Source organism: Blastopirellula sediminis (assembly GCF_020966755.1).
GTDB lineage: Bacteria > Planctomycetota > Planctomycetia > Pirellulales > Pirellulaceae > Blastopirellula > Blastopirellula sediminis.
Map to the genome: position 1 here is coordinate 3166705 of NZ_JAJKFT010000010.1, position 57671 is coordinate 3224375.

45 protein-coding genes and 1 tRNA gene (1 of these 46 running past the window's edge) are annotated in these 57671 nt (G+C 58.4%); 29 read left to right on the forward strand and 17 right to left on the reverse strand.

Features of this window, described 5'->3' with window-relative positions; all coding sequences use genetic code 11:
• A protein-coding gene (locus tag LOC68_RS24575; protein ID WP_230223814.1) for a low affinity iron permease family protein crosses the window boundary here: on the forward strand, positions 1 to 12 show its 3' end. Its footprint begins 393 nt before the window's first position; 12 of the gene's 405 nt are visible here — the last part of the coding sequence; the start codon falls outside the window, past its left edge; the stop codon is at positions 10 to 12.
• A gap of 165 nt (positions 13 to 177) precedes the next feature.
• Here the strand turns inward: LOC68_RS24575 and LOC68_RS24580 are convergent, their stop codons facing one another.
• Positions 178 to 537, reverse strand: a complete 360-nt coding sequence (locus LOC68_RS24580; RefSeq protein WP_230223816.1) for a DUF2750 domain-containing protein — start codon at positions 535 to 537, stop codon at positions 178 to 180.
• A 429-nt stretch (positions 538 to 966) separates the two neighbouring features.
• Between LOC68_RS24580 and LOC68_RS24585 the strand changes: the two genes are divergently transcribed.
• The 3 genes from LOC68_RS24585 (at position 967) to LOC68_RS24595 (ending at position 3643) form a co-directional block, all read left to right on the forward strand.
• A complete protein-coding gene (locus LOC68_RS24585) occupies positions 967 to 1743 on the forward strand; it encodes an NRDE family protein (protein ID WP_230223818.1) in 777 nt (258 codons plus the stop codon).
• A gap of 416 nt (positions 1744 to 2159) precedes the next feature.
• Positions 2160 to 3125 carry a DUF1559 domain-containing protein gene (locus LOC68_RS24590; protein WP_230223820.1) on the forward strand — a complete coding sequence of 322 codons (966 nt, stop codon included), beginning with the start codon at positions 2160 to 2162 and terminating at the stop codon, positions 3123 to 3125.
• Positions 3126 to 3208: 83 nt separating this feature from the next.
• Positions 3209 to 3643 (forward strand): carboxypeptidase regulatory-like domain-containing protein, encoded by a 435-nt coding sequence (locus LOC68_RS24595; protein ID WP_230223822.1) that lies wholly within the window; start codon positions 3209 to 3211, stop codon positions 3641 to 3643.
• Between the two features lie 20 nt (positions 3644 to 3663).
• Here the strand turns inward: LOC68_RS24595 and LOC68_RS24600 are convergent, their stop codons facing one another.
• Both LOC68_RS24600 and LOC68_RS24605 read right to left on the reverse strand, forming a co-directional pair.
• Positions 3664 to 4149, reverse strand: a complete 486-nt coding sequence (locus LOC68_RS24600; protein WP_230223824.1) for a carboxypeptidase-like regulatory domain-containing protein — start codon at positions 4147 to 4149, stop codon at positions 3664 to 3666.
• 95 nt (positions 4150 to 4244) lie between these two features.
• Positions 4245 to 5300, reverse strand: coding sequence for a DUF1559 domain-containing protein (locus LOC68_RS24605; protein ID WP_230223832.1), 1056 nt, complete (start codon positions 5298 to 5300; stop codon positions 4245 to 4247).
• A 429-nt stretch (positions 5301 to 5729) separates the two neighbouring features.
• Here LOC68_RS24605 and LOC68_RS24610 point away from each other — a divergent pair, with 429 nt between their 5' ends.
• Positions 5730 to 7007: a polysaccharide pyruvyl transferase family protein gene (locus LOC68_RS24610; RefSeq protein ID WP_230223833.1), complete on the forward strand. Its 1278-nt coding sequence runs from the start codon at positions 5730 to 5732 to the stop codon at positions 7005 to 7007.
• Between the two features lie 207 nt (positions 7008 to 7214).
• On the opposite strand, the gene LOC68_RS24615 is transcribed toward LOC68_RS24610, so the two are convergent.
• The gene (locus tag LOC68_RS24615; protein ID WP_230223835.1) at positions 7215 to 7448 is read right to left on the reverse strand and encodes a hypothetical protein; all 234 of its coding nucleotides are present in this window, start codon (positions 7446 to 7448) and stop codon (positions 7215 to 7217) included.
• Between the two features lie 17 nt (positions 7449 to 7465).
• Positions 7466 to 8479 carry a sugar phosphate isomerase/epimerase family protein gene (locus tag LOC68_RS24620; RefSeq protein WP_230223837.1) on the reverse strand — a complete coding sequence of 338 codons (1014 nt, stop codon included), beginning with the start codon at positions 8477 to 8479 and terminating at the stop codon, positions 7466 to 7468.
• 232 nt (positions 8480 to 8711) lie between these two features.
• Between LOC68_RS24620 and LOC68_RS24625 the strand changes: the two genes are divergently transcribed.
• The 5 genes from LOC68_RS24625 (at position 8712) to LOC68_RS24645 (ending at position 15917) form a co-directional block, all read left to right on the forward strand.
• Entirely contained in the window at positions 8712 to 9773 is a 1062-nt protein-coding gene (locus tag LOC68_RS24625; RefSeq protein WP_230223838.1) for a lactonase family protein, read from the forward strand.
• A gap of 204 nt (positions 9774 to 9977) precedes the next feature.
• Entirely contained in the window at positions 9978 to 12578 is a 2601-nt protein-coding gene (locus LOC68_RS24630; RefSeq protein ID WP_230223847.1) for a PSD1 and planctomycete cytochrome C domain-containing protein, read from the forward strand.
• 32 nt (positions 12579 to 12610) lie between these two features.
• Complete coding sequence (locus LOC68_RS24635) at positions 12611 to 14041, forward strand: DUF1501 domain-containing protein (protein ID WP_230223849.1); 1431 nt, start codon at positions 12611 to 12613, stop codon at positions 14039 to 14041.
• A gap of 339 nt (positions 14042 to 14380) precedes the next feature.
• A tRNA-Glu gene (locus tag LOC68_RS24640) sits at positions 14381 to 14453 on the forward strand.
• A 162-nt stretch (positions 14454 to 14615) separates the two neighbouring features.
• Positions 14616 to 15917, forward strand: coding sequence for a carbon-nitrogen hydrolase family protein (locus LOC68_RS24645; protein ID WP_230223851.1), 1302 nt, complete (start codon positions 14616 to 14618; stop codon positions 15915 to 15917).
• A gap of 4 nt (positions 15918 to 15921) precedes the next feature.
• Here the strand turns inward: LOC68_RS24645 and LOC68_RS24650 are convergent, their stop codons facing one another.
• The 3 genes from LOC68_RS24650 to LOC68_RS24660 all read right to left on the reverse strand — a co-directional run bounded on the left by LOC68_RS24650 (position 15922) and on the right by LOC68_RS24660 (position 18678).
• Positions 15922 to 16326, reverse strand: a complete 405-nt coding sequence (locus LOC68_RS24650) for a hypothetical protein (protein WP_230223858.1) — start codon at positions 16324 to 16326, stop codon at positions 15922 to 15924.
• A gap of 81 nt (positions 16327 to 16407) precedes the next feature.
• Complete coding sequence (locus LOC68_RS24655; RefSeq protein ID WP_230223860.1) at positions 16408 to 16977, reverse strand: hypothetical protein; 570 nt, start codon at positions 16975 to 16977, stop codon at positions 16408 to 16410.
• Between the two features lie 102 nt (positions 16978 to 17079).
• Positions 17080 to 18678, reverse strand: a complete 1599-nt coding sequence (locus LOC68_RS24660; protein WP_230223868.1) for a right-handed parallel beta-helix repeat-containing protein — start codon at positions 18676 to 18678, stop codon at positions 17080 to 17082.
• Between the two features lie 233 nt (positions 18679 to 18911).
• Here LOC68_RS24660 and LOC68_RS24665 point away from each other — a divergent pair, with 233 nt between their 5' ends.
• Both LOC68_RS24665 and LOC68_RS24670 read left to right on the forward strand, forming a co-directional pair.
• Complete coding sequence (locus LOC68_RS24665) at positions 18912 to 19637, forward strand: HEPN domain-containing protein (protein ID WP_230223870.1); 726 nt, start codon at positions 18912 to 18914, stop codon at positions 19635 to 19637.
• A gap of 291 nt (positions 19638 to 19928) precedes the next feature.
• Positions 19929 to 20882 carry a hypothetical protein gene (locus LOC68_RS24670; protein ID WP_230223873.1) on the forward strand — a complete coding sequence of 318 codons (954 nt, stop codon included), beginning with the start codon at positions 19929 to 19931 and terminating at the stop codon, positions 20880 to 20882.
• Between the two features lie 264 nt (positions 20883 to 21146).
• On the opposite strand, the gene LOC68_RS24675 is transcribed toward LOC68_RS24670, so the two are convergent.
• The 3 genes from LOC68_RS24675 to LOC68_RS24685 form a co-directional block, all read right to left on the reverse strand.
• Positions 21147 to 21557, reverse strand: a complete 411-nt coding sequence (locus tag LOC68_RS24675) for a hypothetical protein (protein WP_230223875.1) — start codon at positions 21555 to 21557, stop codon at positions 21147 to 21149.
• Positions 21558 to 21608: 51 nt separating this feature from the next.
• Positions 21609 to 21866: a hypothetical protein gene (locus LOC68_RS24680; protein WP_230223877.1), complete on the reverse strand. Its 258-nt coding sequence runs from the start codon at positions 21864 to 21866 to the stop codon at positions 21609 to 21611.
• Between the two features lie 209 nt (positions 21867 to 22075).
• Complete coding sequence (locus LOC68_RS24685; protein ID WP_230223879.1) at positions 22076 to 26953, reverse strand: phosphorylase family protein; 4878 nt, start codon at positions 26951 to 26953, stop codon at positions 22076 to 22078.
• 422 nt (positions 26954 to 27375) lie between these two features.
• On the opposite strand from LOC68_RS24685, the gene LOC68_RS24690 reads away from it, so the two are divergent.
• The 9 genes from LOC68_RS24690 to LOC68_RS24730 all read left to right on the forward strand — a co-directional run bounded on the left by LOC68_RS24690 (position 27376) and on the right by LOC68_RS24730 (position 39856).
• Positions 27376 to 28641 (forward strand): hypothetical protein, encoded by a 1266-nt coding sequence (locus LOC68_RS24690; protein ID WP_230223881.1) that lies wholly within the window; start codon positions 27376 to 27378, stop codon positions 28639 to 28641.
• A gap of 745 nt (positions 28642 to 29386) precedes the next feature.
• The gene (locus tag LOC68_RS24695; protein ID WP_230223883.1) at positions 29387 to 31060 is read left to right on the forward strand and encodes a right-handed parallel beta-helix repeat-containing protein; all 1674 of its coding nucleotides are present in this window, start codon (positions 29387 to 29389) and stop codon (positions 31058 to 31060) included.
• 115 nt (positions 31061 to 31175) lie between these two features.
• Positions 31176 to 34220 (forward strand): PVC-type heme-binding CxxCH protein, encoded by a 3045-nt coding sequence (locus LOC68_RS24700; protein WP_230223885.1) that lies wholly within the window; start codon positions 31176 to 31178, stop codon positions 34218 to 34220.
• 260 nt (positions 34221 to 34480) lie between these two features.
• On the forward strand, positions 34481 to 34906 hold the full coding sequence (locus LOC68_RS24705; protein WP_230223887.1) for a hypothetical protein: 426 nt from the start codon (positions 34481 to 34483) through the stop codon (positions 34904 to 34906).
• Positions 34907 to 34974: 68 nt separating this feature from the next.
• Entirely contained in the window at positions 34975 to 35883 is a 909-nt protein-coding gene (locus tag LOC68_RS24710; RefSeq protein WP_230223889.1) for a DUF1559 domain-containing protein, read from the forward strand.
• A gap of 66 nt (positions 35884 to 35949) precedes the next feature.
• Entirely contained in the window at positions 35950 to 36876 is a 927-nt protein-coding gene (locus LOC68_RS24715) for a DUF1559 domain-containing protein (protein WP_230223892.1), read from the forward strand.
• Between the two features lie 288 nt (positions 36877 to 37164).
• Positions 37165 to 38328 (forward strand): hypothetical protein, encoded by a 1164-nt coding sequence (locus tag LOC68_RS24720; RefSeq protein ID WP_230223900.1) that lies wholly within the window; start codon positions 37165 to 37167, stop codon positions 38326 to 38328.
• A gap of 17 nt (positions 38329 to 38345) precedes the next feature.
• Entirely contained in the window at positions 38346 to 38903 is a 558-nt protein-coding gene (locus LOC68_RS24725) for a paraquat-inducible protein A (RefSeq protein ID WP_230223902.1), read from the forward strand.
• A 128-nt stretch (positions 38904 to 39031) separates the two neighbouring features.
• Complete coding sequence (locus LOC68_RS24730) at positions 39032 to 39856, forward strand: c-type cytochrome (RefSeq protein ID WP_230223904.1); 825 nt, start codon at positions 39032 to 39034, stop codon at positions 39854 to 39856.
• Here the strand turns inward: LOC68_RS24730 and LOC68_RS24735 are convergent.
• Positions 39853 to 40659, reverse strand: coding sequence for a class I SAM-dependent methyltransferase (locus tag LOC68_RS24735; protein ID WP_230223906.1), 807 nt, complete (start codon positions 40657 to 40659; stop codon positions 39853 to 39855). The genes LOC68_RS24730 and LOC68_RS24735 overlap by 4 nt on opposite strands.
• Positions 40660 to 40835: 176 nt before the next feature.
• On the opposite strand from LOC68_RS24735, the gene LOC68_RS24740 reads away from it, so the two are divergent.
• From LOC68_RS24740 to LOC68_RS24760, 5 genes are all read left to right on the forward strand, one after another.
• A complete protein-coding gene (locus tag LOC68_RS24740; protein WP_230223908.1) occupies positions 40836 to 41789 on the forward strand; it encodes a hypothetical protein in 954 nt (317 codons plus the stop codon).
• Positions 41790 to 42072: 283 nt separating this feature from the next.
• Complete coding sequence (locus tag LOC68_RS24745) at positions 42073 to 44031, forward strand: FAD-dependent oxidoreductase (protein ID WP_230223910.1); 1959 nt, start codon at positions 42073 to 42075, stop codon at positions 44029 to 44031.
• Between the two features lie 20 nt (positions 44032 to 44051).
• Complete coding sequence (locus LOC68_RS24750; protein WP_230223912.1) at positions 44052 to 45386, forward strand: ammonia-forming cytochrome c nitrite reductase subunit c552; 1335 nt, start codon at positions 44052 to 44054, stop codon at positions 45384 to 45386.
• Positions 45387 to 45453: 67 nt separating this feature from the next.
• Positions 45454 to 46071 (forward strand): Tll0287-like domain-containing protein, encoded by a 618-nt coding sequence (locus tag LOC68_RS24755; protein ID WP_230223914.1) that lies wholly within the window; start codon positions 45454 to 45456, stop codon positions 46069 to 46071.
• A 64-nt stretch (positions 46072 to 46135) separates the two neighbouring features.
• Positions 46136 to 46543 carry a globin family protein gene (locus LOC68_RS24760; RefSeq protein WP_230223916.1) on the forward strand — a complete coding sequence of 136 codons (408 nt, stop codon included), beginning with the start codon at positions 46136 to 46138 and terminating at the stop codon, positions 46541 to 46543.
• Positions 46544 to 46566: 23 nt separating this feature from the next.
• Here LOC68_RS24760 and LOC68_RS28370 read toward each other — a convergent pair whose 3' ends face one another.
• Complete coding sequence (locus LOC68_RS28370) at positions 46567 to 46902, reverse strand: DUF1653 domain-containing protein (protein ID WP_315859003.1); 336 nt, start codon at positions 46900 to 46902, stop codon at positions 46567 to 46569.
• Positions 46903 to 47087: 185 nt separating this feature from the next.
• On the opposite strand from LOC68_RS28370, the gene LOC68_RS24770 reads away from it, so the two are divergent.
• Both LOC68_RS24770 and LOC68_RS24775 read left to right on the forward strand, forming a co-directional pair.
• Positions 47088 to 48557: a circularly permuted type 2 ATP-grasp protein gene (locus tag LOC68_RS24770; RefSeq protein ID WP_230223925.1), complete on the forward strand. Its 1470-nt coding sequence runs from the start codon at positions 47088 to 47090 to the stop codon at positions 48555 to 48557.
• On the forward strand, positions 48557 to 49513 hold the full coding sequence (locus LOC68_RS24775; protein ID WP_255670732.1) for an alpha-E domain-containing protein: 957 nt from the start codon (positions 48557 to 48559) through the stop codon (positions 49511 to 49513). Before LOC68_RS24770 ends, LOC68_RS24775 begins: the two co-directional genes overlap by 1 nt.
• Positions 49514 to 49570: 57 nt before the next feature.
• On the opposite strand, the gene LOC68_RS24780 is transcribed toward LOC68_RS24775, so the two are convergent.
• The 3 genes from LOC68_RS24780 to LOC68_RS24790 all read right to left on the reverse strand — a co-directional run bounded on the left by LOC68_RS24780 (position 49571) and on the right by LOC68_RS24790 (position 56517).
• The gene (locus LOC68_RS24780; protein WP_230223929.1) at positions 49571 to 50452 is read right to left on the reverse strand and encodes a transglutaminase family protein; all 882 of its coding nucleotides are present in this window, start codon (positions 50450 to 50452) and stop codon (positions 49571 to 49573) included.
• A gap of 21 nt (positions 50453 to 50473) precedes the next feature.
• Positions 50474 to 52912, reverse strand: coding sequence for a circularly permuted type 2 ATP-grasp protein (locus LOC68_RS24785; RefSeq protein ID WP_230223931.1), 2439 nt, complete (start codon positions 52910 to 52912; stop codon positions 50474 to 50476).
• Positions 52913 to 53079: 167 nt separating this feature from the next.
• Entirely contained in the window at positions 53080 to 56517 is a 3438-nt protein-coding gene (locus LOC68_RS24790; RefSeq protein WP_230223933.1) for a transglutaminase family protein, read from the reverse strand.
• Positions 56518 to 56840: 323 nt separating this feature from the next.
• Here LOC68_RS24790 and LOC68_RS24795 point away from each other — a divergent pair, with 323 nt between their 5' ends.
• The gene (locus tag LOC68_RS24795) at positions 56841 to 57167 is read left to right on the forward strand and encodes a hypothetical protein (RefSeq protein ID WP_230223935.1); all 327 of its coding nucleotides are present in this window, start codon (positions 56841 to 56843) and stop codon (positions 57165 to 57167) included.
• Positions 57168 to 57185: 18 nt separating this feature from the next.
• Here the strand turns inward: LOC68_RS24795 and LOC68_RS24800 are convergent, their stop codons facing one another.
• A complete protein-coding gene (locus LOC68_RS24800; protein ID WP_230223937.1) occupies positions 57186 to 57641 on the reverse strand; it encodes a ferritin-like domain-containing protein in 456 nt (151 codons plus the stop codon).
• Between the last annotated feature and the right edge of the window lie 30 nt (positions 57642 to 57671).

Here is a 57671-nt window from a genome sequence, read left to right on the forward strand (position 1 = left end):
AATGCGAAATAATCGGTAACGCCAACACCGAATTGTTGGGTAATTCAGCGCCGGTTGCGAAAGCGACCGGTTGGGGCAGCGCGTGCTCGAGCTTTCGAGCACGCGCTGATTTCGCTTCTTGGCTTGCTCCTCGCCGGAATGCGGTCAAATTGCCGATTCCAAGGCGTTTCAAGCGTTCTAGAGCAGTTCCGAGCGGATGGTCAGAGGATCGACTTGGACCGCTCCATCAAACGGGGTCGGAAAGACGGCGATCGTGTACTTCTGCTTCGCCAGCTTTTCGACGAACCGCTCCAGGAAACTAGATAGCTTAATGCTTTTCGGCGTGTAACGCTTCCATTTGTCGGTCGCGCAGAGTTGGGCGTGTTCCTGATCCGGGAAGACGACAAATCCTTTCTTCCGGTCGTCATCGACCGTTTCGGCCCAACCGTCGGCGTACAGTCCCCACAGCTCTTTGTTCTCTCGAACGACGCGAAGAAAGAATTGCAGGCGGTCCTGGCCGCCCAGGTCGACGGCGCTAAATCGTTTCGAGGAAAACATGAGATTTGACTTCTGGTGAGAAATATGAGGAGATGGTCCTATCGCCTGTTCGTAGATAGGCCAGCATTCTTATTCCGTCCCTCTAGCATCTAACGAATGACGCCTGGAGCCAAGTAGGAGGGCCTCGGCAGTCCGCATCGCAACAAATAGGAAAATTGACGAGGAGTTGCGGGATCACGTCGGCAGAGGGCGCCCGCGACGTTGTTGCCCATTAAATGAAGGCCAGTGGACAAGTAGTAGCCACTAACGTCGGTTCGTAGGCAAATGTCCAATATTTTACCTAGTTTCCTCGATAAAATTCGAGACCATGGCCCCCATTAAAGGGTGTCCGAACTTGGGAAATCGAATAAACTCTTAGGGATTGTAACTGCCTTGGAGCGTGTCCAGGGAGTGCAAGTCCAGTCACCCTTGCCCCCGATCTTTTACAATATGTGCCTACTGGCAATCCAATACCGATCGGTTGCTGAAGCGCCCATTCTGGTCGCCGCTAACCGAGAAGAATTTTACGATCGCCCCAGCTCTGCACCGTCGATTCAGTCTGGCAAGCCGCGCGCTTTGTGCGGAATTGATCAGCAAGCCGGCGGAACTTGGTTGGGCGTCAATCAACACGGGCTGTTCGTCGGTGCGTGCAATCGCCGCAAGATGAATCGCCCCATCGCCCCTCGCTCGCGAGGACTGCTCTGCCGCGAATTGCTTCGCGCCAGCTCGGCCCAAGCGGCTGTCGACATGGCGATGGAAGCGCTGAACAACGATGAGTACGACGGGGTTAACTTCGTGGTTGCTGACGGCCGTAGCGGCTGGGCGATCCACGGGGGCGACGACATCAACGCTCAACCGTTGGAAGAAGGCTTGAACCTGATCGCCGGCGGCGATCTGAACGATTCGCGTGACGAACGCGTGAAGTTGGCTCATCGCCTCTTGACGCTGCAGACGCTCGATTCGGCCGTCAAATTCCTCGCGGTGGCGAGCAAAGTGTTCGCTCGACCCGCGGCCGCTCCGGGACGTCCCGGAATGGTGATGGAAGGTCGCGAATGGGGAACGGTCAGCTCGACGCTGATCGCTCTCGGCAAAAAGCCGCGCGACGCCATCTATCAATTTGCCGGCGGCGCGCCGACCAAGACGCCGTATGAAGATTTCTCGCCGTTGCTGCGAGACATCCTCAGCCGCGGTCTTCGTGAATCGCGTACCAAGACGCAAGCCAGCTAACGCACTTGCGTTTACCAATTCGAGAACGACAAAGAGCCTCGCACGTGCGAGGCTCTTTTTTTTGCGCGTTTAAAAATCTGCCTACCGGGCGATTTGGCTGCGAACCTTTTACGGGGAATGCCGATCTAGATACCAAACCAAGTTGATCATGATTGTTTAAATGACTTTGGTATGTCCACCAAGCTCGCCAATCCGACCAATCTTCGCCGGCATCGGTCCTCCGGCGCTCGATCGATGATTCACCCCGGCGCACTCTGGGCGCTGCGTTGCTGTATGACGTTGAGCTGTCGTCGCTGTCGCTAGACGCATTTTCTCGCTCCGTCCGTTTCTCTGTCGCCGCCGCGCTGCACTTACGTTTTGTGCCGCGCGCTCATGCGGCGATTCTCTCGCAACGACAACAAAAGCTCAGGTGAAAAATGAACAAATTCGTTTACGGCTACCGGTACGCGCGCACCGGATTCACGTTGGTCGAACTGTTGGTGGTGATCGCGATCATCGGCGTTTTGATCGCTTTGCTGCTGCCGGCGGTGCAACAAGCCCGGGAAGCGGCGCGGCGCACGCAGTGCAAAAGCAATTTGAAGCAACTAGGCTTGGCGCTGCACAACTATCACGACATTCATCAATCGTTCCCGCCAGGAACGTTGATTTCGACCGGCGACTTTACGGCCGCCAATATCGCCGCGTGGGGCTGGAACGCCTTTCTGCTGCCGCAGTTGGAGCAGGTAAATCTCTACGAGCAATTGACCGTCTCCACTCGCGATCTGCACGCCGTGATGAAAGACGCTGGGACGCGGCCGCTATCGCAAACGCGTCTGAGCGTCTTTCGCTGCCCAACCGATACGGCGACGGATACGAATGACCAGCGGAGATTCACCAACGCCGTCTACGGCGATATCGCCGCCGGGACGTCGAACTACGTCGGTGTGACCGGCGCTCGTTGGTCGATGGCCGAGCAATGGAAAACGAACGGGCGAGATCCCTTTGGAATGCTCTGGCCGCTCAGTCGAACCCGCTTCGCCGACGTTACGGATGGTACGAGCAACACGTTCGTCATCGGCGAACGCGAATGGCGCGACTACGCTGCAACTTGGATTGGGGTCCGCAATTACAACGGAACCGGCAACTGGGGACTGCAGCAATCGCTCGGGCTGGTCGACGTCAAGCTGAATATCGGCGACGTCGAAGGGCAACGCGGCTTTAGCAGTCAGCATGCCGGCGGCGCCTTCTTCTTGTTTGGCGACGGACGGGTCAGCTTCATTCAAGAGGACATCGACTTCAACAGCGGCGGCGTTAATCAAGCGAGTCCGCCGGCCAGTCAGATCGGTTTGTTTCAACGTCTCGGTCGCCGTAGCGACGGACATGTCGTTTCCGAAGCCTTCTGACCGCTGCTGATCTCGCGGGGGAGCCAACGATGGGCTCCCCCCTTCTCTTTCGCTTCACCCAATCATTCGCTCAGGAGGCAAAAATGCGCGCAATCTATCGACTGCAAACGGAATGGGCCTTGATCGGATTCTCGCTTTTGGCCGGCTGCGGCGATGCGGGAGATCCCCAGCTGGGGAAAGTAACCGGCCGCGTGACGCTGGATGGAAAGACGCTAACGGAAGCGCGAATCGAGTTCACGCCGCGTAGCGGCTCTCCTTCTTACGGAACGACCGATCAAGAAGGGAACTATTCGCTGCGGTTCACCCGCGATCGCCAAGGGGCGATCGTCGGAACGCATACGGTAAGGATTCGGACGTTTCGTGACGAGGATGACGCTGGCCGTCGCCGAGCCGAACGTTTGCCCGACAAGTACAACACGCACAGCGAGCTTACCGGCGAAGTCATCGCCGGCGAAAATCGCATCGACTTCAGCCTGACGTCGCAGGGCCGCGTCACGCAACCGGATCGCGGCGGCTAGACCGCTTGATATTCGCAGCCCTACTTCGAGGAAATCACCAAAGGAATGTCGTTGTTGCCCGGCACGACGTCGACGACCAGGCCCGACTTTTCCGGATCGGCGAACCGTTTCGGAAAGATTCGTTTGAGGGCGGCTTCGCTGTAGGCGACCGATTCCCCGGCGTCGATCTTGGCCTGAACTTCCGGCGCAAGCTCTACCTTCTCGACCGCCACCTGGTAGGCGCCGGGGAGAACGCCGGCGCCATGCTTCGGCTTCAGGCCGTCGATATTGCTTAGCGTGGTCAGACGATAGACGCCGGACGAATCGGAGACGCCGACGCCGGCGCATCCTTGACCCGGTTCCAGCGGTTGAAAGGTAACGGTGGCGTCGGCGATCGGCACGCCGTCGAGCGTCACCAATCCTTCGACGTATTCGGTCGGTACGAACTTCGTCGCACTGCAACCAAGGGACAAAGCCAGCGCCGCCAAAAGCGAAAGCGACTTCCAGTGAGGGAAGAAGTTGGACATGAGAAAACCTATCGCGGTGGGTTGTTGATGTTCCGAAATCGCGGTGCTCCGCCAGCGCAACTGGGCTGGCGAATTAGGAACGACTTGAAGACGCGTTAGGGAAGCGTCACCACTTCACCATCGCTGATCGCGCCCAGAGCGCCCCAGACGCCATAGTTCGACGGGCCGGTGTAATCTTCGGGGATCGCAACCGTCAACGAATTGCCAACGTCGATCGTGTCCGGAATGAAATGAACCGAGCCGTCAACAAAGAGCGAATTCACCCCGCCGGGATGAAAGCTGCTGGCCGTGACCATCGGAGCGCCTTCGGCGGTCCAGCCGCAGGTCGGTCCGTTGGGAGGCAAGATGGTTTGGAACAGCGTGTAGGGAGAATTGCCGCTATACCAACGCCAGCCAAGTTGGTGGCTATTCGTCGAGACGTTGCCGGTTAACATCTGATCGGCGCCAACGCGAGCCAGGCAACTGCTTGGTTTGCGATCAGGCGCCGAAATGGCGATGCCGGAGCCGACATGTCGATCCGATTTCGCCGGGGTTACTTTCACTTCGGCTACCATGACCGAGTTGCTGGTCCCGTCCGTGATGGAGGACATTTTTCGCTTTTGCACATCGCCGCGGGCAAGTACGCCGCGGGCAGTTGTCGTTTGATAGTGGGCCCAGACGTCTCCTTGGCAACCGTGGTAGTTGGTTCGCCCGCGACTATCGACATCGTCGATGACCGAAGCGGCGGCGTCCGATGGACACGTGAATGCCGAGAGGATCGTGCTTACGCCGGCATCGTTATGGATGTTGGCGCCGCCGACCACCACTTTCGTTTGCAGGTCATCGTACAGGGCGTTTTGCTCGACGTACGGCAACAGCAGATAGAGGTAGCCCTGTTGCAAATACTTCGCCGCCGTCGAACCCCCTTGGGGCTGGCAAAGCGGATCGGCGTACGTCGACGGGAAGCGTCCATAGGTGTCATGAAACGTGTGGGTGGCGATTCCGAGCTGTTTCATGTTGTTAGTGCAGCTCATGCGACGGGCCGCCTCGCGAGCTTGTTGCACAGCCGGCAGCAGCAGTGCGATGAGCACGCCGATAATGGCGATCACCACGAGTAGTTCAACCAGGGTAAAGCCGAGACGTCCAGCGGAAGATCGTGACGTGGACTGCATGGGCAGAATCTCCAAGCGACTTAAGGGAGGAACGAATTCAAGCGAAGGATGAAGCTAGTTCGCTGCCCAAACCGCAAACGACGTTCCAGAATTTGCACTAATTCACTCGTCATTCCGGGAAATGGGGCCAAAACGCCATAACGCTAGGGATTCCCCGAGTTTTTCCTCCACTACGACAAGTGGTGGCGATCGGATAGGGCCATGTGGGGCATGTTACGCCGTGACTTTGTGCACAATTATTTGGCGAATCGTCTGCTGCGTGGGTGATCAATGCGGTGAAAATCAACCGTCCAGGCCGAAAAAACAGGCGGTTTGATTGAGTCCAGGCGTCGTTCGCGTTGTGGCCAAGCGCTGAGTCGCTGTTTATACTGCGCTCCGTTTTCAGGCCCCCCAAGCTCCGTCCGTCGAACTTTTTCGCCCGAGTAATTGATGACCCCAGCATCCATCAGCCGCCGCCAAGCTCTTGGCATTCTTGGTCTGTCCGCCCTCGGCGCTTCCCGCCTGTTCGCCGCCGAATCAAAACCGAAGCGGATCTTGCTCCGCTCTTCGTGGCAGACGATCAACATCGGCGACATCGCCCACACGCCTGGCGTGCTCCGTTTGATCTCGGAGTACTTGCCGGAGACCGAAGTGACCCTTTGGCCGAGCAAAGTCGACAACGGCGTCGATGAATTGCTGATGGCCAACTTCCCCCAGCTACGGATCATCAAGGACAAGAAGCAACTGTCGGCCGCCTTTGACGATTGCGATTTCCTGCTGCATGGATCGGGAGCTTCGTTGGTCGCCGAGAATGACGTCCGCCGCTGGGCGAAAGAGACCGGCAAGCCGTACGGCATTTATGGAATCACCTTCCCGCCGAAGAAGTCGCATCAAACGACCGCTTCGAGCGAAAAGGAGTTGGCCAGCGCCGTCGAAATGCTCAATGGCGCCCGCTTCGTCTATTTCCGCGACTCCCGCTCGCTCGCCTTCGCGAAAGAAAAAGGCGCCCACGCGCCGATCATGCAGTTCGGTCCCGATGGAGCGTTCGCCTGCGATTTGCGCGACGACGCTAAGGCCGATGCGTTCCTGAAAAAGCATGACCTGGAAACCGGCAAGTTCCTCTGCTGCATTCCGCGACTCCGTTACACCCCTTCGTGGATCTATAAGAAAACCGACGTTGAACCGGACAAACATGCTCGCAACGAGGAAATGAAAGAGCACGATCACGCGCCGCTTCGTCAGGCGATCATCGACGTCGTGACCAAGACCGACATGAAGGTGCTGGTCTGCCCGGAAGACCAAACGCAGATGCAGATCGGCAAAGAGATGCTGGTCGACAAACTGCCGGCCGCCGTGCGGAAGCGCGTCGTCTGGCGGCCAAACTATTGGTTGACCGGCGAAGCGGTCAGCGTCTACATCCGCAGCGCCGGCCTCTTCGGCAACGAGATGCACTCGCCGATCATGTGCATCGGCCACGGCGTTCCCGCCGTCGTCTGTCGCTGGGCTGAACAGACGACCAAGGGGTACATGTGGGACGACATCGGCTTGTCCGATTGGCTGTTTGACATGGACGACCCGGCGAGCGTCGCCAAGATCGCCCCGACGGTGCTCAACATCGCCCAGCATCCGGCAGCCGCCAAAGAAAAAGCGGTCGCGGCCCAGCACCGCGTCGAAGCGATCCAAGCCGAAACGATGGCGGTGCTCGGGCGAGAATTGGCGAAGACGTAAAGATCGCCGTTTGACCAAACACTAGCCCGCAGCGCAAGCGAGGGAATGCGGTTGCAAGTGAATGACTAAGGCCTAATGACTAATGTCTAATAGGGAAGAGAGACGCTTCTCGGCATTAGACATTAGTCATTAGACATTAGACATTTCCAACCGCATTCCCTCGGCTCGCGCCTCGGGTTAGTGTCACGTCGCCTAGTGTAGGGCGTTTCAAACGCTGGCTTGTCTGCCGCAAAACGGGCACTTGTCCCCGTTCGGAAAGTCCTCCGCGTCCTCTTCCTCGTCGCTGCGCAGCGCCGAGGTTTCGCGGTGGCCGCAGTCGGGGCACTTGTGCTCCCAACTGTGGATTTCCAACTCGTCGTTTTGAAAGTGGTTGTAAGTGCAAGTCATCATGGCGGACTTGCACTTGGGACAACCGCCGATCGTTTGACGATCGCGTGACATAAGGAACGACCGCTTTCTTAGAAGCCGCGGGCGGCGCAGATGTCGTCAAAGTCGCGCAGGTGATAGCCGACGCCGGCGAAGTCGAGCGTCTTGCACAAACCGCGAAGGGCCACGCCCATGCCGTCCGGACCGCTGAAGCCGCCGAACTGACCGCCACCTTTGACGTGCGGTTCGAGATCGAGGAAGACGCCGGGGATGCCGCGCTTCTTCAGCTTCTTTTCCAGCTTCGGAATCATCGTCGCAAAGTCGCGCAAGATCCGTTCGTGTCCGCTGTCGCCCAAGTTGGCCGGGACGAAGTTCTTCAGCGCGTCTTCGTCGATGTGACCCTTCTCGGTGATCGGCTTGGTCACCTTGTAATCTTTGATGTGCATCCAGCCGAGGCCCGGCTTCATCGCGACGTACTGCTGATAAACTTCGTCCGGCGTATAACCTTGGCAAACCAGGTTGCCGGCGTCGAAGATCAGCATCATCGCCGGGTGATTCACTTGCTTGTGGATCTGGGCCAGGATGTCGCCGTTTTGACCGATCAGGTTCGCTTCCACTTCCAGACCGAACGTCAGGTCGCTGCGATGGCACGCTTCGGCGATTTGACCGAGCTGATCGACCGCTTGCGAAATGTGATCCTGCGGATCCGAGCCGATCGGGTGATAGAACGAGAAGCCGCGGATCAGCTTCGTTTCAAACGCATGGGCCAGTTCGCAAGCCTTTTGGACTTCGGTGCTGAGGTACTTGTCGAACTTGACGAAGCGGTTCTTCGAACCGTCGTTGCTGTCGATCAGCTTCACTTTGCCGATCGGCGAACCGATCGAAGCGACGTTCAGGCCGTATTCCCCTTCCATGTGGCGAATCTTGGCGATTTCCGACTTGTTCAGCGCCATCACGTTCTTGATGCCGTTGCCGACGTCGATGAAGCGGAGACTGTAATACTCGAGACCGAGAGCCGCGAAAGCGCTGAATTGTTGGACAGCCAATTTGTCGTTCGCCGCTTCGTCCGCAAAGCCGGAGAGGAGGACTTGGGGAAGCTCGTTCATGAATCGCCCTAGCGAAAATGGTTTCAGGAACACTGAGAAAGACGTGTATTGTGCGGGGGAAGCCGACATGTCGCAACCACCCTGGGGCCGTATATTTCCGGCAAAAAAAGGGTGTCGCTTCGCGCCAAAAGTCGGGTTATTCTAGAGCGAACCGTCTTCGTTGGAGACGAACTCTCACCTCTCCCCTCCTTATTCCCTCCCCCCTTCCCTGTTCCGACTGCGAGAAAACGTCATGCGTATCGCGACGCTGCTGCTGCTGTTGTTGGTTTCCGCTTCCGCTTCGGCCAAGTCGTTCGTCTACGTCTCCAACGGCGGCGACAAGACGATCTCCATCTTTTCGATGGACGAAGAAAAGGGAGACCTGACGCTGGTCAAAACGCTGCAGCTGGAAGGGGCGCCCGGACCGATGGCGCTCTCGCCGGATCAGAAGTTCGCCTACGTGTCAGCCTCGCGCCCCGATCAACTGATTAGCTTCGCCACCGACCCCGAAACCGGCGACCTGAAGCAGCTGGAATCGACGCCGCTCGATGCGACCTCCTGCTTCATCTACTGCGATCCGACCGGCAAGTGGCTGCTGAACGCCTATTACAGCGCCGGCAAAGTGACCGTTCATCCGGTGAGCGGCGGCGATATCGGCGATTTGTCGCAGACGTTTCCGACGGCACAGAACGCCCACTGCATTCGGACCGACGCGACCAACAAGTTCGCTCTCGTTCCGCACACCGGCCCGAACAAGGTCTTCCAGTTCAAGTGGGACGCGACCAGCGGCAAGCTGACCGCCAACGATCCGCCGTCGGTCGATGCGCCTGGGATGAACGAGCCGCGACACATTCAGTTCCACCCGACGCTGCCCCTCTGCTTCTCGTCGGACGAGTACAACGACAGCATCACCTCGTACGACTACGATCCGGCCAAGGGAACCTTGCAGCCGCGTCAGACCGTGTCGACCTTGCCGGCCGACTACGAAGCTCGCAAAGCGAATACGTGCGCCGATATCGAGCTGACCGCCGACGGCAAGTTCGCCCTGGTCAGCAATCGCGGGCACAACTCGATCGCCCGGTTTGCGATCGGCGACGATGGGCAGGTGACCGCACTTGGCCAAACGCCGACCGAAAACACGCCCCGATCGTTTAACTTGAGCCCCAGCCAGAAATTTCTCTACTCGGCCGGCCAAAAAAGCGACCAAGTGGCCGCCTATCGTTTCGATAAAACGACTGGCGACCTGACGCAATTTGCCGCCTACAAGACCGGCAAAACCCCCAGTTGGGTGCAGGTCGTTACCTTCGCCGACTAGTTTTAAGGGCGTAGCGCCGGTATTCCGGCAACAAGGCATCTCAAGGGCGGCTTGCGCAACTTTGCGCAAGTGTGCGCCGAAGGGAATCTTGTTGCCGAAACGGCGTGGATTGCGTACCTTAGATAGTAGGAAAACGTGCACACCGGCCCCACTTGGCCGCTCCCCGCCTACCTACCACACTCCCGCCTCTAGGATATGCCGCCCATGCGCCGAACTTGGCTATGGATGCCGCTGGTAATTTCGCTGTTTGCGTCGGCTGTTGCGCGCTCGGAAGAAGCGAAGCCAGCCGAGGTGAACTTCACGCCGGAGCAGATCCAATTCTTCGAAACGAAGGTCGCTCCGCTGTTGGCCAAGCATTGCAACGAGTGCCACTCCGCCAACTCGCGCAAACTTGAAGGGGGCCTGATCCTTGACAATCGCGCCAGCATCCTTGCCGGCGGCGATAGCGGGCCTGCCGCCGAACCTGGCAATGCCGACGAGAGCATGCTGGTTCAAGCGGTGCGCTATGACGACTCCGGCTATCAGATGCCCCCGAAAGGAAAGCTGAGCGCCGAAGAAATCGCCGTCTTCGAGAAGTGGGTCGCCGACGGCATGGCCGATCCGCGCGGCGGCGAAGCGATCACCTACGTCGAAAAAGATCCCCGCGACTTCTGGTCGTTCCACCATCCGCAGCGCCACGAGCCGCCGCAAGTGAAACAAGCCGACTGGCCCCAGAGCCGCGTCGACAACTTCATCTTGGCCAAGCAGGAAGAGAAAGGGCTCTCCCCTTCTCCGCTGGCCGACAAGCAAGTGCTGGTTCGTCGTCTCTACTTCGACCTGACCGGCTTGCCGCCGACCAAAGAGCAGATTGACGCCTACGTTAATGATCAAGAACCCAACGCGACCGAAAAGCTGGTCGACCAACTCCTTGCGTCGCCTCACTTCGGCGAACGTTGGGCTCGTCACTGGTTGGATGTCGCTCGCTACGCCGATACCAAGGGTTACGTCTTCCAAGAAGACCGCGGTTATCCCGGCGCCTACAAGTACCGCGACTGGGTCGTCGCTTCGCTCAACGAAGACCTGCCGTTCGACAAGTTCGTCGCGCAGCAGTTGGCCGCCGATCGTTTGCCCGAAGGGGAACGTCACCTCGAGGCGCTCGGCTACCTGACGCTCGGTCGTCGCTTTTTGAACAACCGCCATGACATCCTCGACGATCGGATCGACGTCGTCGCCCGCGGCTTCTTGGGACTGACCGTCGCTTGTGCGCGTTGCCACGATCACAAGTTCGACCCGATCAGCCAGGCCGACTACTACAGCATGTACGGCGTCCTTGGCAGCACGAAGGAAGAGACCCCGGAAGGCATGCCGCCGGTTCTGCAAGACGAGAAGCCGCACGACGTCCACATCTTCAAGCGTGGTCAGCCCGGCAACCGCGGCGACATCGCCAAGCGGCAGTTCCTGACGGTGTTGACCGAAAAAGACAAACCGATGCCGCTGACCGACGGAAGCGGACGCCTGCAGCTCGCGCAAGCGATCGCTTCACGCGACAACCCGCTCACCGCGCGGGTCTTCGTCAACCGCGTCTGGGGCCATATCTTTGGCGAGAGCCTGGTCACGACGCCGAGCGACTTTGGCGTGCAAGGCGAACTGCCGAGCCATCCCGAATTGCTCGACGACATGGCGGTAGAGTTCATGGAAGATGGTTGGTCGGTCAAACGCTTGATCCGCCGCCTGGTCCTGACCGCCACTTATCAGCAGTCGAGCGCCGATCGTCCCGATTGCCGCGCCAGCGACGCGACCAACGTTTATCTCTGGCGGATGAATCGTCGCCGCTTGGACTTTGAATCGTCACGCGACAGCCTGCTGGTCGCAACCGGTTCGCTCGACGAAACGATCGGCGGTCCGGCGGTCGACATCACCGCTAGCCCTTCGCCGCCCCGTCGGACGATTTACGGCCAGGTCGATCGCCAGAACTTGCCCGGCATGTTCCGCACGTTTGACTTCGCCGGCCCCGATTCGCATTGCCCGATTCGTCCCGAAACGACGGTCCCGCAGCAAGCCTTGTTCATGCTGAACAGCTCGTTCGTCTTGAACCAGGCCGAAAAGCTGGCCCGCGATTCGGCCTCGATCGCCGATCCTCGCCAGCGCGTCACGCAGCTCTATCAACGAGCTCTCGGCCGCGATCCAAGCGATCAAGAATTGAACCTGGCGACGCAGTTCGTCACCACCGCGCCCAGTGATCCGGCCCCGGCCACTCCGTGGCTCTACGGGTACGGTAGCCGCGACGCCGAGACCGGCAAAATCGCCGAGTTCACGCCGTACTCGCACGTTTCGACCGACGGCAAGACCTGGCAAGCCGATACCGAGCTGCCGAACAAGGTCGCCGGTTGGTCGAGCCTGCACGCCGCCGGCGGTCATCCCGGCAGCCTGAAGTTCGCCGCGATTCGTCGCTGGGTCGCTCCGGTCGGCGGTGAGATTTCGATCGAAGGGAAACTCCACCACAAGTCGGAAAACGGCGACGGCGTCTTCGTTTCGATCGTCGGTCCGGCCGGGCCTATCGGTAACTGGAAAGCCAAACATGGCGGCGCCCAGACCAACGTCGCCAAGGTTGAAGTGAAGGCTGGCGACGTCATCGACTTCGTCTGCGAGTCGGGCGAAACGATCTCGAACGACAGCTTTGAATGGGCCGTCAACCTGGTGATGCGGGGAGACTCGATTCAGGCCTGGAACAGCGCCTCCGACTTCAACACGCAGCGACCGGTCGACGCTTGGTCCCAACTGAGCCAAGTGTTGCTGGTCTCCAACGAATTTCACTTTGTTGATTAACCGCACGAGCGCCTTTGGCGCCCGAGGATACTATGGATAACTGGATCACCTCGCCCAATCAGGACGTCCTCAATCGTCGTCAGATGCTTTCGCTGACCGGCATGGGGCTCGGTTCGCTCGCGCTCGGTTCGATCTTCGGCAACACGGCCCAAGCCGCGCCGGCCAATCCGCTATTGCCGAAGGCGCCCCACTTTCCGGCCAAGGCGAAGCACGTCATTCACATCTTCCTGAACGGCGGTCCGTCGCATGTCGACACCTTCGATCCGAAGCCGAAACTGCAGGAGTGGGCCGGCAAAGAGATCCCGGTCAAACTGAAGACCGAACGTCCGACCGGCGTCGCCCTTCCCTCGCCTTACAAGTTCCAGCAGTACGGCCAGAGCGGCATCGAAGTGAGCGAGATCTTCTCGAATCTCGGCGAGTGCGTTGACGACATGTGCTTCATCCGTTCGATGCACGCCAACGTCCCGAACCACGAGCCGTCGCTGCTGCTGATGAACTGCGGCGAAGCCCGCTTGCCGCGGCCGAGTCTCGGTTCGTGGTTGGTGTACGGGCTCGGTACTGAAAACCAGAATCTGCCGTCCTTCATCTCGATGTGCCCCGGCGGCTATCCGATTCAAGAGTCGCAAAACTGGCAGTCCGGCTTCCTGCCGGGCGTCTTCCAGGGAACCTACGTCGACACCAAGAACACCGACCTCGAAAAGCTGATCGCCAACGTCCGCAACCAGCGGATGGATCACAACGCCCAGGTCCGCCAGCTTGAACTGCTGCGTCAGCTGAACGCTCAGCATCAAGCCGAACGAGGCTCTGACCCGCAGCTCGAATCGCGGATCCAGTCGTTCGAGCTCGCCTTCCGCATGCAAACCGAAGCGGCCGAAGCGTTCGACGTTTCCCGCGAACCGAAGCACATTCTCGACATGTACGGCGAAGGAACCCAGGCTCGCCAGATCCTGGTCGCTCGCCGTTTGGTCGAACGGGGCGTCCGCTTCGTCCAGGTTTGGCACGGCCAAGGTCAGCCTTGGGACAACCATGACGACATCGAAGTGAACCACCGCCGCCTGGCCAAGCAGTGCGATCAGGCGATCGCCGCCTTGCTGAAAGACCTGAAGCAATGCGGTCTGCTGGAAGAGACGCTGGTGCTCTGCTCCGGCGAGTTCGGCCGCACCCCGACAGTCGAAATGCCGAAGGAAGGCTCCAACGCCGGCAAGATCAACGGCCGCGACCATAACCACTACGGCTTCACCGCCTGGATGGCTGGCGGCGGCGTCAAAGGAGGCCACGTCCATGGCGCCACCGACGAGTTCGGTTTCGCCGCGGTCGAAGACAAGGTCCACGTCCACGACCTGCACGCCACGATCATGAAGCTGATGGGCTTCGACCACGAGAAACTGACCTACCGCTACGCCGGCCGCGACTTCCGCCTGACCGACATTCATGGTCACGTGGTCGAGGATATCATCGCCTAGCGGCGAAATGCCTAATGACTAAGCTCTAATGTCTAACCGGGAGCGGAATTGCGTCTCGGTCTTCCCTTAGACATTGGTCATTAGACATTAGTCATTCCCTGCCCCCGCCATTCGGTTTCCCACACCCAATCAGGTCTCCATCGGCCGGTTGACTAGGGCCCGATCGGCATTAAAATCATGAAACCTTCGTTAACCTGCCCTTTCTCGGCTGCAGTAGAGCCGACAGCCGCCGGTTGACGATAAGTAGAGGGAACGGCAATCGCCCGTTCCGCAGCGAGCTAACCTCTTCGCTCGCTCCAAGTTGGGCTCCGCCCAACCGCCTCAAAACCTGAGAAATACGCCCCCTTCGTCTAGTGGCCCAGGACGTTGGATTCTCAGTCCAAAAACACGGGTTCGACTCCCGTAGGGGGTACTTTTTCCAAGCCGCACTTGTGCGGCTTTTTTTATGCGCTCGCAGGCATGCAACTCCACCTCCCAATCTTCGCTTGAATCTCCCCGTCCGCTCCGGTAGGTTGAGTTCTGATATCTCGCTATATCGCTTTCCTCCCTTCCCTCCTGTCGCTGCGAGACGATCATGCGAACCGTTTCCCCCTTCGCTCTCTTGTTGCTCTTCCTGAACGTCTCGGTCGGTTTGGCGATCGATCCTTGGCGGACGTACTCGCCGCGGAAAGAGCTGGAGCCGGAGTTCCGCGTGACGTCGGAAGGTCCGGAGGGACAACCGGGCTACGTGATTGAGCATGACGAGCGCGACGCGTTGGATGGCGCCTGGATGCGGACGTTTCCGATCAAGGGAGGCCAGCACTTTCGATTGTCCGCGTCCGCCAAGCTGGCCGGCGCTTCTTATCCGCGTCGTCAGGCCTACGCCGAAGTTTGGTTCACCAATGACGACGAGAAGGTCCTGATCGACGACGCGAAGAATCAGTCGCGTCCTTACTTCGCCGCCGAGACCAATACCGACGACGCCGGCTGGACGCATTTTGAAGGCGTCTTCCCTGCTCCGCCGTCCGCCACCAAGGCGATCGTCAAGCTCCACCTGCGCTGGGCGCCCAACAGCCGCATCGTTTGGACCCCGGCGAGCCTTGAGCCCGCCGATCCGCCGCAGCCGCGCAAGGTTCGTCTGGCCGCGATCAATTTTCATCCCCGCGGCGGGAAGACGACCCTCGACAACTGTCGTCAGTGCGAGCCGTACATCGCCCAGGCCGCCGAGCAGAAAGCGAACCTCGCCGTATTTGGCGAGATCCTGCCAGAGCTCGGCACGCCGCTCACCTTCGAAGAAGCGGCCGAGCCGATTCCTGGTCCCTGCACCCAACTGCTCGGCACGTACGCCAAGAAGTACGGCCTTTACCTCGTTACCAGCATGCACGAGAAAGCGGACCACAAGATCTACAACACCGCCGTCCTGATTGGCCCCGATGGCGAGTTGGTCGGCAAGTATCGCAAGGTCTGTCTGGCCCGCGACGAATATCGCAAAGGCGTAGCGCCCGGCGACAGTTTTCCGGTCTTCGACACGCCGATCGGTAAGATCGGGATGATGATCTGCTTTGACGTCCACATGCCGGAAGTCGCTCGCGGCCTCTGCGGAAATGGCGCCGAGATCATCGCGATGCCGATCATGGGGGGCGATCCGAATCTGGCGAAGGCCCGCTGCATCGAGAATCAGGTCTACCTGGTGACGTCGACCTACTCGCTCACCCCAGACTGGATGCAGTCCGGCGTCTGGAACCTGGCGGGCGAAATGATCGCCACCGCAACCGAAAAGGATAGCGTCACGGTCGCCGAAGTCGATCTCGCGCAGCCCTATCTCTGGCGTGCCAATATGGGGCAGTTCCGGACGCGACTGCGTCACGAACGCCCCGGCAATATTCTGCCGGAGTAACGCCTCACTCGTTCTCGTCGCCTCGCTGCTCTTCTAACGTTGGGCCGTGACTTACCTTGACCACGCCGACCAACCCCAAGAACGCGCAGCAGGCCGCAACGCCAATCAGCAGCGGCTTCGGCTCGGTCGGAAAGAGGAGGAAGAAGCCCTTTCCTTTGATCAGCGCCGAATAGCTCGAAACGCAGAACGGAAAAAGGTAGAGCCGGAAGATCACCCAGCGGTCGAGCGCCTGGTCTCTTTGCGCCGCTGCCAGGTTGAGGGCGAAGCCAATCAGAATGGCGATCCCCACTGACGAAAGCCATAGTTCCGGCGATGGCTCGAAATGCTGCAGAACGATCGCGAAATACCAAACCAGGTAACACCAGAGAATGAGCTTGGTCGGTTGAAGTTCCGCAAAGTATTTCTTCATACGGCCGTCATCGCAACTCGCAAAGAAGGATGCTCACGTCCGGGGATAGCGGAACTTCGCGGGGCGACGCGCTTCGCGAAATTAATCGTCCAATCCATCCAAGTCGTCATCGTCGTCGTCATCATCGTCCGACTTGCCACCCAGGACGTCTTCGACCACCACTTCGATCATCGCCGGTTGAATGATAAAGAACTTGGCGATCTCCACGTTCATCTTCTGCGATAACCCACTGATCAGCGGATCGTTCACCAGGTTGACCCCCGGCGGGCGCAGCGCAAACTCGACGTACGGGCTCTCTTCAATCTGGGCGAGTCCGGCGATGTGCCGGATCAGACGCTCGTGCCACTCGGAATCGGCTTGCAGTTTTTCGGACTTCGCCAGCTTGTTGCGCAGCTGCATGATCGCGTTGGCCAACAGTAGAAAGGAGGCCTGCTTCACGGTGTCGGGGTCGAGCGCTTCAAGTTGCTGGTCCGAGAGGGACTCGTCGATGATGCTGGGGACGAAGCTCATCAGAAAGAGTTCGATATAGTGGTCGATCGCGTCGATCCGGACCCCCTCAAACTCACCGCTCCGCAAGGCGTTGACCGCGTCACGGAGCGCCATGATCGGTTCGCCAACCTTTTCTCCGCCAAGTTCCCAGCGATTCGTCATGATCGTTCCGTTGCCGAAAAAAAGGAGCCTGGGGCGATTCTACCGGAACCCCGGACGAGATCGCCAGTCGACTTTCGGCGAGCCGGCCCAAAGCCCTCCCCCTCACTTTTGCGGGACAAAGCGATTCCCGTCAATCGTCACGTTGGTGCATCCGTCAGCGTCGATCTCTTGCGCCGCGCCGCTGAACGTATTTCCCTGGATCACAATCTGGCCTCCGCCTGGGTGGCACTTGATCGCAAACTCGGCATGGTCTCCGCTGACGAAGATGTTGTCGCGGACGATCACGTTGCCGTATTTCCCCCCCGCCTCATGCGTCGTGAAATAGAGCTCCGGATAGGTTTCGTAGTCGCCGGTGACGAACGACCTACGTCCTCGCTGCGGCGACGGTTCGCACTTGGTCGTGTTGTTGACGAAGACGTTGTTGGCCAATACGAAGTTGGTCGGCTGATTGATCCAGCTGCCGCGGCCGCCGTTGCGAAACGTATTTCCCGTGATCACGACGTCGCGGCATGACTTCTCGACGCTGATCACACGCGAACCATTGGTCCCGTCGACCGTGTTGCCGCTGATCACCGCGTTCTGGCAATACTCGGCCAAAAAGAAGGCGCCCATCCGCGAGCCGAGAATCTGGTTCGCGGTAAAGACGACGTTGCGGCAATATTGAATGTGCATCGTGTCGCCGAGCGCGCTGAGCTGACAGCCCCGCACGATCACGTCGTTGCAGTGAACGAAATCAAACGCTCCCTTGCCCGGTCCGCTGCCGCTCGGCGCATACAACGCCAAATGGGCCCGGAAGAGATCCGTAATCATCTTCAGCTTGGCGCCCCCGTCGCTGGCGAACTTGATCGGCTCGCCGTGCGGCTCTAAGGCGATGCGAATAAACTCCGGCTGACTGTCGACGATGAAATATTGTCGCCCGCGGACCAAATTCGTCGGCAGCGTGTCGCCATAGAAACAGACGCACCCTTTCCCTCGTTCGCTGGTCGGCGTGACGGCGAGCGGCTTCGCATTGTCGAGCCAGACGCGGTCCTCCCCCTGTTTCATGGTCAGGGAAGTCCGAATCAGATCCCGCGGAAAATACTTCGCCGCCATCTGCTGCTGTTCGGCCGAAAAATCTTCCGGCCAGACGGTGATCTGCCAGAGGAGACCGTAGTCCCACATGAACTTGCCGCTGCGGATCAGCCGGCAACCTTCCAGCGTAACGCCGCTCGCTCCTTGCACGGTTACGACCGCGCCGGCGACGTCGCTTGATTGGATATTGGCGAACCGCAGGTTCTCGCTTTGTCCCTCTTTGCTGCTGCTGATCACGATCGGCCGCGAGTTGGCCTGCGGCTCCCAGACGTTGTCGCTCCGATCGAGGTCAAAGACGTGCCCGACGAACTTGCCCCCTTCCCACGAAAAGTTGCGGAGGTCAGTCCCGGTAAACATCACGCCGCGATGGCCCGGCAGCGACTCCGGAAAGCGAAACTCCGCGCCTCGCGCGACCACCGCCAAGTCCGACTTCAGCACGATCGGCGACGCGCCATCCAGCCGATAAACGCCCGGCGGGATCGTCACGACCTCCCCTGCCCCGGCGTCACGAAACAGCGCCTCTAGCGTCTCCCGATCATCCGCTGAGAGCCGAGCAGGAATGAGCAACGTCCAAACGCCGAACAGGAGAGCCGCGGCAAACAGCGCGGAAGGAGAAAGCAGGCGAGTCATAGGGCGGCGAACTCACAAAGGCGGGGCGGCGAACATCGAGCGGGGCAACTTTACGCAAACCCTCTACTCTAATCCCCAGCCGCATCTCTCGCCACGCAACGGCGGCGGCTCTGTCCTCTGCCCCGGCGCGTCGTAAAACTATTTCCTCTCCCCGGCAACTCTTGGTAGAGTAATCAACATCAGCAGGGTCGGATGTTTTAGCCATGGTCGGCTTGGTTCTGAGGAGCTTGGCCATGACAGCGCCTACCGTGCGAGATTTGCGACGCCAGTGGAAGCCTTGCAAAGAGCGGCTCAGTCAGCGGAGTGGGGAGCATCCCACCAACATCCGCTTTCATCGCGCTTGCAGTTGGTTGCAGCGGGCTGAGCAAATCGCCGCGGACGACGATCTTGATCTGGCGATTCTCAGCCAGTGGGTCGCTTTCAATGCGCTCTACGGTCAGTGGGATGGCGCCGAGCGCGAGCCGGTCGCCGACATCCTCTGCTGGCGTCACTTTCTAGAGCGAATGTTAGAACTGGACGAGAGCCGCTTCGTCGTCGACGTGTTGATGGAGCACAAGCCGCTCGTGATGTCGATCTTTGACGACGAGTTTCTCAGCCGCTACTTTTGGCAAGAGCCGTCATGCGAGCGGGCCGGCAAGTCGAAGCGGACGAAGTTCGAATCGCGGACCTGGTACTTGGATGGTTCCTGGAGGCTGATCCTCGAGAAGCTGATGGATCGAATCTATTTCCTCCGCTGCCAATTGGTACACGGGGCGGCAACCTACAACAGTTCCCTCAATCGAACCGCCGCTCGCCACTGTGCCTGGATGATGGATCACCTGTTGCGAGCGTTCCTCCAGGTCTGGATCGAACATGGCTCCGGCGAAGACTGGGGCATCCTCTGCTACCCGCCGCTCCGGTCGCAACTCGAAGACGATTCGCAGCGCGGAACGCCGACGCTTCGCAACGGACGAACATAAAACCATTCGCCCCCCTCTCCACTCTCCCCTCCGCCACTAGCCCGCAGCGCAAGCAAGGGAAAGCGTCCCCCATTCCCAACAGCGCCCAGCGGTGTGGCGCCGCTTGACCAAGTAGTCGACATCAATCCCGCCCCGCCGATTAAATTTGACGCCCCCCTTACTCAGCCAATATCTTTGGACAGAGACAACCAGGACGATAGCTGGTTCTCGTCCACAGAAGGCGATCCGCCGCCGCAACTTATCCGCAGCTCAGTCGAGCCCGAATGATTCAGCGGACCGGAGATTCTTGCCATGAAAAGTTTGCTTCATGCGCTGCTTGCGATCGCCGCGCTCGGCTTGAGCGGTTCGCTTTCCCAAGCCGGCGAAGCGAATGATCTCACCGATCATTCCCAGGAGGTCCTGACGGTTCCGCCGGTTTCCAGCGGCGCCCCCGCGCCAGGCAAACGGGTGGCGATCACGTCGCCAGAATACGCCGGGACCGAAGTGCGTCATTACGTCTACCTTCCTCCGGATTGGGAGAAGAACCGTTCGACGCCGATCATTTTTGAGTACACCGGCAACTACTATCCCGCGAGCGGTTCGACCGGGCGACCCGAAGACGCCGCTTTGGGCTACGGCCTCTCCGGCGGTCGTTACATTTGGGTGTCGCTCCCTTACGTCAACCAGCAGGGAACCGCCAACGAGCCGACCTGGTGGGGAGACGAAGCGGCGACCATTCAATACGCCAAGGTCAATGTCCCCCGGATCATCCAGCAGTTCGGCGCCGACCCCAACGCCGTCTTTCTCTGCGGATTTTCTCGCGGCGCCATCGGGGTCAACTATCTCGGTCTGCATGATGACGAGATCGCCAAACTCTGGACCGCCTTCGTCACGCACGATCATTTTGATGGCGCTAGAGCATGGGTAAAACCGTGGGGCTCGCCACTAGACGCCTATCGTGAAAGCGCGCGACAGCGCCTAGCGAGAGTCGCTGGCCGTCCCTATTGGGTCAGCCAGAACGGCAGCATTCGAGAGACGCAAGCGTTCGTCCAATCGGCTGTCGCCAACTCCGACAATTTCCACTTCGCCGAAATCAACGCAACAGAAATCCTCGGCAGCTTCCCCAACGCAACCGCCAAGTCCGCGCACACCGACCGCTGGCTGCTCAAACCAAGCCGATATCGAAGCGAAGTGTGGACTTGGATGAACAAGGTGGAGAAAAGCGGAAAGCGGAAAGCGGAAAGCGGACAAGAACCAAAACACTAGCCCGAGGCGCAAGCCGAGGGAATGCGCACGCAAGCAAATGACGAATGCCGAAGCTCGAATGACGAATCAAGCACGAAGTCGCGAATGACGAATGTGCCCCCCCAAAAAAACACTAACCCGAGGCGCAAGCCGAGGGAATGCGGTCGAGAAGAAAAGCGGAAAGCGGAGAGCTGAAAGCGGACAAGAAGCAAAACACTAGCCCGCAGCGCCTGCAAGGGAATGCGTCCAACCATCAAAAAACGCCCGCACCCCTCCCCTCCCCCATCAAAACAAATACCACGCACTCCCCACCGCAATCCGCTCCACCGCCGACTCCACTACATACCGCCCCCGCTCATACCGATCGGTATGCCGATAGATCGCTTCCCGCTCCAGCCCGCTGTAGGTGAAAAAGGAGAGGGTGATCCTGCCGGCCTCTTCTGCGTAGGTCGGCGCCCACACGTCCGGCTCCGGGGCGTGCCAGGTCCAATGTTCGCGGTCGCTCATCGCGAGTCGTTCCGTCTGGCGAAAATCTTGGGGGTTCGCGCCGCATTGCCAAGGATCGGCGCCCAGGATCACCTGGGTCGACCAGCGGCAGCCATGCCACATCGCCCCCAACTCTTTCACTTCCCGCGCGAAGATCGACGCCGACAAGTAAGACCACGGCGTCCCATCCCCCTCGATCCCCACCATCACGTCATCGAGCGCCCCGGCCGGCTGCGGCGGCGGATCGACCGACTCCTTGTTCTACTCCGGTTCCGGCTCCGGAAACGCCGCCGTGATCGGCAGCGCCCAGACGACTCCGCGACCATTCCCGAGGTACTGCAACTGATAAGCCCGCAACACCAACCCGGGCCGAAGCCAAATCGAGGAAAAAACGGAGAGCATCTCCATCGGATCCAGCCGACTCACGCTCCAACCGAGCGGAGCGTCCACCGGCTCGCCGCAAGCGCCGGCCGCGGCGGTGCGTAGCGCGTTGACTTGGGTGATGGGGAAGGTTTGCATCTGGGCGATGGTGGCAGTTTCGAACGTGGCGGGCGAATATCGCGATGCGAAACCGTGCTGTTTGTCGAACGACCATCAAGCCGCCGGGTGCGCCCTTTCTGAAAAGAGAGAGAGCAAAGCAACTGAGCCCCCGGCATTTTTTGGGGCGGTGGATTCCCAAAGGATACCGCTCCGCTGACCCGTAAAGTTCCGGTCTTGCGTAAGCGATCTCAGCGACGTTTTCGTCGTCTTCTGGGCCTTGGCTTTCGAGTGGAAACAGCGATTGGCCGTATGTCAATTTCATTAAGAATCTTGAATGCGTCATCGAGGCCAATGCGCATTAGTTCCTCTAGAAGCGAAAGGGCGTTTGCTCTTGTATCTTGAAACCTCTGAAGCGTCATCGCAATGTTCACAAGAATTGGCCCTGGTTCGTAGAGGCTATAAACTACGGAGCTTGGGTCTTGTTTTGAGCCGTTTTCGACTATCCAACGGCAGATCTCTAGGATCTCGTGTCGATAGTCAGGGAGCAACTTCGAAAAAAGTTCCATCGCATCCAACATGAATTGAGGCGCTATCGCGCCGGGATTCCTGCAAAATGCTTGTATCAACAATTCGGTATTTGTTTCGACGGAAAAGTCCTCGGTTGCCCAAAAGACATTTCCAACCGCGTTCGCAATATCATTGGTGGCGAGCGGGATTATTCTGCAAAGAGCGTTGCATGCACTTTGCCTAGCCGCGGTCTCATCCCAAACGCTCGCGGACGTTAGCGCAATGCCCGAGAAGACGAGTTCTTCGTGCCTGTCTCGAGCTTTTGGCAACTCTAAATACTGATTCAGTTTAGTAATGGCCCAGTCATGAGGAGTGCCGCGAAATGCCAGTAACGCTAGAAGTTCGCCATAGGCTTGACAGTGCTTTTCGTCGTCTGACAGGAGTAGTTCGGATAGATAGCTTTGAACAAAGTCTTGTGACAATGAATCACTGATCGAAGCGACAAGACGCATCGCGTGAATAGAAAATCTAATTTCACGCCTAATGCGGAACAATTTGGCAACTGTTTTTTCGCCTAACTCGGAATTGCAATTCTTTGTGCCGATCCATCGAAAGTGTCGACAGAAGAACGTCCAGGTGTCGTGATGTAAATTGCCGTCAACGAGAACATTAAGGTATTTTAGCCACGTATCGAAATCAGGTGATTTTCTGAGAAGCAAGCCATTTGTAAGAGCGACTAAGGGCCAAAAAGAGTTTCTAATTTGCAGCAACTCGACTGCATGCGAATGCCAAAGAAAAGAGGTCAGTTGGTCTGAGGTATTATCGTTCTCACGGACCTTTTGCACATGTACGTTTTGAGTTTCAGAATCCCACGGCATTTGAAGCCACGAAAAAAGCAGAGTGCAAATGTCGTCAGCAAAGCCGGCCTCTTTTTCGCACTTCTTGTAAAGTAGATAAGCGGCTTGGGAGCGGTATTGCTCCGATGCAGGAGAGAATCTCGCATGTTGGCGGATTAGTTCGCATGAATCTGCCATTGAAAAGTCACTGTCCGCAAGGGAGCGGAGCACATCAGCAACCGGTCGCTCTACTCCTTTCTCTAACAATTGAGAAAGGAGGTGGAGGACACGAGGTCGGTCCTCTTTGGATAGCTCGATGAGTTCTTGCGTAGCGGCTCTCGCGCCTCCTTGACATGTCCAGCCGTCCTCTGTTCTGGTCATTTCGTTTGTCGTGCGATCATGTTGCCATGGAACGCTCAGGCACGCTAATAGCAATTGATCGGATGACTCCTTCATCTGGTCCTTGGTGAGTTGAGGGATTTCGTCGATGCGTCCCCAGTGCAAGTCGTTCAACGGGTTCGTCTCGTTCCAGTTTGGAAAATCAGCCTCTTCTTTTTTAATGAAATCGCGAGTCGAGTCGGTAAGGAGTTGAGTCGGAATAGCCTTAAGCAGTATTAATCTCTTTTCTCGGCTCCAATCAGTTTGCTCGTCGCTAACGTCCGATGGATCTATGTATTGCGACCATGACAAGATTGCTGCTTCGAGAGACAGAAACCCTGCGCTATCGAGTTTTTGAGACAACGAGTGAATGAGTGATTTGGAGTCAGCCGAGTCGTCGCTAAGTGCGTTTCCTAGCCAGAGACGGCGGCGGTCTCCCAGCAGATACTCAAGTCCCGAGTGTGGAATTGCTGACGCCGCCTTTGTAAGACCCATCGCAATCAAGCGATGAACGGGAGCGCTTTCGGACTCCCAAGAAGATCTTGTAATCTCAAGGAACTTCTGGGGCCAAGTCTCGGCGACTTTCAAAACTGAAGCCTTAATTGAGTGCGTGACTGGGCAAAAAGTTTCGCTTTGATCGTCATCTAAAGCGGGGAGATATCCTGTGTACTCCCAGACTATTGACGATTGATATCCGCGATGGTGTTCGTCACAGGTTTTGGAAAACCATTCCCAAGTGTGCGTCAAGAATGCTGTTGGTGCTGCTTCTGCGACTGCTGGGAGTTCGTGCCATGAGTTTGGGCGATCAAGGATGTTCGAATGAAATGTGTCGCGCGTAACGGCTTCGAGGAAGACAAGCGGGGCAAGGTCTGGAATGGCCGATGAGATCGCATACACAAGATCTTCAATCCACCAGGTGCGATTTCCGGTGTCTTTGGCCCGGCGGATTATTTTGCGTGCTAACTCGACTTTGCGTGGCGTCCAGTTATCGGTCTCCTGGAGGAATTGACGGGTTAAATCATCTTTCGAGGCGTCATTGCTCCAATGGGCTTCAACTAGTTTGAAGCATTCTTCCCTCGCAAATTCACCGGATTCTAGAAGGATGCCGAGCATGGGCCACAATTCATCGGCATTCCAGTTCATGATGGCAGGAAAATGCGTTCCGTAGAAACGGTCGAACCAAGCTTTATTGCCTCGGATAGCAATTAGTACGCGTCTCTTGAAATGCTCGGATTTCAATTGATTGGCCAAATGAAGTGATTCTCGTTCGTCGGGATTGGTCAACACACCGAGAAAGTCGATCAATAAGTATCGAACGTGTGATCGCAAGTCAGCATGAAATAGTTTTGTGAGTTCCGCATGGTACTTTTCCGTGTGCGCGGATCTAAGGTAGTGAAGTACTGTCCAGATCGTAGGTCGAACGAGAATCGCGTCTTGGCGTTCTAGCACGTGTTCGCAGATGGACTTTTCGGTTTTCGTAAAATGACGTGCTTTTGCGTGTTCTAGTAGCGTTTGATGCTCGAACCCAATTTGGAATCCTTGTCGGCGAAGTACTTTTTCCGCGCAAAGCTTTTCAACAAGTGGAGTCTCTCCTTCAAGTAAGGCTTGGGGCATCCAGAGCGTTTCGTTTTCGATGGCGTATTCCGCAATGCGATATGCCAAGTCACGCAGTTCCGGAGTGTTAAGTCTGCGTGTCCACAACTCGTCGAGCATGGCTTGGTACGAGTCAAACGAGCTAGTTTTTCCGGTTTCAATAAAGCGTTTTAGAAATACGTGCAAATGTTGCGGGTTTCGCAGTATTTTGCGAAACGAGTCCGCCCAATTCGAATTCTCGGAAATCCCGCGATCGTTAAGGAATTCGGAAACACTTTCCCAGTTTGGGAGTTCAAGTTCGATGGTTGTGGGACTAAGAGCGCTGAGTCGAGTATCGTGTTCATATTCAAAAGTGCGGCAGGAGCAGACGACCGACACCTGTGGAATTGTAGAGCATTGATGAATGAATGCGACAACGCGATTCAGCCTGTCCGATGTTAAGTCAACTGTGCTGGCTAATGCATCCAACTGGTCGACCACGACGACGACTCGTGTACGTGACGCTATGGCTTTGATTGCGTCGATAGCAGAAATCTCTTTGCCTATAGTGTTCTTTCCCCAGTTCGCAAATGGAGCACTGTCATCTAGGAGATCCGCTTTGAATGAGATTGCGGTTGCCCCTTGATCGATTGCAAGCTTTGTTAGCCGCGCGAGAAGAGCGGTCTTTCCACAGCCGGGAGGGCCGAGAACGAATAGGACTCGTGATGATCCTTGGTTCGATATGAAATCTACGAGAGTACTTTGCTCGGGTCGATGAATAAATGCATCGTCTGAAACGGAAAATGTAAGCAGTGGTTGAGACGTAAGTCCGAAGGCTGCCACAATTTCATCGATCGTCGGGGTCGGCAATGGATCGAGTTCGCGTATCGGTTCCTGTTCGGCACTTGTTCCGAAAAACATTTCGATAGGAATGTTCGTGAGTATTGCGTGCAAAAACGACGCGGCTGAATCACACGCGAATTGCGTCCAGTGATGATCGCGTTTGTACCCAACGATATCGCTAATTCCCCGTACGCTGAGCAACGGGGTTTCCACATCTGTTCCGTGACGAGCCGCCGAGTAAGCGCCTCCAAGCTCCATTTCGATATGGGTGATTTGTCTGGCGTTGCTTTTCCATTCGCGAAGAACACGTGTGTTCTTTAGCAGAACATTTGATGTTGCCGCTGTACCTATCTTGAAAATTGGCGGACGTGGTCTCTGGGCGTCGGGAAAATGACCTCGCATAATGCGTTGTACTTCAACACGGGTGTCATCCTCGCCGTAATAGCAGTCCGCGTTGATGTTCTCAGCGACAGTGATTTTGGGTTTTTCTTGTCCCAACGAATCTTGATGATTCCACGGCCCAAGTCGATCTCGCCAAGCAGGCAATGTGCTAAGTAACCTCTCAACTGCTGGATGAGCCATTCCGCCACTGGGACGAAATCCCACAGGCTTGTTTTCGATCTCTGCCGTAACCGATAGATCGTGGATGCTGTTTGCAATTAAAACATCGCCGAGCGTGAATTCGGTGTCAGGGACGCCACCGGCTATTCCTGCTAAGACGATCCATTTTGGATGTAAGTCATCGATAATATTTCGTGTCGCCGAGTGGGCAGCATTATGACCTTGATCGTATGTACGGGTAATGACGACTCGCAAACTTCCCCCGCCAGCTGATTTCAGCTCTCGGTATTCATAGTTTTGCTTTCCACAAATTACGGGAATGCATGGCGAGAACCGCTTAAACACTGCTTCGAATTCATCTTCCCGGATCGTAAGAATGGCGAAGTCGACCTTGAAGCGAAGGTCTTCGAAGTGAATGGTTTGTGTCATTGTTACTGCGGCAAAATCTGATTACATTGCGTAATGTGTTGTATGCGGTTTCCTGAAGGTTACCAAAAACTTATTCGGTAGCGAATCACGGAATGCTAAGTGCGATTGGCCCACTTCTTCGACGCACTGAAATGGCAGCCAACTTCGATGTCGATCATCCTGGTGAGATCTCGTACGTATTGGAGTGACGGATAAGAGCGCTCGCGGTGACGCCAGCGGCACACACTCGGTTCATGTTCGTCGTCAATTTGCAACACCGGCCGCATTCATGGCCACGCAAGGCCGTGGCCATGGCACCCGGCCCGGAGCTTGGTGGTTGGTCGTGGTTTTGGCGTTTAGGTTGGGTTATTCTGGGGGCTGCGAATTGCTCGCTGATTTCCGCTTCCTTCCTCCCGCCTTGCTCCCCTTCGACAGGATCTTTCATGCATCGCCCAACGCTTTCTCGTCGTACTCTTTTGAAAACTGGTTTGGCTGCGGGGGCGGCGGTCGCTTTGGCGCCGCTGGGGCGGGCTTTTGGCGCCACTTCGTTTCAGAGCGACTTGCCGGTGAAGGTCGTTACCCACGGGCCGAAGCAGCATTGGTTTGGGTATTACGACAAGCTCCAGTTTGATCCGACCGGGCGGTATCTGCTGAGCATGGAGGTCGACTTTGAGCATCGTAAGCCGACCGCCGAGGATGAGATTCGGCTCGGGATGGTCGACTTGCAGGAGGGGAACAAGTGGACCGAGCTGGGGCGGACGACCGCTTGGGGGTGGCAGCAAGGTTGCATGCTGCAGTGGCTGCCGGGCTCGGACTCGAAAGTGATTTGGAACGTGCGCCGCGACGACGCTTACGGCTCGCGGGTGCTCGATGTGAAGAGCGGCGAGACGCTGGAGGTCGATCAGCCGGTCTATGCCCTTTCGCCCGATGGGAAGAGTGCGGTGACGGCCGATTTTCGCCGGATCAATGACGTGCGGCCGGGCTATGGTTACGTCGGGCTGCCCGATCCGCATGCGGCCGATAACGCTCCGGACGACTCGGGCATTTTCTTCGTCGATCTGACGACCGGCAAGTCAAAGCTGATTCTGTCGCTCGCCCAAATCGTGAAGGTGGGGACGGTGCCGTGGGATGGGCCCGGCGTGAAGCATTATGTGAATCACCTGCTGGTCAACCCGGACGGGACGCGGTTCGAGTTTTTGCATCGCAGCCGGATCGCCGAAGGGAAATGGAAGACCCGGATGCTGACGGCGAAGCTGGATGGGAGCGACGTGCGGGTGCTGGACGCCAACGGGATGACGTCGCATTTCATCTGGCGCGATCCGCAGCATCTGTTGGCCTGGAGCGATCAGCCGTCGCACGGCCCGGCGTTCTACGTTTTCAGCGACGAGGCGCAGCCGACGATCGAAGCGGTTGGGACCGACGTGATGAAGCGGGACGGGCACTGCACTTACTTGCCGAATCGGGACTGGATTGTGAACGACACCTATCCCGACGCCGAGCGGTTCCAGACGGTCTACCTGTACCATGTGCCGACCGGCAAACGAGTCGACGTCGCCAAGTTCCACGCGCCGAAGGCGTACACCGGCGAATGGCGATGCGATACGCACCCGCGTCATAGCCCCGACGGCAAGCAGCTGGTGGTCGACGCCCCGTTTGAAGACCAAGGTCGGCAGCTGCACGTGGTCGACATCTCGTCGATCGTCGGGTAGACGCCACCGCGACGGCGAACAATTCTGCTTGACAAAGCGCACGGAAATGTGGTCGATTTCGTGCGGCTGAGAAAGCGCCGCGTCTATCTATCGGCGGCGCTGCGGGGACGTTGTGCGCGGCGCCCTTTCGGCCAACGGGAGCAACTCCCGCCTCTTTGAAAATTCGTCGCCGTCCGGTCCAGCGTCGGGAGCCAGGTGGATGGGTTGCGCCTCTGAAAAAAAATGCGCGCGGTCCAGTCCACTGTCCGTTTGGGCGCGAATGAATTTTGTCGGTCGAGGAGAGTCCGGCAAAAAAAAGTGCGCGCCGAGTCCAGTCCACTGCCGCTTTGGGTAGGGTGCGTCTGGTCGCACCGAGAACCTGCGCTGACGTGGGATTCTTGCCTCGCGTGGAAACGCAAATGCAGCAAGAGGTTGCGTCGCCAAATGGACTTTTACCGCGCTGCTGGGCCGGGTTGCGGTGCGTCTCGACGCACCCTACGAGAATCGCCGCGGGAAAAAAAATGGGCGTGAGCGGTCCATACTATTGAGGTCCGTTGATGGGTGAGTGGGAGATGCTCGTCCTGTGAAGACACGGCTCACAGAGCCGTGGCACCCAGAAAAAAAGTGGCGGTCTGGTCCAGTCCGGAGGGGGAGATCGCAGCCGGTTTGTGGTGATGGGGGCGGGGGATTTTGCTTTTCGGCAAGGCTTGGGTCGTCGTATGATGAGGGTCCCCTCACATCACCCTCCTATCGAAGAGACCCACCCATGGCTTTCCCCTCTTTACGCGCGACGTTTGTCGCTGGTTTTGTTTGGTTGACTCTGACGACGTTGGCGTCGGATGCGTTCGCCAAGACGATTGCCGTGCCGGGCGACTTCCCGGCGATTCAAGCCGCGATCGATGCGGCCGAAACGGGCGATACCGTGCTGGTCAAAGCCGGCGTCTATCGCGAACGGATCAAGCTGAAGGCCGGCGTCACGCTGAAGAGCGACGGGAACGACACGCGGGGCGAACGCGGGTTGGCTCGCGCCGAAGGGACGATCCTGGATGGGAAAGAGCTGGAAGGCGAAGGCTCGGCGGTGACGATGGCCGCCGACGCGGTGCTCGACGGCTTCACGATCCGCAACTTCGGCCATTACGACGAAGCGGAATGGCAGCGGAATTACGATACCCAGGGGAACCTGCAGTCGCATGAGCACATCGGCGCGAGCCCGGCGCCGGGGATCTCGATCCCGGACGTCACGTGCGTGGTGAAGCACAACCTGGTGCATCATATCGGCGACACGGGGATCGGCGCCTTCGGCAGCGCCGACAGCATGGCGAAACCGCACATCTACCGCAACGTCTGCTACCGCAACATGGGCGGCGGCATCGGCGCGATGCGGCAGACGAAGGCGACGATCGAAGAGAACGACTGCTTCGAGAACTTCTACGCCGGCATCGGACATAACCACGCCAGCCCCATGGTGATCAACAACACGTGCTACGCCAACATCCGGGCCGGCATCGGGATCAGTGAAGGTTCGTCCCCAACGGTCAAGGGGAACCGCTGCTACAAGAACCGGCGAGCCGGCATCGGCGTGCGAACCGAAGCGACGACCAAGCCGATGATTGAAGGGAACGAGTGCTACGACAACGACATGGCCGGGATCGGCGCCGAGGAAGACGCGGCGCCGACGATCGTGAAGAACAAGTGCTACCGCAACAAGCTGGCCGGCATCGGCGTGCGGCATGCAACCGCGGAGATCAGGGAGAACGAATGCTATGAGAATGGAGCGGCCGGGATCGGCTTGGACAACGCCTCCGGCAAGCTGATCGCGAATTACGTCCATGAAAACAAGACGGCTGGACTTGGCTTCGCCAACAGCGATAAGGGCGAGGCGCTGGTAGTGAAAAACCGGGTGATCGACAACAAGCAAGTGGCGATCGGAGTTCATTCCGGCTGGAACGTGACGATGGTTGAAAACGAGATCTCGCGAGCCGGCGGCATGCCCCCGCTGGTGATGATCTTCGCGGATTCGAAGGTGATGATGGGAGGCGATAAGCTGACCGGGGGCGGCGTCGCCGGCGTGCGGGTCGAAGGAGAGGTTCGGATCGATCGCTGCGAGCTCAACGGCACGCAGTTCCGCAAAGTTGGCCCGCCTAACTTCGCAGTCTGGGCCCTGCCTGGCTCGAAGGTCGAGCTGATCGGCAACACGTTCGACAACTGGCGCCATGCGCTGGTTGCGCAAGAGTGCGAGATCTCGGCGGTCGAGAACCAGGTAAAACGCTTCCATCAGACGGCGTTTGTCCTGCAGAACATGACGGCGAAGTCAGAAGTGCTGCGGAACCAGGTCTTCACCGGGGACGCAAAGGCGCAGGTCGTGAAGGTGAACGGGGCCGAGAAGTTTCCGGTGGTGGAGGAAGAGAACGAGATTCGAGCGGAAGATGGGAAGAAGTAGTGAGGAGAAGAAGTTCGCGATGGCCGCTGGGTGATGTAGAATAACGCCACTGCCCACCGGGCGGTCCATTACGATGGTCGCCTCTCCCCTCCCCTCTCATCATGCTTGGTTCGATATGAAATCGCGTTGTCTGCGGAGTCTGCTTGTCCTGACTGGTTTGGCCCTGGGAGCGATGGCTGCGGCCGACGAGTATCCCGTGCCGCCAAACTCGGAACGCTCGACCGAATCGCCCATGGCGCCAAGCGAAGTAGCCGCGACGGCGAAGTTGCCGCCGGGGTTTCGGCTTTCGGTCGTCGCTGCGGAACCGGAAGTGCGGAATCCGATCGCGATGACGATGGACGAACGCGGGCGACTCTGGGTGGCTGAGAACCACAGTTGGGCTGGCGGCGGATTCGGCGGATTCAACGACGACGTTCGCGATCGGATTTTGATCTTTGAAGATGCGGACGGTGATGGAACGTACGAGAAGCGGACCGTCTTTTGGGATCAGGCGCGAAAGCTGACGAGCATTGAGGTTGGCAACGGCGGCGTCTGGGCGATTTGTCTGCCGCAGTTGTTGTTCATTCCCGATCAGGATCGGGACGACGTGCCCGATAGCGAGCCGGTTGTTGTGCTCGACGGGTTCGTCGAAGCGAGCAGCGTTTCGCATACCCCGGCCAATGGGCTGAAATGGGGCCCTGACGGTTGGCTGTATGGCCGCCACGGGATCTTGGGGACGAGTCTGATCGGCAAGCCGGGCGCCAGCGACTCGCAGCGGTTTGCGATCAACACCGGCGTCTGGCGATACCATCCGACACGCGGCGTCGCCGAGCCGGTGATGCACGGGATGACGAACTCGTGGGGTTTCGACTTTGATAAGCATGGTGAGATGTTCGTCATCAACACGGTGATCGGGCATTTGTGGCAAGTGATCCCGGGCGCCCACACCGAGCGGATGTTCGGCCTGGACATCAATCCCCACTCGTATCAGCTGATCAAGCAGGTCGCCGACCATGTTCACTGGGACGAAGGAGAGCGCTGGTCGGACGTTCGCAAGGAATTGACCGACAGCACCAGCGAAGCCGGGGGCGGTCACGCACACATCGGGCTGATGATCTACCAGGGAGACAACTGGCCCGCCGAGTATCGCGATCGCGTTTACACGCTGAACCTGCATGGGCGACGGCTCAATGCCGACATCCTGAAACGCAATGGCGCCGGATACGTCGCGACGCATGGGCCGGACTTCTGCTTCATGCAAGATCCGTGGTACCGCGGGATGGAACTGCTGACCGGGCCGGACGGGAGCGTGCTGATCGCCGACTGGAGCGACACCGGCGAATGTCATGATCATGACGGCGTTCATCACACGAGCGGACGGATCTACAAGTTGACGTATGGCGAGCCCAAGCCACTCGCCCCGTTCGACTTGCAAAAGGAATCGAACGAGGAGTTGATCAAGTTGCTCGGCCATCGCAACACGTGGTGGGCTCGGCAAGCGCGTCGCGTATTGACCGAGCGAACCGCAGCGCAGTCCGCGGAAGAAACGGCGGCGATGCAGGCGAAGCTGAAGCAGCAGTTGCAGGCGGAGAAAGACGCGATCACGCGGATTCGCCTCTTGGAGACGATTGCCACGACCGGCGGCGCCGATGAAGCGTGGTGGATCGAACAACTGAAGAACGACGACGAGTACCAGCGCTGCGCGGCGCTCAAGTTTCTGGTTGACCTTACGACGCAGACAGGCGAAGTTCCGTCGGCGACGGCGTTGCAAGCGCTACAAAAGGTCGCAGCCGAGGATCCATCGGGATTGGTGCAATTACATCTCGCTTCCGCAATGCAGCGACTGCCGGTTGAACTGCGGTGGGAGATCGCAATGCGATTGGCGGCTCGGGACGAGTACGCGCACGATGGCCTCTTGCCGCTGATGATCTGGTACGGCATTGAGCCTGCGGTTCCCCTCGATTTGAACAAAGCGATCGGCCTGATCGAAAAGTCGGCGATGCCGCTGCTGACCGAACTGGTCGCGCGGCGAATGACGCTGGAGATCGAACGCGATCCGGCGGCGGTCGATCAGATGTTGCAGTTGGCGACGGAAGGGAAATGCCGTTATCCCGAAAGCGTGATCCGCGGGATGTCGGCAGGCCTGAACGGTTGGCAGAAAGCGGCGGCGCCGGCCCATTGGTCGGCGGCGGCGAAGAAGTTTGGCCAATCTTCGGACGAAGAAATCCGGACGCAGGTGCAAGGTTTGAGCGTCGTCTTCGGCGACGGCCGCGCGATGGACGAGATCCGCGCGATCGTGACCGACAAGGAGCTGCCGGCCGAAGCGCGACGATCGGCGCTCCGATCGCTGCTGGTGAGTCGCCCGCTGGACTATGTGCCGACGCTGGTGACCCTGCTCGATGACTCTGGGATGACGGTTGACGCGCTGCGTGGTCTGTCGCAGTACGACGATCCGGCGATCCCGACGAAGATTCTGGAACGCTCGGGCAAGTTCGACGCCGCCGCACGCAGCGAGATGATTCAAACGTTGGCGTCGCGACCGAGCTCCGCGCGAGTGCTGCTCGACGCGGTCGAAGCGAAGCGGATTGACGCCAGCGAGATCTCGGCGTTTCAGGCTCGCCAGATCGCTTCGCTCGAGGATGAGGCTTTAACGCGCGATCTGACGCGGCTCTGGGGAGACATTCGCGTCAGCGCCGCCGAGAAGCGTGCGCAGATCGACGCCTATCGCGAAAAGCTTTCGCCAGCGGCGCTGCAACAGGCCGATCTGTCGGCGGGACGCGTGCTGTTCAACAAGACGTGCGCCAGCTGCCATGTGTTGTACGGACAAGGACGTTTGTTGGGGCCGGACCTGACTGGCTCCAATCGGAAAAACCTTGACTACCTGCTGGAGAACGTGATCGATCCGAGCGCCAGCGTCGGCGCCGACTTCCGGACGGTGGTGATCGCGATGGAGGACGGCCGTGTGCTGAACGGGGTGGTCAGCCAGATGAATGAGCGGACGCTGACGCTGCAATCGGCCCAAGAGTCGCTCACGATTGACCGGCAGGAGATCGACGAAATGAAGACCAGCAAGGTCTCGCTGATGCCGGAAGGACAGCTGCAAAAGCTATCGGACGAGGAGACGCGGAACTTGATCGCTTATCTCATGTCGAGCGTTCAGGCTCCACTACCGCAGGAATAATGCGTCCATTTCGCGCCATACGCAACTCTACCGCTTGTATCAATTCGCTCTTTGCGGCAAGGCGCTTTGCCAATAAATGATTGGAAACGGGAATTAATTGCCTAGCGGTTATTAATATCACGTGAAATAATCGGGCGTGTCGATGATATATCGAGCAATCTTTTCCCGATTTTTGACTTGGCATTCGGAGGCCGGCGCTGTCGAACGGCGGTAGCTTCCCTCCTTTCCCCGTTCTTCTCTTTTCATTGAGCGAGCGTGCAATGCGTTACGGATACGGAATGGTTCTTGCGGCGGTCGCGTGCGCCGCATTGATCGGCTGCGGCGGACCGAAAGATACCCTCAATCGTCAAGCGGTCGTTGGCGAGGTGACGCTGAAGGGAGAGCCGCTCGATACCGGGGCGATTCTGTTCGAGCCGCAGGATTCGGCCAACGGTACCAATGGCGGCGCCGTCATCACGGCTGGTCGGTTTGAAATCTCCAAACAGCGCGGTTTGCCGCCGGGCGTCTATGTGGTGCGAGTTTCGAGTCCTGATTCGGCGCCGGTCGTTCTGGCCGAAGGGGAAGCGCCTGGCGATTCGTCGAAGGTAGCGAAGGAACGCGTGCCGAAAACCTGGAACGTCGAAAGCGAGCAAACGATCACGGTCGAAGCGGGAGGCGAAAACAAGTTTGAGTTGGCGATTCCTTAGGGCTGGATGGAATCGATCGCCCCGTCATGCAACCTACGTGTGATCGAATCTTCCTACAGGACATGACCATGACTCCGCACATCAAAAGAAGCGGGTTTACCCTTGTCGAATTGTTAGTGGTGATCGCCATTATCGGCGTGTTGATCGCGCTGTTGCTGCCGGCGGTGCAGCAAGCTCGCGAAGCGGCTCGTCGGATGCAATGCTCGAACAACCTGAAGCAACTTGGCCTGGCGATGCATACGTATCACGATACGTATCAAAAGTTCCCAGCCGGCAACTACTCATGCTGCTGGGGAACGTGGCAGCTGGCGATTTTGCCGCAGCTGGAACAGGGGAATCTGTACGAGCAGTACGATCAGTCGAACAAATATGACGACGCCTATCGCTACAGCGCCTCGATCAACATCGGGGTTGCGAAGCAACGAATTGCGACGCTCACCTGCCCGAGCGACGAACCGAACGCCCCGATCAGTTCGATGACGTCGCACAACTACGCGGCCAACTACGGAAACACCGGCTATTCGCAGCAAGCGACGCTGAACGGCGTCACGTTTGGGGGAGCTCCGTTCGCCCCGAATTCGGCGACGACTTCGCTTTACTACGGTTTTCGGGACGTGGTCGATGGAACGTCGAACACGATGCTGATGGCGGAAGTGCTGCAAGGAAAGCGGACTGACTTGCGCGGTTTCTCGTGGTGGTCGCTCGGCTCGAACATTACCGCTTACTTGTCGCCCAACTCCTCGCAGCCTGACTCGTTTAGCGGCGGCGACTGCATTAGCATGCCGGAGCAAAATCTCCCCTGCATTACATCGACCACCAGTAATCCAGCGGCGCTCGCATCGCGCAGTCGCCATCCCGGCGGCGTGCAGATCTTACGCTGCGACGGTTCGGCCCGGTTCATCTCCGAGAACATCAATCTCGACACTTGGCGCGCGCTGGCGACCACGCGCGGCGGCGAAGTGCTAGGCGATTTTTAGTCGCTAATACAAACGCTTTTCCTATTCGCTTTATCTTTTCATCTGGGGATCGACAAACGTATGACAATGACTCGAAAAAGAGCTCGCGGTTTCACGCTCGTGGAACTGCTGGTGGTGATCGCGATTATCGGCGTCTTGATTGCGCTGTTGTTGCCGGCGGTGCAGCAAGCTCGCGAAGCGGCTCGCCGGATGCAGTGCTCAAACAACCTGAAGCAGCTAGGGCTGGCGATGCACAACTATCACGATACCTACGGGACGTTCCCGTACGGCTCGATCGGTTGCTGCTACGGCACCTGGCAAGTCGCCATCTTGCCGCAACTAGAGCAAACGGCGCTCTACGACAACTACGACTTCACGCTGAAGTACACCGGCAATACCTACGGCAGCTCGGCGAACATCGACGTAACCAGCAAACGACTGGAGATGTTAACCTGCCCCAGCGACTCGCCGCGCAACAACGTCTCTTCCAGCGGAACGGTCGGGGTCGCGTCCCACAATTACGCCGTGAACTTCGGGAATACCGGGTACGCTCAACAAGACGACCTGAACGGCGTTAAGTTCGGCGGCGCCCCGTTCTCCTACAACGGCAGCAATGCCAAAAAGATCTACGGTTTCCGCGACGTCGTTGACGGCACCTCCAACACGATGCTGGCGGCGGAAGTGCTGCAGGGGGCGGAAAGCCCGCTCGATTTGCGCGGCTATACCTACTGGGGAGACGCCTCGGGCTTTGAAACGTACCTGGCCCCCAACTCGTCGCAGCCAGACGCTCTCTACACCGCGACCTATTGCACCAATCAGCCCGAGCGGAATCTCCCCTGCGTCGTTGCGACCGGCAGCTACCCGACGATGTTCGGTTCGCGCAGTCGACATCCAGGGGGCGTGCAGACCGTTCTATGCGACGGCTCGGCTCGCTTCGTTTCGGAGAACATCAAGCTTGATACCTGGCGAGCCCTGTCGACCACGCGAGGCTCCGAGGTGCTGTCGGAATTTTAATCGCTTGTTGCAAAAAGAATTCGCAAACGCTAAGTCCGCGTCGGCCCGTGCTGACGCGGACTTTTTCGTGCGCCGGTGTGGTTTGCCGCACCTGATTTTCACTTTTTCAAAATAAACCGCCGAGGTGTGCGAATAATGAGTGTGCGCCCCTACTGCGCCCCGCGTCACGCATTCTGGCGAATGGGACGCATCTAGAAGCGTTGCTTTCACGACCGACTTCGCAGCCGGCCCCGGGAGGGGTGTTTAAACAGCCGCGATATTCCCCCCAAGTTCGCAAAAAGGACATCGATGATGTTCCGTCCTATCGCCATCGCCGCGTGTACGTTGCTCCTATTCACTTCCTGCAAACCGGTCGCGCTGAACGGCGATCTGACGCAGCAGGTCACTGACGCGATCGAAGCGATCAATGAATTCAACCGCGTCGCCGACGGCGCCCCCGAAGAAGTTCAAGCGGCCGCCGATCATATGATCGACAAGCTGAAGATCGAGGGCGCCGAATTCTTGTCGCATGACGCCCGATACTTCGCCGACCACACGCTCATTTCGCACGGAGCGGTCGCGAAAGGGTTCGTCGCCTACGCCGACGCGCGGTTAAAAGCGTATCTCGATGCGCTCAAGACGGCGCTCGAAGAGGCCCTCCCCAAGATCCAGGCCGAGAAGTCGCGCGACAAGGCGATTCAGCTGCTGCGTAACCTGAAGATCGACGTGCGGCCGCTGGACCCGTTCGTCGACCTGGTCAATCCGAACCGGATCAAGCTGAACGAACTGCACACCTATAGCGGCGAGCTGGCGGCGGTGAAGTACGAATCTCCCCGGATCGTCGAGATCTCCGGCTTTGGTCTGCTGCGACCGGATGACGAAACGATCGAGTATCGGGTCGAAGTGGTCGGCGCCGAAGAGTCTCGTTTTCTGCCGCCGGTAATCGTCAGCGAGTCGAGCCCCTTCACGCTGCTGATTAACCTGAGCCATTTCCAGCCGGCTGAAGGGGATCAGAAGATGCTCGTCTGGTGGGGAAGTCGGAAGCTGGCCGACATTCCGTTTGAGACGCTGATTGAAACGGAGGCGGCTCCCGTGCCGCAGCCGCGGAAGCCGGCGCCGCCGGAAAACGTGGCCGGCGTCCTGTTCGACAGCAGCGACGGTAAGGTGACCTACGTGATCGAACATACCGGGAAGACGGACGAAACGAACATCGTAATTCGCCGCGCCGATGAGGCGATCGGCTGGAAGAAGCTGATCGTCAAAAATGGGGACGGCGAAATCAGCGCGGTCGAAACGAGCAAGGACGACGACGGTCGAGAGATCAAGCTAACGACGGGCAACCTGGTGGGCGATCTGAAACTCGCTTTCGGCACTTCGGGGACGTTCACGTTTTGGAAAGGGATTCACGAAGTTCCGACCACCAAGGAGAGCCTGCTCGGCAAGCGGATTACCTACACGTGGGAACGCGAGTAACGGGGCGGAGTAAGAAAATGCAAGCGATCCTGCGCAACTGGCGCGTCTGGTGCATGTTGTTTACGACGGCGGCGGCGGTCTGCTTCGTCGCTGGGCTTGCGTTGCCGTTCGTGCAGGTTTCGCCGGGCGAAAAGCTAGGGCCGATCGAAGGATTGGTGGTCTGGTTCATTTCGGATGACAACACCTACTCGCTGATGGGAAGCATCACGGCGATTTGGCACGAGCATACGTTCCTGGGAGCGATCGCGTTCGCATTTTCGATCATGCTGCCGACGCTGAAGCTGTTGGTGCTGACTCTGTCCGCGCTGCGACTCTCCGACATGCGACGGATTGCGTTCTATCGGGCATGGGCCGAGCGAATGGGGCCTTGGTCGATGCTGGAAGTTTTTCTGGTCGCATTCTCGCTGCTGCTGACGAAGTCGCTTCCCTTTGGCACCGCGATCCATCCGCTGGAAGGTTTCTACTTCTTTTGGGCTTCGATCATTCTGAGCCTGATCGCAGCGCTGACGTTGCCGCGGGGCGATCGTGTAGCGGTCGCTGATAGCAGTCCTCAGCTTGCTCCCTCGACCGAATAAGCCGCTTTTCGGACTTCCGAGGGGTGATTTGTGAGTCGACGCACTCCCCGCGGGCATCTTTTCGGCTAGGCTGAAACTGGGACGAAACGATGCTGCCCCTTCCGGAAAATCAGCGAAGGGATCAACGAATGAGACGCGGTAAGTTTGGGGCGGCGATCACAGCCTTCTCCGTAATCGCTGTAAGTGCGCTGTCGGCGAATATGGCATGTGCCGAGGAATCTCCCCTCCCCTACCCTGCCGGCAAGCTTGGAGAAGTGGTGCGGCTGGGGGAAGAGATCGTGATGCGGACCGACGAGCATCCTCTTTCCAAGCCGTTCGTCGGCAACACGCTCCGCTGCACGTCGTGTCATCTGGAAGGTGGAAAACATCCCCAGGCCGGGAGCTTCTTGCAAACGGCCGTCGCCTATCCGGCCTGGTCGCCGCGTGAGAAGCGCGTGATCACGCTGGAAGACCGCGTGCTGAATTGTTTCATGCGCAGTCAGAACGGCGTCCGCCCTCCGAATGGTAGTGAAGTTGCAGTCGCCGTCACCACCTACATCACATGGCTCTCGACCGGCGCCGCCATCAAGATGAATGCCGAAAAGCCGCTCGGCCCTAATCATGTGCCGGCGATTGACCTCGCCAAGCATCAACCCGCGGACGTGGAACGGGGAAAGATCGTCTATCAACAGCGATGCGCCGATTGTCACGGCGAAGAAGGCGCCGGCGATCTCGACAACCCGCCGGTCTGGGGCGATCAGTCGTATAACGATGGCGCCGGGCTCAGCCGCGTCGACAAGTTGGCGTCATGGGTCAAGGTTGGCATGCCGGTCGACGACGCCGATCTGACGGAACAAGAAGCGATCGACGTCGCGGCGTTCATCAATAGCCACGCACGTCCCCACTTCGAGCTGAAAGATCATCTGCCGCCGCCTGAGCGACGCGGAGAGTACAACGGCGAGTCGCCAAACTAGTCGACAGACGCGTGAGTCGGCTTCATTGCTAACGTGGCGACCGTCGTTGGCGAAAACTGATTGAGCCGCGTCGCGTCGGAGGTCCACCAATCTTCGTAGAGATCGATCAGCACCAGACCGGCGGCAAGTTGCCCGCCGATCTGCGTTTGTAGACTATGGCTGAATTCGAGCGCTTCGCCGTCAGCCAATTGGCGGCGGCGCGTCTCGCTGAGATCGTCGTTTTCAAGTTCGTCATACGGCAAGCGATGGCGAACCAAAAGGGAATCGGTCGTCCCATCTTCTTCATGGTCGAACAGGAAATAACTGGGATTCATAAATCCAGTCATCAAGCGGCCGCCAGGACGCAGCACGCGGGCACACTCGCGCCAAACCGGCAGCACGTCTGGGATGAAAACGGTCGAACACGGATTAAAGATCAGGTCGAAAGAGGCGTCCGCAAACCGCGAGAGATCGGCCATGTCTCCCTGTTCAATTCGTATCGCCAGCCCTTCCCGCTCCGCGACTTGACGATCGAGCGCCAATTGCTCGTCTGAGAGGTCGAAACTTACGACATCGGCGCCGGCGGCGGCTAACGTCGGCGCTTGTTGCCCTCCTCCCGAGGCGAGACATAGCACCTGCTTGCCGGCGAGATCGCCGAACCAACTGCGGGGAGTCGCTTGGTTTGGCGTCAGAATCACTTGCCAGTCGCCTTCCCGTGCGCGAGCGACCGTCTCTGCGTCGATCGGCTGGGACCAGCGGTTTCCGCTTTTCGCCGCATGATTCCAAGCGGCGCGACTTCGCCGCAAAATATCGTGATTTGTCATCAATTCCGCCGCCTCGAAAGGTCGCTAAGAGTGGAACAGCCCAGTATAGATTGCCGAGTTGCGATCGAGGTTCGGCGAATTCCGATCTAGAGGAAATTGGTGACGGGGCGGCGACCACACGTTAAAATCGGCCGCAGTTGGTTCACTCCCTCCAACACGCCGTCGGACTCATCCCCATGTGCATCTTTTCTCAATCGGTAATGTCGGTGGGAGGTACGCGAATCTTCGCGTGCGTTTCGGAGCGCGGGACGCAAACGCTCGTCTATCAGATGAAATACGAGTCGCGCTACGAGAACGCCATGATCTTGCCGCTGCCGGTGAGACAACCGGCCAGCGAGGAAAGCTTGCGATTTATCAACATGCAGGCTTACGGCGATTTCTTTGGCGACCTGAACGACGGATTTCCCCCGGTACCGCTACGCGGAATTGGGTGTGCATCCCCCTATACGTCCGACATGGGGAGGAAGCTGCAAGTGTTTGAAGTTGGAAATTACGTCGCGTCGTTCGTTCCCCGGTTGGCCGACTTTTCCCGACTGGATGCTCGCTTTACCTTGCCGGCGACGACCTGGGACCAGATTCCGGAGTATCGCGATTTCGGTTTTGCCGTGTTTCAACTGGCGGCCGGCGCCATCGAGCCGCATCCGATGGCGTTTGAATTTGAATCCGCGGCGACCGATTCCCTTTATTTCCCAACCAAACATATCCATGACGGTGAAGTGCACGATGCGGAAGAGTTCGATCATGTTCTCTATCTGCAGCATGCAGGCTTCGACAGTCGCGTCTATGGATACAAGGATCATGATTTGCCGGATCAAGCGACGGGGCTGATTCGATCCAAATACGTCGCCAAGGACTTTTGCGACATGGCGAAGGCCGGCGAGATTGTGCATCCTGACTTGCTTGTCCACCGGCAATTGATCTCCGGCCTGGCGCCTAATAATGACACACGAATTGCTACGCTCGGGCATCCGACGCGCCGCTCGCTGAATCTCCGATATTGGCTCCCTTTCGCGCCCTGGATCTTGGGCGCCGGTGTTATCGCATGGTTCTTAGGTCGCCGCGCTCGCCTAAGAAAGCGAGCCGCTGCGGGTGCGGAAGTTGCCGAACAATACGACTCGCCGAGCGAGTAAGAAGTTCAGGATTAAGGCTCCTGACTAAAAATGGAGCACCTTGTCCAGTTTTTCTGCCGGAGATCTAAGCAAACGGTGGATCGAATTTGATCAGCGGTCAAATTATCGCCACGCTCTCCCCTGCTCTGCTCGTCGCAACTATCGACGAGACTTCGAGTTGCTCTCATTTTTCCCCTGTCGCAAGTTCATGCTGATCTTCGATTGGCATTCTACTTGCGATTAGCTCGGCGGCGGACTGTAACTCGGTGGTGAAGCATTCTTTCGTGGGGAATGTACGGTCTCGATGTGCGCAGTAGAGCAGACGCTAGTTGTCGTTGGCAATGGTATGGTGAGCCATGCTCTCTGCCAGCGACTCGTCGCCGAGAATGGAAAGTCCCCCTATTCGATCACGGTGATCGGCGAGGAACCGCACGCTGCCTATGATCGCGTTCGTTTAACGAAGTATTTCGAAACGCCGGACCCTGAAACGCTGCAATTGGCGTCGCGCCAGTGGTACCAGGATCATGGCATTCAACTTCATACCGGCGACGCGGTGGTCGAAGTCGATCGCGAGCGGCGTGAAGTCGCTTGCGCTTCGGGAAAGAAGTTTTCATACGATCGCCTTGTCTTGGCGACCGGCTCTCGCGCGTGGCGCCCCGAAGTGCCCGGCGTTGAACTCGAAGGGGTCTATCTCTATCGAACGCTTAACGACGTCGATGCGATCCGCAATCATGCGCTGCGAGCGAAATCGGCGGCGGTGATTGGCGGCGGCTTGCTTGGTCTCGAAGCGGCCAAAGCGCTCCACGACTATGGACTCGAAGTCCACATCGTTGAAGTCGCCCCAGGGCTGATGCCGCGTCAGTTGGACCACGACTGCGGCGCCTTCTTAAAAGAAAAGATCGAACAGCTGGGATGCCACGTCCACCTGATCAAGCGGTCGACTGAGATTGTCGCGGACGGTGAGCAGCGAGTGTTGCACTTCGCCAGCGGCGATTCGTTGACGGTCGACATGGTGGTGATTTCGGCCGGCATTCGTCCTCGATCGGAATTGGCTGCCGAAGCCGAAATAACGCTCGGCAAGCGGGGAGGAATCGAAGTCGACGATTGCCTGCGAACGAGCGATCCGAACATCTTCGCTGTCGGCGAATGCGCCGAACACCGCGGTACGATTTACGGTCTGGTGGGTCCGGGAATCGCGATGGCGACGACGCTGGGTGATAACCTGCTGGGTGGGAAATCGAAGTTCGTCGGCGCCGATCAGTCGGCCCGACTCAAACTGCTCGATATCGACGTCACTTCGCTTGGCGCCCCGCTCGGCGACTCTCCCAACATCACCCTGATAGCAGCGTCTGGCGAAGACTATTCACGCAAGATCCTGCTGATGGGCGGGAAAGCGATCGGCGCCTTTGGCGTTGGTCCCTGGAGCGAATGCGAACGCCTGCGGACGGTGATCGACGCTGGCGGCCGAATCTGGCCCTGGCAGCAGGCCCGCTTCCAGCGATCGGGGAACGTCTGGGGAAGCGATTCGAGCGTTCAGCAATGGCCGGACGCCGCGATCATTTGCAGCTGTAAGAACGTCTGCAAAGGCGCCATCGATCAGGCGGTCGCCGCGGGATGTGCGTCGGTCGCCGAGGTTGCCGCTGCCACGGGCGCTTCAACTTCATGCGGATCGTGCCAACCGTTGGTGAAACAGATTCTCGGCACATCGGAAGCGGTGACGCGCGTGCCGGGGAGGAACGCGTTGCTCTGGGCGTCGATCTTGACGTTGTTCGTCATGACGATGCTGCTGTTGCTGGGACCGGTCGCGGCGGCCGAATCGGTGGAGTCGTTTCGATACCAGTTCTCCCTGATTTGGCGCGATGACGTGATCAAACAAATCAGCGGCTATAGCTTGCTCGCCATCATGCTGATCAGCACGATCTTCACCCTGCGAAAGCGATGGCCCCGGTTTAAGTGGGGGGAATACGGCTATTGGCGAGCGTTCCATGCGATCGTCGGCCTGACGACCCTGGCCGGATTGTGGCTCCATACCGGCGGCGGACTGGGCGCCAACTTGAATCTGATGCTGTCGATGGCGTTTGTGCTGTTGGCGATTACCGGCGGACTGACAGGTGCGGCCTCCGCATTGGAGAGCCAATTCACCGGCGAAGCGGCAATCTGGCTCCGCAAGTACCGCCCCTGGATCAATCAGATTCATATCTGGATTCTGGTTCCGCTCGGGGTGTTCCTCGTGTTCCACGTTACCTGCGTTTATTACTTCTAGGCCGAGACGGATAGCGTTTGATGTTGCGATATGGAGTAGCAATCTGGGCGGTGACGCTAGCGATCGCGATGAGCGTGCCGTTCGCCTATTCGCTGCTAGTCGCGGAGCCGAGCGTCGGTAAGACGCTATTTCTGCCGGGAGAGACGACGCACGGGCACTACCAGATTGAACTCAAGTGCAGCGCTTGCCATGTCGCCGGCGGCGGCGTCAATAACGACTCGTGTCGGGACTGTCACCAGGCGCTGAAGGAATACGACACCCATCCGGCGAAGAAATTTCGCGATCCAACCAACGCCCATCGGCTGGAGAAGATCGACGCGCGGGAGTGCGTGACTTGCCATCGCGAGCATGAGCCGCACAACACCTCCGAGATGGGGGTCACGCTGCCGACCAACTACTGCGTCTATTGCCACGATGAAATCGCCAAGTCGCGGCCGAGCCACGCGAAGTTTGAATTCAACACTTGCACCGCTTCGGGCTGTCATAACTACCACGACAACACGGCGCTGTACGAAGACTTTTTGTTCAAGCATGTCGGCGAGCCTGACGTGCTGGACGATCCGCACGTGCCGCCGCTGACGCATGACGTCGATCCGGCGAAACGGGTGAGCGAGCCAGACGCGCCACAGCAAGTGAAGTTCAACGAGACCCTGGCCAGCGACTGGCGAGAAACGGCCCATGCCGCGTCGGGCGTCAACTGCAACGGTTGCCATCAGCAGAAGTTGGACGATGTCCAAGGACCGCAGTGGCATGATCAAGTGGCGATCGAGACGTGCGAAAAATGCCATCAGAACGAACATGACGGATTTGTGCAGGGAATGCACGGCATGCGACTGGCGGTCGGTTTGCCGCCGATGACGGTCGGAGCGGCCCGACTGCCGATGAAAGCGGACGCGGCGCATCGGCAACTTAGCTGCGTCTCGTGCCATGACGATCATCGCTTTGATACGCGTTACGCGGCGGTCGACGCTTGTTTGAAATGTCACGACGACCAACATTCGCTCGCCTACAAGTCTTCTTCACACTACGAACTGTGGCTGGCCGAGGAAGCAGGCGCCGCGGCTGCAGGAACCGGCGTCAGCTGCGCGACCTGTCACATGCCGCGCGTGGAAAAAGATCGGAAGGTGGTCGTTGAGCATAACCAAAACGCCACTCTACAGCCGAGCGAAGGGATGGTCCGAACCGCTTGCATGAACTGCCACGGGCTGCAGTTCTCGCTCGACTCGCTCGCCGATCCCCAGCAGATTCCCAATTGCTTCGCAACGAAGCCCAGCGTGCACGTCGAGAGCCTGGAGATGGCGAAAGAGTGGTTTGAGGCGAAGGAGCGGGAAAAAGAGGCGAGGAAAAAGAAATGACGAAGCGACTGTAAACGCTTAGCAACAGGTTATTGATTTTCATCTTAATCCGAAGGAGTTACGAAGTATGTCACTACGCAATTACGGTGCACTGGCGATCTGTGCGATCGCGACGCTTGTTATCGGCTTGGCTGGCTGCGGTGGGACGGCCAACGGCAGTTCGGCAGGTCCGGCGACCGCAAGCGGCGGGATCTCGCCGAAGAAGTTCGCCGATGCGGTTCATGCGGTGATGATGGCCGACCGAACCGTCTACACCAAGCATGTGGTCAATCGACTGAAGAGCCAGGAAAGCCCGGTCACGCCGAGCGAATATTGGAAGGACGAGGATAACACGATTCCGCTGCCGGCCCAGATGTTTCGAATGGGATCGGAAATCGTGTCGGAAGACGAAGAGGCCGGCTTCCAATACGCACTCAAGTCGAAATGGCCTCTCAACGAGCAAAACAAAGCGGCGACCCCGATGGAAATCGAAGCGCTCGATTACATCGCCGAGCATGACGACAACTTCTACGGCGAAGAAGAGCTGGGGGGAAAGAAGTACCTGGTCGCGGTCTACGCCGACAAAGCGGTCGCCAACGCTTGCTTTGATTGCCACAACAACCACACCAATCGCGCGGCCGATTATCCCGAATTCAAGATGGGCGACACGATGGGCGGGGTGATTGTCCGAGTGCCGCTTGACTAGCGGCGCATTGTTTTACCGTCACCTGCAAAATGATCATTCTGAGTAAGAAAGGAAAACGGGAATTATGACTCCCCAGCAAATTGAACTTGTGAAATCGTCCTGGAAATCGGTGGAGCCAATTTCCGTCGCCGCCGCGGCTCTGTTTTACGGGCGGTTGTTTGAAATCGCTCCGGAGGTAAAGCCTCTCTTCGCCAAGGCCGACATGAAAGAGCAAGGGGCGAAGCTAATGAAGATGATCGGGATGGCTGTTGCGTCGCTTGATCGACTCGATGAAATCATGCCGGCGGTCACGGCGATGGCGCAGCGGCATGTCGAATATGGCGTGAAGCCGGAGGACTATCAGCCGGTCGGCGCGGCGCTGCTCTGGACGCTCGAGAAAGGATTGGGGGACGCGTTCACGCCCGATACGAAAGAGGCGTGGACCACGGTCTACACCACGTTGGCCGGCGCGATGATCGCCGCTACCGAATAACCGGGAGCGTCGCAGAAAGATTGTCAGTCGGCAATTTTTTCAAACCGCGGCACGATCCGATCGTCAATCTTCACAGTTTCGGCGAACATCGCGGCGGGGCGAACCCAAAGTCCGTAGGGGGGATACTCCTGACGGTAAACGACAAGCAATTCCTCGGTCTCGCTATGACGGGCGATTCCGAGCACGGAATATTCCGGACCTTTATAGTGGCGATAACGGCCGGGAGAGATATTCGTTTCCAACAGAAGCTCCGGAAGTGGAATTAATTGGCTGAGTCGTCTAGGAATCTGTTTCGGCGTAACCAGACAAATTGATATCATGAATTCACGGTGGCCGTCAGCCCGCGCATTCTTTTCCATCGAGTGCGCAAAAAGCGGGCATCGCCCCCTTGAGATTTTTCGTTTCGCAACGAAATAATCAGCGCAAGCTGCTGAAAACAGTGAATTTGTGATTCATTTTGCACCTTGTGACGACGTGGCACAGAACGTGCTACTTTCACCCTACGCCGAGTGAACCCCCATTCAAGGCGCAGGAGCCGCACGTCATGCAACAACAAACGTCCATGGAACGCGTCAACGGAGTTTCGGAGTACGACGTAGGCGAATTCTACGACGAGATGTTCGCCCATGACGCTTCTCCGCGAGAGAACTGCAACCTTCTCTATAAGCGGGTGATTGGTCTGACCACCCTGGATTTGCAGCGCCGCAAGCTGGCGGCCGAGCGATCGATGGTCCGATTGGGAATCACCTTCAACGTCTACGGCGATGAGGAAGGAACCGAGCGGATCATTCCGTTCGACATCTTGCCCCGCATTATTAACGCCGACGAGTGGAAATGGGTCAGCGACGGTTTGAAGCAGCGGATCGTTGCGCTCAACATGTTCATTGACGACGTCTACGGCGATCAAAAGATCCTGAAAGATGGGGCGATTCCGGAGCATGTCGTTCGTTCCGCCGCCTCGTTCCGACCGCAGTGCGTTGGTCTGAAACCCCCCAAGGGAGTCTGGTGTCATATCACCGGGACTGACTTGGTGCGAGATCAGGACGGCAAGTTCTACGTCCTGGAAGACAATCTCCGCTGCCCGTCGGGAGTTTCCTACGTTCTGCAGAATCGCCAGCTCATGAAGCAGGCGTTTCCCGACTTGTTCGAGTCCCTCTCGGTCCGCCCGGTCGACGACTACTGCGGCCAATTGCTCGACGCGCTCAACTACCTGGCGGAAGACCGCACCGATACGCCGACTGTCGGCGTGCTGACTCCCGGGGTTTATAACTCCGCTTACTTCGAACATTCGTTCCTTGCCCAGCAGATGGGGGTCGACTTGGTTGAAGGTCGCGACCTGGTCGTGCAGGACAAGAAGGTCTACATGCGAACCACCAAGGGGCTCGCGAAGATCGATGTGTTGTATCGCCGGATCGACGACGATTTTATCGATCCTCGCGTCTTCCGCGAAGATTCGCTCCTCGGCGTCCCTGGTCTCATCGAGGCTTACAAAGCCGGCAATATCGCGCTGGCCAACGCGCCCGGAACGGGTATCGCGGACGACAAGGTGATCTACGCCTATGTGCCCGATATCATCAAGTACTATTTGGGCGAAGATCCGATCCTGCCGAACGTCCCGACTTACGTTTGCTGGGACGAAAAGCAACGCGATCACGTCCTGAATAACCTGCACAATTTCGTCGTGAAGCCAGCCAACGAATCGGGCGGCTACGGGATGTTGATTGGCCCCCGTTCGACTCGCGAAGAACAGGCCAAGTTCGCTGACTTGATCAAATCCAATCCACGAAATTACATCGCCCAGCCGACGCTTAGTCTCTCCCGAGCGCCGGTTATCATTGAGGATCACCTGGAAGGACGCCACGTCGACTTGCGCCCGTTCATCATTTACGGACGCGACGTTTTCGTACTGCCGGGCGGTTTAACCCGAGTCGCTTTGAAGAAGGGCTCGTTGGTCGTTAACTCATCACAAGGCGGCGGGAGCAAAGACACCTGGGTTGTTGAGGAACTTCCGTAATGCTGAGCCGCGTCGCGGAATCCATTTATTGGATGAGCCGTTACGTGGAACGAGCCGAAAATGTGGCTCGTTTCATCGCCGTCAATCTGAACCTCAGCATGGATCTCGCTTCGGAGGGGCATCAGCAGTGGCTGCCGCTGGTGACCACCACTGGTGACGATAAGCTCTTTTACGAGCTTTACGACGCCCCGACGAAGCGAAACGTCCTGGAGTTTCTCACTTTCGATCGAAACAATCCTAATTCGATTCTGTCAGCGCTGATTGATGCGCGCGAAAACGCTCGCAGCATTCGCGAAGTAATCTCTGCCGAGATGTGGGAGCATCTCAACAACTTCTACCTGATGGTCAAAGATGTCGGTCGGGCCGGCGGCGTCAGCGAAGAGCAGCTTGTTTTCTACGAGCAAATCCGCGCTTCGGGACAGCACTTTATCGGCATCACCGACGCGACAATGACCCATGGCGAAGGTTGGCATTTCGGTCAGTGCGGTCGCTTCATGGAACGAGCCGACAAAACGTCGCGCATCCTCGACGTGAAGTACTACATCTTGCTGCCGAGTCCGCAGCATGTCGGAACGCCGTTCGACGAATTGCAGTGGTCCGCCCTGCTCCGCTCGGCCAGCGCGTTTGAAATGTATCGTCAGCGTTACGGTCGCATCAACCCGGCCAACATCGTCAATTTCCTGGTGCTCGATCGGGAGTTTCCCCGCGCAATTCTCCATTGCTTATCGCGGGCGAACGATTCGCTCCACGCGATTACTGGTTCCGATCCGGAGAGCTTCAGCAATCTGCCGGAACAGCGACTTGGGCAACTGCGAGCGAGCCTGGCGTTCACCAGCGCCGACGACATCGTCAATCGCGGCATGCACGAGTTCGTCGACGACATGCAACGCCGCGTCAACGCCGTTGGCTTGGCTCTCTCCAACACGTTCTTCACGCGGCACGCCGACGCGGCGTAACCGAAGTTTCTGAGGTTAGCCCCGAAGGCGGCGCTTTCGCGGCTAACCTGTGACGTCTTAGAGAACCGCCGATTCGAGCGGTTCGACGTCGACGGAGACGCTCATGATGTGCGAGCCGCCGCCGATTACGACCCCTTGGATCGGCGTGACGTCTTCAAAGTCGCGGCCCCACGCGGCGGTAACGTGGTCGGTGCTGCAGACCAGATCGTTGGTCGGATCAAGATCGACCCAGCCAGTCTTGTCGCCGCAGTAGACCGAGAACCACGCATGCGACGCATCGGCGCCGACCAGTCGCGGTTTTCCCGGCGGTGGAATCGTGCGGAGATAGCCGCTCACGTAACGAGCTGGTATGCCCAACGAACGGAGGCAGCCGATCGCAACGTGGGCGAAGTCTTGGCAAACGCCATGTCGACCGGCGAACGCCTCGGCCAACGGCGTGTGAATCGACGTAGCGGTCGAATCGTATTTGAAATCGGTGCGAATGCGTTTGGTCAGCTCGCGGGCCGCGTCGAAGATCGGACGATTCTTGGTGAACGAGATCTTCGCGTACTGCTGGAGTTGCTCCAAGATCGGAATGTGTCGCGACTTGAACGCGAACTGCAACACCGACAGGATGCGCGGCGAACCAGGACGAAACTGCGCCGCAACCTGTTCCCACGGCGGATTTTCTTCGATCGGCGTCGGCGCCGAAACGTCGACGCGACTGGTCGCTGTGATCGTCAAACCTTGGTGCGGCTCGGTAACCGAGAAATAGTCGACTCGGTTGTTGAAGTAGTCGCGGCGGTTGACGATGGTCGGCGGCGAAGGCTGCACGGTCAAGCGGTACTCATGCACCGCCTGGCGGGGAAAGTTGGCCGGCGCCAAATGGACCAGGTTATGGCAAACCGAGGCCGGCTCGGCGTAGGAGTATTTCGTCGTGTGCGAGATGCGGTATTGCATGCTTTCGGTCGTTGATCGCGGCTATAGACGAAATTCGGTGAGGTGCGACTGGGCGCCTGCGTGAACCAGGTAACGATTGGAAAGCGCGTCCGACAGTTTCGGCAGCAGCGATTCGATCTCTTGCAACAATAAGCTCAGCGGTGCGTTCGGATTCAGGTCTTCGCTATCGCGGAAGACGGTCACGTCGCACATGCGCGTTTCATTGAGCAGCGTCATCGCCAGGCGTTGTTCGAGCGAGAAGAGACCTGTGCCGGCGTTGTTTGGCAACGCATTCACGTGATCCAGCAACTGCACCAACTGGCGCGCGATGGAACGGGGGTTAGTCTCGTCCGTCAGCAGCAGATCGAGAACCGCCGGCAACTGAACGTCGGCCAGATAACGTGAGCGATAGGTCATCGAACTGTCGGAAATTTCCAGCAGCGCTTCCAGGATCGCTGTCAAGTCGCCGGTCGGCTCGATCAGGCAGTTCCGGAGCAGGCGAACCTGCTGCAGCGCTCGCTCGATGCGGCGTCCCATATCGAGGAAGTAGTAAATCTGCGTGCGGGTCATGCTTTCCGAGACGATACCGCTGAACGCCGCGAGATCAAGGATCAGGTCGTCCAGCAGGGCCAGCAAGTCGGAAAGATCCCACTGCCCGACTTTCGGCGGCGTGAAGCTCTTGTCGATGCGGTGCAAAATGCGCCAGCTGTCGGACGAGACGCGATCGCGCGAGCGAGTCGTCAGGCGGAAGATCTCGGTCACGATCGAGCGAAGGCTGAACGAATCGGTCGCGTCGAACACCGCCGGAGGCAACGCCGATTCGAGCGGCGGCAGTTGTCGGCGAATCTCTTCGATGCCGTATCCGGTTTCGATCTGGCCGATGTCGGCCAGGGCTCGCATCAGCGCCGGCGTCTCGGGTTGTTCTTCCAGAATCGATTCGCTGGTCAGACGGACGATCGTGGCTCGCAACAAGCGAGCGCAGACGTCGGCACGTTCCAGGTTGCGACCAAGCCAGAACAAGTTTTCGGCGACGCGGCTCGGCAACTCGCCGCCGGTTCGCTTCAGTTCAATCGACGCTCCCGGCTTTTTCAGCAGCGAGACGCGATTGACCGGTCCCTTCGAAAGGACCCATGCGTCTTTGCTCTTTTCGCCGGCGAGGATCGACATCTCGAGCGGATCAGGCGCCGCCGAAACGCGAACGAGTCCTCCCTGCATCACTTCGAAGTCGTCTCCCGATGCGACGGCGAACGCACGCATGGCGATCGGCGCGGGAGCGATTCCTTGCGACTTCCAGACAGGACAGGTCGAACGCTTGACCACTTCCTGAGCGACGAACTGGCCTGGTTCGGTGCGAATCATCTTGATCGTCGCTTCTCGCGACTGATTGCGCAGCATGTTGGCGAACGCCAACTCGCGGCCACGCATCCGATAGGCTCGTTTGACGATCAGCGTATCGAGATTGTCGAGGACATAGTCCATCTGCTCGGGATCGCCGCACCACCAGGTGGCGACGCCCGGCATGGCGAGCGGTTCGCCGAACAGCTCTTGGCACAACTTCGGCATGAACGCCATGAAGATCGGCGATTCGACCAGCCCAGAGCCGAGCGGGTTGATCACCGCGACGTTACCGTTGCGCGAAGCCTGCAATAGCCCGGGGATCCCTTCCGACGCGTGACTCAGTTCGAGCGAGTCGCACTGATCGCTGTTGGTGCGACGAATGATGACGTCGATTTGGATCAGCCCACCGAGCGTCTTTAGCAATACCTTGTGATTACGGATCGCCAAGTCGGAAGCTTCAACCAGCGTGTAGCCAAGGTAGCGCGACAGGTAAGCGTCTTCAAAGTAGTTAGGACCGCCGGCGCCTTGCGTGAGGATGACGACGCGGGGGTTCTCGACGCGCGGAGCGGCCGCCGCAACGGCGCGCTTGTACGCGAGGAAATATTGGGCCAACCGCTGGACGTTCGCCTGGTGAAAAATCGTCGGCAACGTGCGGGACTGGATCAAACGGTTTTCGAGTACGAATCCGGCGCCGGAAGGCGCTTCGGTTCGGTCGGCCAACACCCACCACTGACCGTCGGGCGAACGAGCGATGTCGGCTGCATAAAAATGGAGGAAGTGATTGGCCGGCGGACGCTGGCGATGGAACGGTCGGTAGAAACCAGGATGACTGAAGATCACTTCCGGCGGCAGAATGTTGCTCTTCATCAACTCCTGGTGGCCGTAGATGTCAGTCAGGATCGCTTCGAGCAAGCGTGCGCGCTGTTGCAGTCCGCTGGAAGCGACTTCCCAATCCTCACTCGAAATGAGCAAAGGAATCGGGTCGAGTTCCCAGGGGCGAACTTCCTTATCGCTGTCCTTCCACGCACTATAGGCAAGACCGTTACGGTTTAACGAGCGATTCGCTTGCAGCCAACGGCGTTTGAAACCTTCCATGCCGAGGCTTTCCACCGCTTGCACGAACGGCGCCCACGTCGAACGCACGCCAGTCTCGTCGCGCAATTCGTCATAGACCCCCTCTCCTTTCCGATACTGGGAAAAAAGAGCAGGCATGGTCGGTGCGTTCGGGGAAGCATTCGACACGGAATTGCCGTTCGAGAGTGGTTGGGGCGTCGAGGTCGACGGATCAAATGGATCGCGACGAAGGGGGCTCACTTCCGTACCGTTTTACCGCGGCGTAAATCTAACGTGAAGGGGAAGTCAGGATTCGATTCCTCTCGCGGCATCGGCATTCTGCCCGCAGTATGCCCCATTTGATGGAATCTAGCGACGCGACGCGCTTCAGCCTCGAAGGCATTAACCGGGAAACTCTCCGGATTGTTGCCGCCCGGGTGCCCGACGAAATATCGGCATCCCCCCAACGAACGCTGTTGCCAAATGTCGAACAGGTCGAACGTTAGCGGCTCATCCACCGGAATGGTCGGGTGCAAGCAGGAAGGGGGCTGCCATGCACGGTAGCGCACCCCTGCCGCAAATTGCCCTTGTACCCCAGTCGGATGGAGCGGAACTTTGCGACCATTGCAGGTAATCATGTAGCGATCCGGCGTCATGCCGTTGACCAGCACCTGCAAACGCTCCAGCGACGAGTCGACGTAGCGGGCGGTCGCTTGGGAAGCTTGCTCTTCGCCGAGGACGTACCACGGTTCGATCGCCGAACGGAACTCGACCTCAACGCCGCGCTGGGTGAATTCGCCGATTTTTGGGAATTTGAACTCGAAGTGGGGAGCGAACCATTCCGTCTTCAGGGGGAAGTCGTGCTGATTCGTTTCCAGGATGACGTCCTCAAAGTCCTGCCAGACGAAGTGCGGCAGCATGAAGCGGTCATGCAGCGTCGTGTCCCAATTGACCAGCGGCGTCTGATAGGGATCTTCCAGGAAGCGGCAGACCAGCGCGCGGAGCAGCAACTGCTGCGTCAGACTCATGCGGGCGTGCGGCGGCATTTCAAACGCACGGAATTCGAGCAGACCGCGACGACCGGAACTTCCGTCGGGCGAGAATAGCTTGTCGATGCAGAACTCGGATCGGTGCGTATTGCCGGTCATGTCGACCAGCAAGTTGCGGAAGATGCGGTCCACCATCCAGGGCGGGCACTCGCCGCTTTCGGGCACTTGCTCAAATGCGATTCCCAATTCGTAGATCGAGTCGCGACGACCTTCGTCAACGCGCGGCGCCTGGCTGGTGGGGCCAATGAACGAGCCGCTGAACAGATACGAAAGGGATGGATGATTGTGCCAGTACGCGACCAGGCTGCGGAGCAGATCGGGACGCTTCAGGAACGGGCTTTCGGCCGGCGTCGGACCGCCGATGACGACGTGGTTACCGCCGCCGGTACCGGTATGACGACCATCCTGGTTGAACTTTTCAGTACCCAGACGCGAGAAGTGGGCGTCTTCGTAAACGCCGTTGGTGATCTCGCACAGCTGTTTCCAGTTGTGGGCGGGGTGAACGTTGACCTCGATCACGCCCGGGTCGGGAGTAATGCTGAAGTGGTTGATGCGGTCGTCGTGCGGCGGCAGGTAACCTTCGATCACGACCGGCACGTTCAGCTCTTTCGCGGTCATTTCCACGGCGGCCATCAGGTCGAGGAACGCTTCGGTTCGATCCAAGGGCGGACAGAAGATGTGGAGCCGCCCTTCGCGCGCTTCAACGCAAAGTGCGGTCCGGATGACCGACGAATTGTAGGTGCTGCTCGACCAGGTTTGCCCTTGTCCATTGCCGTCACCTTCGCCGGACGAAGGTCGTCCCGACAACGATTGGCCGTGTATGCCTTGACCGGGGCGCGGGCTGCTGCCGAATCCGCCGTTGCGTTGGCTACGAGCATAGCTGGGCCCGTGAGTCGTGCCGGTCAACAGTTCCATCCCACGACTGCGGCGACCGACCAACTCTTCGTACGACAAGAGCGGGGTTCGCTCAGCCATCGGATCGAGCGGGAAGAGAACCGAGCGTTCGTTCTTCGTTTCCCAGATCAGCGAGTCGAGCGGCAAACGCAATCCCATCGCCGAGTCGCCCGGGATCAGGAACAATTCATCGCTCCGCACCATCCACTCGCCGCTCATCCATTGCGGGTCCTGCATCCACCAGGCGTATTGCAACGGCAGGATGACGCCGACCGGGTTGGAGAGGCCATGTTCGAAAACGCGCGCGATCCGGGTCCGCTCTTCCTTGTCTTCGATTTTGGAATCGTACGGATTGACGTTCGCCGGCATACGACGTTCGCGCCAAGCGTAGTAGTACGCGTCCTCGTAGGCGAAGTTGACGTGCTGCGGGTTGACTTGCAACTTGTCGGCCAGGATAACGCCGAACTCCTTCGCGACGTCGGCGGTGTGTCCGTAGTCGATATGGTCGATCGCGAAGAGTTCCGGGTTTTCCCAGATCGGTTGACCATCTTCGCGCCAGTAGCAGCGGAACGCCCACCGCGGCAGCGATTCGCCGGGATACCATTTCCCTTGGCCGTAGTGCAGTAGACCGCCGGGAGCGAACCGGTCGTACATGCGCCGCATCATGTCGTCGGCCAGGCGTCGCTTGGTCGGACCAACGGCGGCGGTGTTCCATTCGGCGCCTTCCATGTCGTCGATCGAGACGAAGGTCGGCTCGCCCCCCATCGTCATCTTGATTTCCGCTCTTTCGAGCCGGACGTCTACGTCGTTACCAAGGGCGTAGATCTTGTCCCATTCTTCGTCGGCGTACGGCTTGGTGACGCGGGGATCTTCCCAGAAGCGGGAAACGTTCATCCCAAAGCTGAATTCGACGTTCTCGCACGCTTCGTGTCCGCCGTCGATCGGCGCCGCCGTGATCGGCGACGGAGTGCAGGCGAGCGGAATATGACCCTCGCCGGCCAACAGACCGGAAGTGGCGTCGAGACCGATCCAGCCGGCGCCCGGCAGGAAGACTTCGGCCCACGCATGCAGGTCGGTAAAGTCATATTCGCTGCCCGAGGGACCGTCGAGCGATTTGACGTCCGGCTTGAGCTGAATGATGTAGCCCGACGCGAAACGTGCCGCCATGCCGAGATGACGCAGCGTTTGCACCAACAGCCAGGCCGAGTCGCGGCAGGAGCCGCGCTTGAGCGTTAGCGATTCTTCCGGCGTCTGGACGCCCGGCTCCATCCGGATTTCGTAATTGATTTCGTTGTGGACGCGACGGTTCAAGTCGACGATGAAATCGATCGTCTTGCGTCTCGACCGATCGATCGAAGCGACGAACTCGTCGAAGAGCGGACCGGGCGATTCTTTTTCCAAGAACGGCAACAGGTCGATCTTCAGCGGGCCTTCGTAGGTGAACGGGTAAAATTCGGCTTCCGGTTCGATGAAAAAGTCGAACGGGTTGATCACCGTCATTTCCGAGATCAGATCGACGTCGACGCGGAAGTGATCTACCGGTTCCGGAAAGACGACGCGAGCGACGAAATTGCCGAACGGATCTTGTTGCCAGTTCAGGAAGTGATTCGAGGGACTGATCTTCAGCGAGTAGCTGTGGATCGGGGTGCGACAGTGAGGCGCGGGACGCAAACGGATCGTTTGGGCGCCCATTCCAATGTGGCGGTCATATTTGTAGTAGGTCGAATGATGCAGCGCGGTCAGAATCGCCATCGTCTCAATGCCTTTGCGTGCGTCGTAGCTGGGATCGCTTACGGATTAACGGGATTGCACGGATGCTACCGAGCAAATCTCGGGCCCCGGTATAATTTTGCTCTAAGTTACGTCTGTACAAAACGTTCGGGGCGGATTTTGCCTAAATTTAAAGCAACTCTGCGCGCTCGGGTCGCGACGTAGCGGTTGGCGCAACAGATTCCTACAGGGTTGAATCGTTTGCGCTTGACATAAGCGGGTGGTCGCTTGATAATTGCATTGCACACATGAGACCGAGTCTCATTTTCTGAAAGCGCCGTCTTCCGAACAATCGCGTATCCCCTATGCAGATCGCCCGAGAATTCACGGTTAACACTGTCTACGCTTCCACTGAGGGAGAGCGAACCGCTATCGTCATCTGCACCAGCGAAGCGGGCGAAAGCCACGTAGAGGTACGCCAGCAATCTTGGGGGGGAGACCGCGTGGGCTGGTTTACCCAATCGAGCGTTCGCCTTTCGGCCGATCAATTGGCCCCGATGCGTCAGGCCCTCGGACAAGCGGGCGCAATGCCCCAGATGGTCGCCGAAGCCAAAAAAGAACGCCGGATCGCTGGCGAGCGACCCGACGTCTTTGCGTCTCATTTGAAGGTTTGGCAGGCCGAATCGGCCTAAACCGACGGTTTCTACCGCTTAGCCAACCTTGCTGGTCGATTTGCTGCTGACCGACGAACCGGCGTGGTCCTTCAGGATCAGCGAGAGATGGTCGACCCCCTCCTGCTCTTCCAGCAGGATGTCTTCCAGCAGAATCACCAACGGGCGATTCTTGCCGTCGACCATCTTCAGCACTTCGGTGTACAGGGCGACCGCTTTCGATTCGAATTCGAGCCCGATTTCGAGCAGCTCGACCAGATCGGTCGACTGTTTGACCGGGTTGCGCTCGACCGTCGGCACGCCGCCGAGGGCCGAAATCTTTTCGCCGATCTTCTTGGCGTGGCCGAACGATTCCTTGGCGCTGTCCAAGAACATGTCGGCGTAAACTTCTCGCATCAGGCCGGTAACGACGAAACCAGCTTGCGAATACTGAGCGACGCCGGTCCATTCGTGCCGCAAAATGTCGTTCATCTTGTCAATGACTGCTTGGTCCATGGCGAAATCTCCCTTGCTAGGCGTATGTCT

Excerpts from the sequence above, each read along its gene's own strand:
- LOC68_RS24740 (WP_230223908.1), top strand. The coding sequence starts at position 40,836 with ATGTGCATCTTTTCTCAATCGGTAATGTCGGTGGGAGGTACGCGAATC.
- LOC68_RS24710 (WP_230223889.1), top strand. The coding sequence starts at position 34,975 with ATGACTCCGCACATCAAAAGAAGCGGGTTTACCCTTGTCGAATTGTTA.
- LOC68_RS24680 (WP_230223877.1), bottom strand. The coding sequence starts at position 21,866 with ATGCAAACCTTCCCCATCACCCAAGTCAACGCGCTACGCACCGCCGCG.
- LOC68_RS24790 (WP_230223933.1), bottom strand. The coding sequence starts at position 56,517 with ATGGCGATTCTGACCGCGCTGCATCATTCGACCTACTACAAATATGAC.
- LOC68_RS24725 (WP_230223902.1), top strand. The coding sequence starts at position 38,346 with ATGCAAGCGATCCTGCGCAACTGGCGCGTCTGGTGCATGTTGTTTACG.
- LOC68_RS24705 (WP_230223887.1), top strand. The coding sequence starts at position 34,481 with ATGCGTTACGGATACGGAATGGTTCTTGCGGCGGTCGCGTGCGCCGCA.
- LOC68_RS24755 (WP_230223914.1), top strand. The coding sequence starts at position 45,454 with ATGTCACTACGCAATTACGGTGCACTGGCGATCTGTGCGATCGCGACG.
- LOC68_RS24720 (WP_230223900.1), top strand. The coding sequence starts at position 37,165 with ATGATGTTCCGTCCTATCGCCATCGCCGCGTGTACGTTGCTCCTATTC.
- LOC68_RS24595 (WP_230223822.1), top strand. The coding sequence starts at position 3,209 with ATGCGCGCAATCTATCGACTGCAAACGGAATGGGCCTTGATCGGATTC.
- LOC68_RS24800 (WP_230223937.1), bottom strand. The coding sequence starts at position 57,641 with ATGGACCAAGCAGTCATTGACAAGATGAACGACATTTTGCGGCACGAA.
- LOC68_RS24645 (WP_230223851.1), top strand. The coding sequence starts at position 14,616 with ATGCGAACCGTTTCCCCCTTCGCTCTCTTGTTGCTCTTCCTGAACGTC.
- LOC68_RS24625 (WP_230223838.1), top strand. The coding sequence starts at position 8,712 with ATGCGTATCGCGACGCTGCTGCTGCTGTTGTTGGTTTCCGCTTCCGCT.
- LOC68_RS24745 (WP_230223910.1), top strand. The coding sequence starts at position 42,073 with ATGTGCGCAGTAGAGCAGACGCTAGTTGTCGTTGGCAATGGTATGGTG.
- LOC68_RS24715 (WP_230223892.1), top strand. The coding sequence starts at position 35,950 with ATGACTCGAAAAAGAGCTCGCGGTTTCACGCTCGTGGAACTGCTGGTG.
- LOC68_RS24620 (WP_230223837.1), bottom strand. The coding sequence starts at position 8,479 with ATGAACGAGCTTCCCCAAGTCCTCCTCTCCGGCTTTGCGGACGAAGCG.
- LOC68_RS24700 (WP_230223885.1), top strand. The coding sequence starts at position 31,176 with ATGAAATCGCGTTGTCTGCGGAGTCTGCTTGTCCTGACTGGTTTGGCC.
- LOC68_RS24770 (WP_230223925.1), top strand. The coding sequence starts at position 47,088 with ATGCAACAACAAACGTCCATGGAACGCGTCAACGGAGTTTCGGAGTAC.
- LOC68_RS24655 (WP_230223860.1), bottom strand. The coding sequence starts at position 16,977 with ATGACGAATCGCTGGGAACTTGGCGGAGAAAAGGTTGGCGAACCGATC.
- LOC68_RS24685 (WP_230223879.1), bottom strand. The coding sequence starts at position 26,953 with ATGACACAAACCATTCACTTCGAAGACCTTCGCTTCAAGGTCGACTTC.
- LOC68_RS24590 (WP_230223820.1), top strand. The coding sequence starts at position 2,160 with ATGAACAAATTCGTTTACGGCTACCGGTACGCGCGCACCGGATTCACG.
- LOC68_RS24750 (WP_230223912.1), top strand. The coding sequence starts at position 44,052 with ATGTTGCGATATGGAGTAGCAATCTGGGCGGTGACGCTAGCGATCGCG.
- LOC68_RS24795 (WP_230223935.1), top strand. The coding sequence starts at position 56,841 with ATGCAGATCGCCCGAGAATTCACGGTTAACACTGTCTACGCTTCCACT.
- LOC68_RS24665 (WP_230223870.1), top strand. The coding sequence starts at position 18,912 with ATGACAGCGCCTACCGTGCGAGATTTGCGACGCCAGTGGAAGCCTTGC.
- LOC68_RS24650 (WP_230223858.1), bottom strand. The coding sequence starts at position 16,326 with ATGAAGAAATACTTTGCGGAACTTCAACCGACCAAGCTCATTCTCTGG.
- LOC68_RS24670 (WP_230223873.1), top strand. The coding sequence starts at position 19,929 with ATGAAAAGTTTGCTTCATGCGCTGCTTGCGATCGCCGCGCTCGGCTTG.
- LOC68_RS24635 (WP_230223849.1), top strand. The coding sequence starts at position 12,611 with ATGGATAACTGGATCACCTCGCCCAATCAGGACGTCCTCAATCGTCGT.
- LOC68_RS24735 (WP_230223906.1), bottom strand. The coding sequence starts at position 40,659 with ATGACAAATCACGATATTTTGCGGCGAAGTCGCGCCGCTTGGAATCAT.
- LOC68_RS24775 (WP_255670732.1), top strand. The coding sequence starts at position 48,557 with ATGCTGAGCCGCGTCGCGGAATCCATTTATTGGATGAGCCGTTACGTG.
- LOC68_RS24660 (WP_230223868.1), bottom strand. The coding sequence starts at position 18,678 with ATGACTCGCCTGCTTTCTCCTTCCGCGCTGTTTGCCGCGGCTCTCCTG.
- LOC68_RS28370 (WP_315859003.1), bottom strand. The coding sequence starts at position 46,902 with ATGGAAAAGAATGCGCGGGCTGACGGCCACCGTGAATTCATGATATCA.
- LOC68_RS24585 (WP_230223818.1), top strand. The coding sequence starts at position 967 with ATGTGCCTACTGGCAATCCAATACCGATCGGTTGCTGAAGCGCCCATT.
- LOC68_RS24690 (WP_230223881.1), top strand. The coding sequence starts at position 27,376 with ATGCATCGCCCAACGCTTTCTCGTCGTACTCTTTTGAAAACTGGTTTG.
- LOC68_RS24695 (WP_230223883.1), top strand. The coding sequence starts at position 29,387 with ATGGCTTTCCCCTCTTTACGCGCGACGTTTGTCGCTGGTTTTGTTTGG.
- LOC68_RS24615 (WP_230223835.1), bottom strand. The coding sequence starts at position 7,448 with ATGTCACGCGATCGTCAAACGATCGGCGGTTGTCCCAAGTGCAAGTCC.
- LOC68_RS24760 (WP_230223916.1), top strand. The coding sequence starts at position 46,136 with ATGACTCCCCAGCAAATTGAACTTGTGAAATCGTCCTGGAAATCGGTG.
- LOC68_RS24630 (WP_230223847.1), top strand. The coding sequence starts at position 9,978 with ATGCGCCGAACTTGGCTATGGATGCCGCTGGTAATTTCGCTGTTTGCG.
- LOC68_RS24730 (WP_230223904.1), top strand. The coding sequence starts at position 39,032 with ATGAGACGCGGTAAGTTTGGGGCGGCGATCACAGCCTTCTCCGTAATC.
- LOC68_RS24780 (WP_230223929.1), bottom strand. The coding sequence starts at position 50,452 with ATGCAATACCGCATCTCGCACACGACGAAATACTCCTACGCCGAGCCG.
- LOC68_RS24605 (WP_230223832.1), bottom strand. The coding sequence starts at position 5,300 with ATGCAGTCCACGTCACGATCTTCCGCTGGACGTCTCGGCTTTACCCTG.
- LOC68_RS24580 (WP_230223816.1), bottom strand. The coding sequence starts at position 537 with ATGTTTTCCTCGAAACGATTTAGCGCCGTCGACCTGGGCGGCCAGGAC.
- LOC68_RS24600 (WP_230223824.1), bottom strand. The coding sequence starts at position 4,149 with ATGTCCAACTTCTTCCCTCACTGGAAGTCGCTTTCGCTTTTGGCGGCG.
- LOC68_RS24610 (WP_230223833.1), top strand. The coding sequence starts at position 5,730 with ATGACCCCAGCATCCATCAGCCGCCGCCAAGCTCTTGGCATTCTTGGT.